53 protein-coding genes (1 of these 53 only partly in view) are annotated in these 57118 nt (G+C 55.2%); 34 read left to right on the plus strand and 19 right to left on the minus strand.

Features of this window, described 5'->3' with window-relative positions:
* Nucleotides 1-89: the final stretch of a DUF3053 family protein gene (locus tag AB4Y96_RS04280; protein ID WP_441915888.1), read on the plus strand. 619 nt of this gene lie to the left of the window's left edge; only the last 89 of its 708 coding nucleotides appear in the window; its start codon lies off the left edge, out of view; the stop codon is at nt 87-89.
* On the opposite strand, the gene AB4Y96_RS04285 is transcribed toward AB4Y96_RS04280, so the two are convergent.
* Genes AB4Y96_RS04285 through AB4Y96_RS04300 form a run of 4 tightly spaced genes read right to left on the minus strand, consistent with a single transcriptional unit; the run spans nt 86 to nt 3895 of the window.
* Nucleotides 86-1144 carry a D-TA family PLP-dependent enzyme gene (locus tag AB4Y96_RS04285; protein WP_441915890.1) on the minus strand — a complete coding sequence of 353 codons (1059 nt, stop codon included), beginning with the start codon at nt 1142-1144 and terminating at the stop codon, nt 86-88. The genes AB4Y96_RS04280 and AB4Y96_RS04285 overlap by 4 nt on opposite strands.
* A gap of 3 nt (nt 1145-1147) precedes the next feature.
* Nucleotides 1148-2029: a MurR/RpiR family transcriptional regulator gene (locus tag AB4Y96_RS04290; protein WP_112522409.1), complete on the minus strand. Its 882-nt coding sequence runs from the start codon at nt 2027-2029 to the stop codon at nt 1148-1150.
* A gap of 5 nt (nt 2030-2034) precedes the next feature.
* Nucleotides 2035-3102, minus strand: a complete 1068-nt coding sequence (locus AB4Y96_RS04295; RefSeq protein ID WP_441915892.1) for an ABC transporter ATP-binding protein — start codon at nt 3100-3102, stop codon at nt 2035-2037.
* A gap of 1 nt (nt 3103) precedes the next feature.
* Nucleotides 3104-3895 (minus strand): SDR family oxidoreductase, encoded by a 792-nt coding sequence (locus tag AB4Y96_RS04300; RefSeq protein WP_441915894.1) that lies wholly within the window; start codon nt 3893-3895, stop codon nt 3104-3106.
* A gap of 283 nt (nt 3896-4178) precedes the next feature.
* Between AB4Y96_RS04300 and AB4Y96_RS04305 the strand changes: the two genes are divergently transcribed.
* The 5 genes from AB4Y96_RS04305 (at nt 4179) to AB4Y96_RS04325 (ending at nt 9350) form a co-directional block, all read left to right on the plus strand.
* Nucleotides 4179-5408, plus strand: a complete 1230-nt coding sequence (locus AB4Y96_RS04305; RefSeq protein WP_441915896.1) for an ABC transporter substrate-binding protein — start codon at nt 4179-4181, stop codon at nt 5406-5408.
* A gap of 196 nt (nt 5409-5604) precedes the next feature.
* Nucleotides 5605-6474 carry a carbohydrate ABC transporter permease gene (locus AB4Y96_RS04310; protein ID WP_091885482.1) on the plus strand — a complete coding sequence of 290 codons (870 nt, stop codon included), beginning with the start codon at nt 5605-5607 and terminating at the stop codon, nt 6472-6474.
* Nucleotides 6471-7298, plus strand: a complete 828-nt coding sequence (locus AB4Y96_RS04315; RefSeq protein WP_175540722.1) for a carbohydrate ABC transporter permease — start codon at nt 6471-6473, stop codon at nt 7296-7298. Before AB4Y96_RS04310 ends, AB4Y96_RS04315 begins: the two co-directional genes overlap by 4 nt.
* A 19-nt stretch (nt 7299-7317) precedes the next feature.
* A complete protein-coding gene (locus AB4Y96_RS04320) occupies nt 7318-7686 on the plus strand; it encodes a RidA family protein (protein ID WP_175540724.1) in 369 nt (122 codons plus the stop codon).
* A gap of 194 nt (nt 7687-7880) precedes the next feature.
* Nucleotides 7881-9350 carry a M81 family metallopeptidase gene (locus tag AB4Y96_RS04325; protein ID WP_441915899.1) on the plus strand — a complete coding sequence of 490 codons (1470 nt, stop codon included), beginning with the start codon at nt 7881-7883 and terminating at the stop codon, nt 9348-9350.
* A gap of 14 nt (nt 9351-9364) precedes the next feature.
* On the opposite strand, the gene AB4Y96_RS04330 is transcribed toward AB4Y96_RS04325, so the two are convergent.
* Complete coding sequence (locus AB4Y96_RS04330) at nt 9365-9832, minus strand: MarR family winged helix-turn-helix transcriptional regulator (protein ID WP_441915901.1); 468 nt, start codon at nt 9830-9832, stop codon at nt 9365-9367.
* A 104-nt stretch (nt 9833-9936) separates the two neighbouring features.
* Between AB4Y96_RS04330 and hmgA the strand changes: the two genes are divergently transcribed.
* The 3 genes from hmgA to maiA are packed head-to-tail and all read left to right on the plus strand — an operon-like array spanning nt 9937 to nt 12917.
* Nucleotides 9937-11253: a homogentisate 1,2-dioxygenase gene (gene hmgA / locus AB4Y96_RS04335; RefSeq protein ID WP_441915903.1), complete on the plus strand. Its 1317-nt coding sequence runs from the start codon at nt 9937-9939 to the stop codon at nt 11251-11253.
* Nucleotides 11250-12269: a fumarylacetoacetate hydrolase family protein gene (locus AB4Y96_RS04340; RefSeq protein WP_441915905.1), complete on the plus strand. Its 1020-nt coding sequence runs from the start codon at nt 11250-11252 to the stop codon at nt 12267-12269. Before hmgA ends, AB4Y96_RS04340 begins: the two co-directional genes overlap by 4 nt.
* Nucleotides 12270-12272: 3 nt before the next feature.
* Nucleotides 12273-12917, plus strand: a complete 645-nt coding sequence (maiA, locus tag AB4Y96_RS04345; RefSeq protein WP_441915907.1) for a maleylacetoacetate isomerase — start codon at nt 12273-12275, stop codon at nt 12915-12917.
* 28 nt (nt 12918-12945) lie between these two features.
* On the opposite strand, the gene hppD is transcribed toward maiA, so the two are convergent.
* Nucleotides 12946-14058 carry a 4-hydroxyphenylpyruvate dioxygenase gene (gene hppD, locus AB4Y96_RS04350; protein WP_441915908.1) on the minus strand — a complete coding sequence of 371 codons (1113 nt, stop codon included), beginning with the start codon at nt 14056-14058 and terminating at the stop codon, nt 12946-12948.
* Between the two features lie 120 nt (nt 14059-14178).
* Between hppD and AB4Y96_RS04355 the strand changes: the two genes are divergently transcribed.
* From AB4Y96_RS04355 to AB4Y96_RS04365, 3 genes are all read left to right on the plus strand, one after another.
* Entirely contained in the window at nt 14179-14640 is a 462-nt protein-coding gene (locus AB4Y96_RS04355) for an Lrp/AsnC family transcriptional regulator (protein ID WP_441915910.1), read from the plus strand.
* Between the two features lie 82 nt (nt 14641-14722).
* The gene (locus AB4Y96_RS04360; protein ID WP_441915911.1) at nt 14723-14968 is read left to right on the plus strand and encodes a type II toxin-antitoxin system Phd/YefM family antitoxin; all 246 of its coding nucleotides are present in this window, start codon (nt 14723-14725) and stop codon (nt 14966-14968) included.
* A complete protein-coding gene (locus AB4Y96_RS04365; RefSeq protein WP_441915913.1) occupies nt 14958-15239 on the plus strand; it encodes a type II toxin-antitoxin system RelE family toxin in 282 nt (93 codons plus the stop codon). Before AB4Y96_RS04360 ends, AB4Y96_RS04365 begins: the two co-directional genes overlap by 11 nt.
* On the opposite strand, the gene pdeM is transcribed toward AB4Y96_RS04365, so the two are convergent.
* Together pdeM and AB4Y96_RS04375 are read right to left on the minus strand one after the other, a co-directional pair.
* Entirely contained in the window at nt 15236-15952 is a 717-nt protein-coding gene (gene pdeM, locus AB4Y96_RS04370) for a ligase-associated DNA damage response endonuclease PdeM (protein ID WP_441915914.1), read from the minus strand. The genes AB4Y96_RS04365 and pdeM overlap by 4 nt on opposite strands.
* A complete protein-coding gene (locus tag AB4Y96_RS04375; RefSeq protein WP_441916035.1) occupies nt 15949-18468 on the minus strand; it encodes a ligase-associated DNA damage response DEXH box helicase in 2520 nt (839 codons plus the stop codon). Before AB4Y96_RS04375 ends, pdeM begins: the two co-directional genes overlap by 4 nt.
* A gap of 279 nt (nt 18469-18747) precedes the next feature.
* Here AB4Y96_RS04375 and AB4Y96_RS04380 point away from each other — a divergent pair, with 279 nt between their 5' ends.
* Nucleotides 18748-19767: a ligase-associated DNA damage response exonuclease gene (locus AB4Y96_RS04380; protein WP_441915915.1), complete on the plus strand. Its 1020-nt coding sequence runs from the start codon at nt 18748-18750 to the stop codon at nt 19765-19767.
* Nucleotides 19764-21389 (plus strand): cisplatin damage response ATP-dependent DNA ligase, encoded by a 1626-nt coding sequence (locus tag AB4Y96_RS04385; protein ID WP_441915916.1) that lies wholly within the window; start codon nt 19764-19766, stop codon nt 21387-21389. The genes AB4Y96_RS04380 and AB4Y96_RS04385 overlap by 4 nt, the downstream gene beginning before the upstream one ends.
* Nucleotides 21390-21420: 31 nt before the next feature.
* On the opposite strand, the gene AB4Y96_RS04390 is transcribed toward AB4Y96_RS04385, so the two are convergent.
* Entirely contained in the window at nt 21421-22218 is a 798-nt protein-coding gene (locus AB4Y96_RS04390; protein ID WP_441915918.1) for a DUF1295 domain-containing protein, read from the minus strand.
* Nucleotides 22219-22792: 574 nt separating this feature from the next.
* Between AB4Y96_RS04390 and AB4Y96_RS04395 the strand changes: the two genes are divergently transcribed.
* The 8 genes from AB4Y96_RS04395 to AB4Y96_RS04430 all read left to right on the plus strand — a co-directional run bounded on the left by AB4Y96_RS04395 (nt 22793) and on the right by AB4Y96_RS04430 (nt 33509).
* Nucleotides 22793-24388: a peptide ABC transporter substrate-binding protein gene (locus AB4Y96_RS04395; RefSeq protein WP_091885533.1), complete on the plus strand. Its 1596-nt coding sequence runs from the start codon at nt 22793-22795 to the stop codon at nt 24386-24388.
* A gap of 190 nt (nt 24389-24578) precedes the next feature.
* Nucleotides 24579-26177: a peptide ABC transporter substrate-binding protein gene (locus AB4Y96_RS04400; protein ID WP_441915920.1), complete on the plus strand. Its 1599-nt coding sequence runs from the start codon at nt 24579-24581 to the stop codon at nt 26175-26177.
* A gap of 60 nt (nt 26178-26237) precedes the next feature.
* Nucleotides 26238-27830 carry a peptide ABC transporter substrate-binding protein gene (locus AB4Y96_RS04405; protein WP_441915922.1) on the plus strand — a complete coding sequence of 531 codons (1593 nt, stop codon included), beginning with the start codon at nt 26238-26240 and terminating at the stop codon, nt 27828-27830.
* Nucleotides 27831-27893: 63 nt separating this feature from the next.
* Nucleotides 27894-29489, plus strand: a complete 1596-nt coding sequence (locus AB4Y96_RS04410) for a peptide ABC transporter substrate-binding protein (protein WP_441915924.1) — start codon at nt 27894-27896, stop codon at nt 29487-29489.
* Nucleotides 29490-29559: 70 nt separating this feature from the next.
* The gene (gene oppB / locus AB4Y96_RS04415; RefSeq protein WP_091885544.1) at nt 29560-30483 is read left to right on the plus strand and encodes an oligopeptide ABC transporter permease OppB; all 924 of its coding nucleotides are present in this window, start codon (nt 29560-29562) and stop codon (nt 30481-30483) included.
* Entirely contained in the window at nt 30476-31606 is a 1131-nt protein-coding gene (locus AB4Y96_RS04420; protein ID WP_441915926.1) for an ABC transporter permease, read from the plus strand. Before oppB ends, AB4Y96_RS04420 begins: the two co-directional genes overlap by 8 nt.
* A 1-nt stretch (nt 31607) precedes the next feature.
* Nucleotides 31608-33212 (plus strand): ABC transporter ATP-binding protein, encoded by a 1605-nt coding sequence (locus AB4Y96_RS04425; RefSeq protein WP_441915928.1) that lies wholly within the window; start codon nt 31608-31610, stop codon nt 33210-33212.
* A gap of 69 nt (nt 33213-33281) precedes the next feature.
* On the plus strand, nt 33282-33509 hold the full coding sequence (locus tag AB4Y96_RS04430; RefSeq protein WP_441915930.1) for a type II toxin-antitoxin system VapB family antitoxin: 228 nt from the start codon (nt 33282-33284) through the stop codon (nt 33507-33509).
* Between the two features lie 41 nt (nt 33510-33550).
* Here AB4Y96_RS04430 and AB4Y96_RS04435 read toward each other — a convergent pair whose 3' ends face one another.
* The 3 genes from AB4Y96_RS04435 to AB4Y96_RS04445 are packed head-to-tail and all read right to left on the minus strand — an operon-like array spanning nt 33551 to nt 36077.
* Complete coding sequence (locus AB4Y96_RS04435) at nt 33551-34483, minus strand: carbohydrate kinase family protein (RefSeq protein ID WP_441915932.1); 933 nt, start codon at nt 34481-34483, stop codon at nt 33551-33553.
* Complete coding sequence (locus AB4Y96_RS04440; RefSeq protein WP_091885636.1) at nt 34480-34926, minus strand: RbsD/FucU family protein; 447 nt, start codon at nt 34924-34926, stop codon at nt 34480-34482. Before AB4Y96_RS04440 ends, AB4Y96_RS04435 begins: the two co-directional genes overlap by 4 nt.
* 2 nt (nt 34927-34928) lie before the next feature.
* Nucleotides 34929-36077 carry an ROK family protein gene (locus tag AB4Y96_RS04445; RefSeq protein WP_441916037.1) on the minus strand — a complete coding sequence of 383 codons (1149 nt, stop codon included), beginning with the start codon at nt 36075-36077 and terminating at the stop codon, nt 34929-34931.
* A gap of 306 nt (nt 36078-36383) precedes the next feature.
* On the opposite strand from AB4Y96_RS04445, the gene AB4Y96_RS04450 reads away from it, so the two are divergent.
* The 6 genes from AB4Y96_RS04450 (at nt 36384) to AB4Y96_RS04475 (ending at nt 42163) form a co-directional block, all read left to right on the plus strand.
* A complete protein-coding gene (locus AB4Y96_RS04450; RefSeq protein ID WP_441915934.1) occupies nt 36384-37418 on the plus strand; it encodes a sugar ABC transporter substrate-binding protein in 1035 nt (344 codons plus the stop codon).
* A gap of 92 nt (nt 37419-37510) precedes the next feature.
* Entirely contained in the window at nt 37511-38593 is a 1083-nt protein-coding gene (locus AB4Y96_RS04455) for an ABC transporter permease (protein ID WP_441915936.1), read from the plus strand.
* Nucleotides 38593-39372: an ATP-binding cassette domain-containing protein gene (locus AB4Y96_RS04460; RefSeq protein ID WP_113096484.1), complete on the plus strand. Its 780-nt coding sequence runs from the start codon at nt 38593-38595 to the stop codon at nt 39370-39372. The genes AB4Y96_RS04455 and AB4Y96_RS04460 overlap by 1 nt, the downstream gene beginning before the upstream one ends.
* A gap of 16 nt (nt 39373-39388) precedes the next feature.
* The gene (locus AB4Y96_RS04465) at nt 39389-40078 is read left to right on the plus strand and encodes a D-lyxose/D-mannose family sugar isomerase (protein ID WP_091885571.1); all 690 of its coding nucleotides are present in this window, start codon (nt 39389-39391) and stop codon (nt 40076-40078) included.
* Nucleotides 40079-40112: 34 nt separating this feature from the next.
* Nucleotides 40113-40739, plus strand: a complete 627-nt coding sequence (locus AB4Y96_RS04470) for a nucleoside triphosphate hydrolase (protein WP_441915939.1) — start codon at nt 40113-40115, stop codon at nt 40737-40739.
* Between the two features lie 320 nt (nt 40740-41059).
* The gene (locus AB4Y96_RS04475) at nt 41060-42163 is read left to right on the plus strand and encodes an alpha/beta fold hydrolase (protein WP_441915941.1); all 1104 of its coding nucleotides are present in this window, start codon (nt 41060-41062) and stop codon (nt 42161-42163) included.
* A gap of 36 nt (nt 42164-42199) precedes the next feature.
* On the opposite strand, the gene AB4Y96_RS04480 is transcribed toward AB4Y96_RS04475, so the two are convergent.
* Nucleotides 42200-45838: an autotransporter domain-containing protein gene (locus tag AB4Y96_RS04480; RefSeq protein ID WP_441915943.1), complete on the minus strand. Its 3639-nt coding sequence runs from the start codon at nt 45836-45838 to the stop codon at nt 42200-42202.
* 186 nt (nt 45839-46024) lie between these two features.
* The gene (locus tag AB4Y96_RS04485; protein WP_441915945.1) at nt 46025-46807 is read right to left on the minus strand and encodes an IclR family transcriptional regulator; all 783 of its coding nucleotides are present in this window, start codon (nt 46805-46807) and stop codon (nt 46025-46027) included.
* A 99-nt stretch (nt 46808-46906) separates the two neighbouring features.
* Between AB4Y96_RS04485 and AB4Y96_RS04490 the strand changes: the two genes are divergently transcribed.
* The 4 genes from AB4Y96_RS04490 to AB4Y96_RS04505 are packed head-to-tail and all read left to right on the plus strand — an operon-like array spanning nt 46907 to nt 50131.
* Complete coding sequence (locus AB4Y96_RS04490) at nt 46907-47674, plus strand: SDR family NAD(P)-dependent oxidoreductase (protein WP_441915947.1); 768 nt, start codon at nt 46907-46909, stop codon at nt 47672-47674.
* Nucleotides 47671-48597 carry a 2-dehydro-3-deoxygalactonokinase gene (locus AB4Y96_RS04495; RefSeq protein ID WP_091885583.1) on the plus strand — a complete coding sequence of 309 codons (927 nt, stop codon included), beginning with the start codon at nt 47671-47673 and terminating at the stop codon, nt 48595-48597. Before AB4Y96_RS04490 ends, AB4Y96_RS04495 begins: the two co-directional genes overlap by 4 nt.
* An 11-nt stretch (nt 48598-48608) precedes the next feature.
* Nucleotides 48609-49253 (plus strand): 2-dehydro-3-deoxy-6-phosphogalactonate aldolase, encoded by a 645-nt coding sequence (locus tag AB4Y96_RS04500; protein ID WP_441915949.1) that lies wholly within the window; start codon nt 48609-48611, stop codon nt 49251-49253.
* Between the two features lie 2 nt (nt 49254-49255).
* Complete coding sequence (locus AB4Y96_RS04505; RefSeq protein ID WP_441915951.1) at nt 49256-50131, plus strand: SMP-30/gluconolactonase/LRE family protein; 876 nt, start codon at nt 49256-49258, stop codon at nt 50129-50131.
* A 32-nt stretch (nt 50132-50163) separates the two neighbouring features.
* On the opposite strand, the gene AB4Y96_RS04510 is transcribed toward AB4Y96_RS04505, so the two are convergent.
* The 3 genes from AB4Y96_RS04510 to AB4Y96_RS04520 all read right to left on the minus strand — a co-directional run bounded on the left by AB4Y96_RS04510 (nt 50164) and on the right by AB4Y96_RS04520 (nt 52980).
* A complete protein-coding gene (locus tag AB4Y96_RS04510; RefSeq protein ID WP_441915952.1) occupies nt 50164-50889 on the minus strand; it encodes an SDR family oxidoreductase in 726 nt (241 codons plus the stop codon).
* Nucleotides 50890-51237: 348 nt separating this feature from the next.
* The gene (locus tag AB4Y96_RS04515) at nt 51238-51633 is read right to left on the minus strand and encodes an iron chaperone (protein WP_441915954.1); all 396 of its coding nucleotides are present in this window, start codon (nt 51631-51633) and stop codon (nt 51238-51240) included.
* 84 nt (nt 51634-51717) lie between these two features.
* Nucleotides 51718-52980, minus strand: a complete 1263-nt coding sequence (locus AB4Y96_RS04520) for an MFS transporter (protein WP_441915956.1) — start codon at nt 52978-52980, stop codon at nt 51718-51720.
* A 343-nt stretch (nt 52981-53323) separates the two neighbouring features.
* On the opposite strand from AB4Y96_RS04520, the gene AB4Y96_RS04525 reads away from it, so the two are divergent.
* The gene (locus tag AB4Y96_RS04525) at nt 53324-54805 is read left to right on the plus strand and encodes a diguanylate cyclase domain-containing protein (protein WP_441915957.1); all 1482 of its coding nucleotides are present in this window, start codon (nt 53324-53326) and stop codon (nt 54803-54805) included.
* Nucleotides 54806-54985: 180 nt separating this feature from the next.
* Here AB4Y96_RS04525 and AB4Y96_RS04530 read toward each other — a convergent pair whose 3' ends face one another.
* Together AB4Y96_RS04530 and AB4Y96_RS04535 are read right to left on the minus strand one after the other, a co-directional pair.
* Complete coding sequence (locus AB4Y96_RS04530; RefSeq protein WP_441916038.1) at nt 54986-55387, minus strand: GFA family protein; 402 nt, start codon at nt 55385-55387, stop codon at nt 54986-54988.
* Nucleotides 55388-55696: 309 nt separating this feature from the next.
* Nucleotides 55697-56185 carry a RidA family protein gene (locus tag AB4Y96_RS04535; RefSeq protein WP_441915959.1) on the minus strand — a complete coding sequence of 163 codons (489 nt, stop codon included), beginning with the start codon at nt 56183-56185 and terminating at the stop codon, nt 55697-55699.
* Between the two features lie 197 nt (nt 56186-56382).
* Here AB4Y96_RS04535 and AB4Y96_RS04540 point away from each other — a divergent pair, with 197 nt between their 5' ends.
* A complete protein-coding gene (locus AB4Y96_RS04540; RefSeq protein ID WP_441915961.1) occupies nt 56383-57054 on the plus strand; it encodes a TetR/AcrR family transcriptional regulator in 672 nt (223 codons plus the stop codon).
* Nucleotides 57055-57118 lie beyond the last annotated feature (64 nt).

Below are 57118 nucleotides of genomic sequence, written 5' to 3' on the forward strand. Positions count from 1 at the left end.
TGAACACTCTGCTTGAACAGGTCAATGCCAAGGGACAGGCCATGTCCCAGGCGCAGAAGAAAATGCGCGCAGCAATTTACGGCAATTAATCGACCCGGCCACGCGCGGCGACGGGGGCAATTTCGACCACCTCGTCGCCTGAAATTAGCACCACGCTGTCAAACAGGTTCGACACCACGCAGGCATGATTGGGGATAATCCGCACCCGATCGCCAATCTCAGGCTTGGATTTGCAACCTGATACATCGATTGTCCCATGTTCCTCGCTCAGCGATGTAATCACCGCTTCCGGGAACTCCACGATCCGCCCAAAACCTTCCATTCCAAATGTATCGCTCGACAGCGACTTTGAGCCCGCGTCGATAACCACACGGTTTTCCGTCGGGCGGCTGACAACGGTTGCAAGGACAGTCAAAGCACAATCGTCCCAGGTACCCGCATTCTTTGCCACCTGAAACCGGTCCATGTAGATATAGGTGCCGGGCCGATGTTCCGTGGCAGTTGTCACCTCGTGGGCATGCCACATATCGGGTGAGCCGCCATTCGAGATAATGCCGGGATTAAGACCCGCATCAATGGCTTTCTGCTTTGCTGATGCCAGCCAAGCCTGATTTTCAGCGACAGCGCCCGCTTTCGGATAGGTCATGAAACCCGCAAAGGTGAGACCGCTGGCGGCATCGATTGTCTTCGCCAATGCCACGGCCTCATCGGGCGTTTGCACCCCGCAGCGGCCCATGCCCGTATCGCATTCAACGAGAACTTCGAGCGGTTTTGCCGAATTGGCGAACGCAGCGGCGAGGCCACTCACCGTTGCCGCACTGTCGGCCGTCACAGCAATCTTGATACGGTGATGCAGCGCCACAAGCCGGTCGAGCTTGGCTTTGCCGATAATATTATAGGGAATAAAGATATCGGTGAGACCAGCATCGGCCATGACCTCGACTTCACCGAGTTTCTGGCAGGTGATCCCGATAGCACCGAGTTCCACCTGACGCTTGGCAAAACGCGGCAGTTTGTGTGTCTTGATATGTGGGCGCACGGCCAACCCATGCTTGTCCGCATAGGTCTGGAAGCGCTGCAAATTGGCATCTGCCCTGTTCACATCGATAAGGACGGCAGGTGTATCAAGTTCGGACAGTTTCAATTCTCAATCTCCAAGCGGAAGGTTCGGCGCATCGCTTTTTTGCATGCCCTGAAGGTTCTTGATCCGGCGCATACGTTCCACCGCCGGTGCGCCGATCTTTTCCGCCACGCTCATGGCAAGCATATCGGTAAGGGCAAGCAGCGCGTAGCGGGCGGGCGAGGGCCGGTAGATATTCGTGCCCTCTTCAATGTGAAAGGGCAAGACCAGTTGCGCCGCCGCAGCCAGCGAGGAATTCGCCGCTGTAAAGGCAATCGTTTTTGCGCCATAGCGTCCAGCAATGGTCACCGCGTCGATAACAGGTTTCACCTCGCCGGAAAGCGAATAGGCGACAATAACCGTATCCTTGTTGCTGGTGGCGGCCGTCATCTGCTGCATCTCGCCGTCAATATGTGACGACGCCAGAAGCCCCAGCCGGAACAGCCGGTTTTCAAGTTCTGTTGCGGCCATCGAGGATGCTCCGCCTGACCCATAGGCCCGAACCATGCCAGCTCCGGCAACGATTGCCGCAGCACGGTCAAGATCGGCGCGATTGATCAGGCCCGTCACAGTCTCGATTGCGTTCATGGCGCTGCTTGCAATGATGGAAGGCACACCATTGCCGGTAGAACTATCGGCGGGATTGACGGAAATGAACCGCCCGGCGATCGCCAGCGATTGTGCCAACCCGACCTTGAAGTCTCGGGTGCCTTCAAAGCCAAGCATGCGGCAGAAGCGGGTAATTGTCGGCTCGCTTACCCCCGCCTTTTCCGCCAGCCGCTCTATCGAAGCATGCGTGGCAAAATCCGCATCGGCCAGAACGGCGGCCGCCACTCTTTGATCGGATCGCTGACCGTTTTCAGCGATTTCCCGCAACCGCGCAACGATGTCGAAATGCGGCGAGGCCATGTGCTCTAAATCCGGTTTCCGGTTTTCCCGTCAAAGACATGAACTTTATCAGGATTGACTGTCAGCATCATCTGGCTACCCGGTTCAGGCGCGACGCGATCACGGAAGACTGCACGAACGCCAACACCGGCAATCGTGCCGAAGAGGTGTGTTTCCGAGCCGGTCGGTTCGATCACTGCAACCTTATAGGGGAAGCCCTGGCCACTTGCAGCGAGGCGGTAATGTTCAGGCCGGATACCGACTTCAATCGGCTGTCCTGAAGCCGCAGTTGTATCCCCGACGGGAATGGTAAAGCCTTCAGCGGTCCGCATACGCGCTACGCCATCACCACGCTCAAGCGTGCCCGGAATGAAGCTCATGGCGGGCGAGCCGAGGAATCCGGCAACAAATTTATTGGCAGGCCGGTCATAAAGTTCCAGCGGCGAGCCAATCTGTTCGATACGGCCACCGTTCATGACGACAATCCGGTCAGCCATGGTCATGGCTTCAATCTGGTCATGGGTGACATAGACAATGGTGGTTTTAAGCTGCTGGTGCAACGCCTTGATTTCCGTGCGCATTTGAACACGCAGTTTGGCGTCAAGATTGGAAAGCGGCTCGTCAAAAAGGAAGAGGTCCGGCTCGCGCACAATGGTCCGCCCCATGGCAACGCGCTGGCGCTGACCACCGGAAAGCTGGCGGGGCAGGCGGTCGAGATAATCATGCAGGTTGAGCGTTTCCGCTGCCTTGTTCACCTTGGCATCGATAATGCTGCCCGCCTCCCGGCGGATTTTCGGACCGAAACCGATGTTCTTGCGCGTCGTCATATGCGGAAACAGCGCATAGCTCTGGAAAACCATGGAAATATTGCGCTGCTGCGGCGCAAGGCCATTGGTCAGGCGATTGCCAATCCATAGTTCACCGGAGGAAATATCGTCGAGACCGGCAATCATCCGCAGAAGCGTAGACTTGCCGCAGCCCGAGGGGCCGATCAGCACGAGAAACTCGCCATCGTGTACGTCAAGATCGATGCCGTGCAGGACACTCATGGCACCGTAGGATTTGACAAGTTGTTTGATCTGCAATCCGGCCATATCAGTTTTTCCCTGCAAGAACTTCGTTGATGAAACGCAGATTGCCTGCTGTCAATCCGGCATCCACGGCGAGCGCTGTACCCGTTATGCCCGATGCCGCCGAAGAGGCCAGAAAAAGCGTGGCACTCGCCACTTCTTCCGGTGTCACCATACGCCCGAGCGGATAGTGCGGCAGGACCTTTGCCAGAAGCTCGGGATGGCCGGCAAGACGGTGATCCCATGCGGGTGTGCGTACTGAACCGGGGCAGACCGCATTGGCACGGATGCCATTTGCACCGCGCTCAACCGCCAGCGCCTTCACATAAGAAATCAGTCCGGCCTTGGCCGCCGAATAGGCAGGATTGCCAAAATGCGAGAGGGCATTCACCGATGAGATAAACACGATATTGCCGCCACCGCGTTTCGCCATGGCCTCGACAATGGGGGTGGTTACATGGAACGCACCATTCAGGTTGATCGCAATCTCGCGATCCCAGACATCGCCGTCCACCTGATCCAGCGTTTCCCCGCGGGTAAATCCGGCATTGTTGATCAACATATCCGGCGTACCGTTTGTCCTGATAAAGTCGCCAATAGCCTTTTCTGTTCCTGCGCGGTCTGTCAGCTCAAAAACCAGCCGGTGAGCGAGCGGCAACGCTTCCAACGCTTCAATGGTCTGGTCCGCACCGGAAACAATCGCTCCAGCTGCATCAAACGCTGATATCAGCGCCTGACCAATGCCACCGCCAGCGCCGGTGATCAGTACCTGCTTGCCTTTGAGGCCATAGAAATCATGCAAATGAGGTGAGGTCATCGTCCGTTCGTCTGTTCCCGTATTATTGGCCCGCTTTGACGGGCGATTTTTTGCGGATTCTGCCCGCTTGTCATCAAGCTAACGGCCAGACATGAAAAAAAGCAACATAAAAATACACGAAACAAACCTAAAAATTCGCTTGCATGAAATTAAATTACATTTGAAGATAGATGGGCTGGTTGGAGAGAACAGTCTTTTCGGGAAGCGCAGCGACGCACCCGCTACAGATGGTTCATGAGAAAACAAACACCGCCCGAACGCGGTGATAACAAGGGGAATGACAATGACATTCAGACAGAAACTTGGCCTTCTTGCCGGAGCAAGCATCGTTGCTTTCAGCAGCAGCGCCTTTGCCGACAGCACCGTGCGCGTGACCATCGCCGAATATAGCAAGGGCACAGGACCCTATTTCCAGGAAGCTGCCAAGGCATTTGAAGCGGCTAATCCTGACGTCAAAATCCAGATCGAAGTTGTGCCATGGGACAGCCTGCAGCAGAAGCTGACCACCGATATCTCAGCCGGTGCCAATGCCGATCTTTCCATCATCGGCACACGCTGGCTGCTCGATTATGTGTCCGAGGGCATCGTTGCGCCGCTTGATGAGCACATCAAGCCCGAGTTCAAGGCCCGCTTTATCGATACATTCCTTACGCCGTCAGTCATGAACGGCAAAGTCTACGGCCTGCCAATCGCCGCCTCGGCCCGCGCCATGTATTACAACAAGGATATTTTCGCCAAGGCTGGCATCAGTGCGCCGCCAGCAACATGGGCTGATTTCAAGACCGATGCGGAAAAGATCAAGAAGCTTGGCGGTGAGACCTATGGTTTCGGCCTGCAGGGCAAGGAAATCGAGACCGATGTCTATTTCTATTACGGCATGTGGTCGAATGGCGGCGAGATCGTCAAGGACGGAAAATCCGGACTTGATTCCAAGGCAGCCATTGAAACGGCCAAGCTTTACAAGAGCTTTATCGATGGGGGCCTGACCCAGCCGGGTGTAACTTCCTATTCGCGTGAAGATGTGCAGAACCTGTTCAAGCAGGGCAAAGTGGCAACTGTTATCACGGCTCCTTTCCTGTCAGGCCAGATCAAGACAGAGGCGCCGAAGCTGAATTATGGCGTAGCGCCAATTCCAGCCGGTCCAAACGGCGACAAGGGTACCTATGGTGTGACCGACTCCATCGTCCTGTTCGAAAACTCCAAGAACAAGGAAGCCGCGTGGAAGTTCCTCGATTTTATCTTCACCGCCGAACAGCGCACCAAGTTCGACAAGATCGAGGGCTTCCTGCCAGTTAATGCAGAAGAAGCCAAAGACCCATACTTTGCCGATAATGCCGATCTGAAAGTGTTCACATCGCTTCTGCCCAATGCCCGCTTTGCACCGGTTATTCCGGGCTGGGAGGATATTGCCAAGACAACCTCCAATGCCGTGCAGAAGATTTATCTCGGACAGGGTGAAGCTGAAGCGACGTTGAAAGAGGCGGCAGCCAAGATCAACGCAACGCTGAAATAATGTGAGATGGCGATAGGGGCGGTGTGTTGTTTTACCCCCACCGTCGCTTCGCTCCGACCCTCTCCACAAGGGGAGGGTGAAGACAATCACCGAGTTTGCCGCTGCCTTACCCTCCCCATCGTGGGGAGGGTCGGAGCGACGGTGTGGGAGTCTTCACGGATCACACCAAGAAACCTGATCGAAGGAACGCACGCTTATGCAACGGGCAACAGCCCCCTATTTTCTCATCCTGCCGAGCTTTCTTCTGGCAGCCGCCATTATCCTCTGGCCGCTGAAAGAGATTGTGTCGCTCTCACTGCATGACGTGAACCGTTTCGGTATCCTTCGGGATTTCGTCGGGCTTGAGCATTTCCGCGTTCTGTTTGCAGACCCTGACTTTATCGCCGCCACATGGCGCACGCTGATCTGGACCGCCTGTGTTGTGCTTGGTACGCTCATCGTATCGGTACCCATCGCACTGATCCTCAATGAGGATTTCTACGGTCGCGGCATTGCCCGCATCCTGATCATGCTGCCTTGGGCGATTTCGCTGACCATGACCGCCGTTGTCTGGCGTTGGGCTCTGAATGGCGAAAGCGGCATGCTGAATTCAGCGCTACGCGATCTTGGTGTCATTGGCAGCAATATTCAGTGGCTGGCCGAAGCTTCCACGGCTTTTCCAATGCAGATCCTGATCGGCATTCTCGTCTCGGTTCCGTTTACCGTCACCATCTTTCTGGGCGGTCTTTCATCGGTTCCCGAAGACCTCTACGAAGCCGCTGCCACCGAAGGGGCAGGGCGCTGGGACCAGTTTCGCCTGATTACGCTGCCGCTGCTGCGTCCATTCATCAACATCGCTTTCGTTTTGAACACCATCTATGTCTTCAATTCGTTCCCGATCATCTGGGTAACCACACAGGGCGGTCCGGCGAATTCAACCCATATTCTGGTGACCTACCTCTACGAGCTTGGGTTCCGCCTTGGCCGACTTGGCGATGCTGCGGCCATCTCATTGATCATGTTCGCGATCCTTCTCGTCTTCACCCTGATCTATGTGCGGCTTGCCATGCGCGAGGAGAAGGCATGATGAACAGGAAACTCAAACGCTCGCTGCTTTTCTGGCTGTGTCTCTCGCCCATCATTGTGGTGATCCTGTTCCCTTACGCGGTCATGACCATCACCTCGCTCAAATCAGCAACAGAGGTATTGAACCCCACATGGTGGCCGGAAGAGCTGCACTGGCAGAATTTTTCCGAGATGTGGCAAACATCAGGCGTGGGTTCAGCTCTCGCCAATTCGCTCTATGTCTCCACGCTTTCAACGGCCCTGACGATCATCGTTTCCATTCCGGCAGCCTATGCGCTAAGCCGCTACGAATTTGCGGGCCGCAATGCCTACCGGCAATTTCTGCTTGTCTCACAGATGCTGTCGCCGATCGTTTTGGTCATCGGCCTCTTCAGGTTGGTGGCCAATGCCGGGATGATCGACAATCTGAATGTGCTCGTCATTATATATACGGGCTTCAACATCGCCTTCTGCGTGTGGATGCTGCAAAGCTATTTTTCCACCATCCCGCGTGATCTTGAAGAAGCCGCATGGATGGAAGGCGCCAATCGCTGGCGCACCTTGCGCAGTGTGTTTCTGCCGCTTGCGGTCCCGGCGATGGTGGTCACCGCCATCTTCACCTTCATCAATGCATGGAACGAGTTCGTCATCGCACTCACCATGCTGCGCAAGGAAGAGAACTATACTCTGCCCATCCGCGTGCTTTCGCTCGTTGCCGGGCGTTACACCGTCGACTGGCACTACGTCATGGCTGCGGCATTTGTAGCATCGGTTCCCGTGGCCATTCTCTTTGCCTGGTTGCAGCGCTATCTGGTGCGCGGTCTTTCCATCGGCGCCGTCAAATAATCAAATATAGGACGTGAATATCATGACAAAACAACATTTCGGATCATCGCATGTACCGCTGTCACCAGCCGTTCGCGCCGGGGATTTCATCTACATTTCCGGTCAGGTTCCTGTTGGAGCCGATGGCACCGTCATCATTGGCGGTATTGAAGCCCAGACCAAACAGGTGATGGAAAACATCAAGGCAGCGCTGGCATTAGCGGGTGCAGAACTTTCCGATGTGGTGAAAACCTTCGTCATTCTGGAAGATGCGCGCGAGTTCGCAGCGTTCAACAAAACCTATGCCACCTATTTCACCGAAAACCCGCCAGCACGCACAACGATTGAATCGCGCCTGATGATCGACATCAAAATCGAGATCGAAGCCATCGCATACAAGCCGCTGTGAATATGACGGGTTCGTGGTTCGACAAGCTCACCATGAGGGAGAGAGGTGATGTAACGATAATCACGGCCGTTACAGAATAAAGCTCCCCGCAACCCATCCCTCTCCCTCATGGTGAGCTTGTCGAACCACGAACCATAGGGATGCAAACCGAATATCGCAGTAGCAAAGCTGCAGTCTGCCCAGAGAAAGTGACCATGCGCATCTTCACCGCGTCCCTCGCCACGGAAACCAACACGTTTTCACCCGTCCCGACGGACCGCGCCAGTTTTGAAATGGCGTTCTATGCAGGACCAGGCGAACATCCTGACACGCCGACACTCTGCTCCGCGCCAATAGTTGTGTTGCGCCGCCGTGCGCGGGAAGAAGGTTTTGAACTCATCGAAGGCACCGCAACGTGGGCGGAACCCGGTGGCCTGTTGCAACAGCAGGCCTATGAAGGGCTGCGCGATGAAATTCTTGATCAGTTGAAAGCCGCTTTGCCTGTTGATGGCGTGATCCTCGGCCTGCATGGTGCCATGGTTGCGCAGGGCTATGATGATTGTGAAGGCGATCTTCTGGAGCGCATTCGCTCAATCGTCGGGCCTGATGTGCTGATAGCTTCTGAACTTGATCCACACAGCCATTTAACGCGCAAGCGGGTGGAGAATTCCAACATTCTCGCCGCCTTCCTCGAATTTCCGCATACGGATTTTTACGAACGCGGCGAGCATGTGGTCGATCTTGCCCTTCGTACCCTGCGCGGTGAGATCAAACCCATCATTTCCACCTTCGATTGCCGCATGATCGGTGTCTTTCCGACAAGCCGCGAGCCGATGCGTTCCTTCGTTGACCGCATTCAGGCCCTGCAGGGCCACCACAATATTCTCTCGATTTCCCTGATTCACGGTTTCATGGCCGGGGATGTGCCTGAGCTTGGCACGCAGGTGATGGTCGTCACCGACAATGACGCGCCGCGCGGTGCGGCATTGGCTGAATCGCTCGGTATGGAAATTTTCGGGATGCGCGGCCGGACGGCGATGCCGATGCTTGATACGGAAGCTGGCCTCGACAAAGCCGTCGAACTTGCGGCTACGAAAAGCGGTAAACCAGTTGTTGTTGCAGACGTCTGGGACAATCCCGGCGGCGGCGTTGCGGGCGACGGCACATTGATCCTGCGCCGCATGATCGAACGCGGCATCGACAACGTTGCCGTCGCCACAATCTGGGACCCGATTGCCGTTACCTTCTGTCTGGCAGCAGGTGAGGGCGCGAAGATTCAACTCCGCTTTGGCGGCAAGGCGGGACCGGATGGCGGCGCGCCGCTCGATGCACGCGTTGAAGTGCTGAAAGCCGTACAGGAGGGCTGGCAGAGCTTTGGCAAGAGCCGCGTCACGCTGGGGCCAGCGGCTGTAATCCGGCTTGAGGGCACCAACATAGAGGTCATCCTCAACACAAACCGCACCCAGACTTTTGAGCCGGATATTTTTTCCAATCTTGGCATCGAACCTGCCTCGAAAGACATCCTGCTGGTCAAATCCACCAACCATTTCCACGCGGGTTTTGAACCGGTGGCGGCGGAGATCATCTATATCGACGCGGGCGCACCCTATCCATCCAACCCGAAGAAAACCGACTACCGCAAGTTATCGCGTGAAATCTGGCCACGGGTCGAAATGCCGTTCTGATCGGACAGAGCCTATTACCGGCCCTGCCGGTAATAGGCCTCAAGTGCCGCAAGCCCGGCCTTCAAATCCTTTGCGCCCCGTTCACCAAGCCGGGTAAAAAGTTCCGTCTCATAATCATGCGCGAGCGTCGTCAGGCGTTGATACGCCTTGCGTCCGGCAGGTGTCAGTTCGAGATGTTCCGTACGACGGTCGGCTTCATCGCGCTTGCGCTTGAGCCAATGGCGCTGCTCCAGTGAAAACACTGCACGACTGACTTTCGTCTTATGCATTGAAGAGTGCGCGCCAATCGCCGTGGCTGATAAAGCACCGAACTGGCCAAGTGTCGCCAGCGTGCGCCATTCCGGCCGCGTCAGCCCATATTCGTCGCGATACTGGCTGGCAAATCGCTGACTAATCGCTTCCGCCGCCTTGTTCAGCCGGTAGGGAATGAAATCCTCCAGAATAAGCGGCGCCAGCCCAGCCTCGTTCTCTTTAATTGTCATCTGATCTCCTTTGCCGTTGATAGTTACAAAATAGATCGTCACAAATGCAACTAAATAGATTGGCCGCGTTCCGCCGCCAATATCTCAGATCGGGAGGACTGATCATGACCCTTCACTACATGCCGGGCTTCGGCAATGATTTCGAAACCGAGTCTCTTCCGGGCGCCCTGCCGCAAGGACAAAACTCGCCGCAGCGCTGTGCCTATGGGCTTTATGCCGAACAACTGTCCGGTTCTCCCTTCACCGCACCGCGTGGTATCAATGAACGCTCATGGCTTTACCGTATTCGCCCGTCGGTGAAACATTCAGGGCGCTTTACTTCCACCGCACGCAAAGACTGGAAAACAGCACCCAATCTCGATGACCACGAACTTCCTATCGGCCAGTTGCGCTGGAATCCGACGCCTATGCCGAAGGAACCCGTCAATTTCATCGACGGCATCCGCACCATGACCACCGCCGGCGATGTGCATGGTCAGGTTGGCATGGCTGCACATGTCTATGCATTCAACCGCGATATGGACGATGACTACTTTTTCAATGCCGATGGCGAGATGCTGCTCGTGCCGGAACAGGGCCGTCTGCGCGTGTTCACCGAAATGGGCATCATGGAAATCGAGCCGTCGGAAATCTGCATCATCCCGCGCGGCATGGTGTTCAAGGTCGCCGCGCTTGACGGCGAAGCTCGTGGCTATATCTGCGAAAACTACGGTGCAAAATTCGCACTGCCCGATCGCGGGCCCATCGGTGCCAACTGCCTTGCCAACCCGCGCGATTTCAAAACGCCGGTTGCCGCCTATGAGGACAAGGAAACAGCGTGCCGTCTGCATGTAAAATGGTGCGGCAAGTTCTATGAAACGGGCCTTGGCCATTCGCCGCTCGATGTGGTGGCATGGCATGGCAATTACGCGCCCTATAAATATGATCTGCGCACCTTCTCACCCGTCGGTGCCATCCTCTTCGATCATCCCGATCCGTCGATCTTTACGGTGCTCACAGCTCCATCAGGCGAGGAGGGGACCGCGAATGTCGATTTCGTTATTTTCCCGCCGCGCTGGCTGGTTGCCGAGCATAGTTTCCGCCCGCCATGGTACCATCGCAATATCATGTCGGAATTCATGGGATTGGTTTATGGTCAGTATGACGCCAAGGAAGAGGGGTTCGTTCCCGGTGGCATGAGCCTGCACAATATGATGCTGCCACATGGACCGGATACAATGGGATTCAACAAGGCATCAACAGTGGAACTCAAGCCGCACAAGCTTGAAAATACACTGGCCTTCATGTTCGAAACGCGTTTCCCGCAGCACCTGACCCGCTTTGCGGCGGAACTGGAATCGCTGCAGGATAATTATGCCGATTGCTGGACGGACCTGAAAAAGCGGTTCAATGGAACACCCGAGGGAGACTGGTCCGAATGAAACTCGCATCACTGAACAATGGAACCCGCGACGGCAGGCTCGTCATCGTGTCCAAGGATTTGACTGGTTTTACCGACGCATCGTTTCTGACCCCAACATTGCAATCGGCACTCGACAACTGGGCGCGGATTGCACCGCATCTGGAAGCGCTCGCCGAGAGCCTCGACCATGGCTCGGTGCCATCGGAGCGTTTTCATGAACATGAGGCGCTTTCGCCGCTGCCCCGCGCTTTTCAGTGGGCCGATGGATCGGCTTACGTCAACCACGTCGAACTGGTGCGCAAGGCACGCGGCGCAGAAATGCCCGAGAGTTTCTGGACCGATCCGCTGATCTATCAGGGCGGCTCCGACAGTTTTCTCGCACCGCGCGCACCTATTGTGATGGCTGATGAAGCCTACGGCATCGACATGGAAGGCGAAGTGGCCGTTATTGTCGATGATGTGCCGATGGGGGCAACGCCAGATCAGGCACGGGGTGCCATCCGCCTCATCATGCTGGTCAATGATGTCAGCCTTCGCGGACTGATCCCGGCTGAACTGGCAAAAGGTTTTGGCTTCTTTCAGTCAAAGCCTTCCTCCGCTTTCTCGCCTGTGGCTGTGACACCCGATGAACTCGGCGAGGCCTGGGACGGCGGCAAGGTACATCTGCCGCTGAGTGTTGATTATAACGGCAAGCCATTCGGGCGAGCCAATGCGGGCATCGATATGACCTTTGATTTCCCTGTTCTCATTGCCCATGCAGCGAAAACCCGGCCACTTGCCGCAGGCACGATCATCGGCTCGGGCACGGTTTCCAACAAGCTTGATGGCGGACCGGGTAAACCTGTTGCGGAAGGCGGAGCGGGTTATTCCTGTATCGCGGAAATCCGGATGATCGAAACGATCAGCCATGGTGCACCAAAGACCCCATTCATGGCGTTTGGCGACACAGTGCGTGTCGAAATGAAAGACAAAGATGGTCACTCCATTTTTGGAGCAATCGAACAGCAGGTCGCGCGCTACGAAACGGGGAACTGAGGAATGAGCGGGCTCATCCTCTTTGAATATTGGCGGTCATCGGCAAGCTACCGGGTGCGTATAGCACTCCAGAGCCTCAAGCTTGATTATGAGAGCGTTCCCGTGAATTTGCTCAAGGGCGAACAGAAGGACCCAGATAATCTCAGCCGCAACCCGCAGGGCCTCGTTCCGACGTTGGCGATGGACGGGCGGATGATGACCCAGTCACTGGCAATTATCGAATATCTTGACGAGATTTACCCTGATGCCGCATTCCTGCCGCCTGATCCCGCAGGCAGGCAGCGGGTGCGTGCACTGTCCTATGCCATAGCAATGGAAACTCATCCCGTCTGCAACACCGGGGTCATTGCGCATGTAATGGAGATCACCGGCGGCGGTGATGCCGCCCGCAGCGCATGGATGCAGAAATTTATCGCGGAAGGATTGGCGGCATTCGAAAGACTGCTTGATAGCCCGGATACCGGCAAATTCTGCCATGGCGATAAGCCGGGAATGGCGGATTTCTGCCTTGTGCCACAGGTCTATAATGCCCGCCGCTGGGGCGCGGATATTTCAGGGCTGAAGCGCGTGAACGCCATCACCAAACGCTGTGAAAAGCTGAAGGCTTTTGCAGCTGCACACCCGGATAAGGCCAAGCCGCGTGAGTGAGCAGGAACTACTCACGCGGTTTTGAGATTTATTCCGCTGCATCAACCTTGATGACGCCGCGGCGAATCTGGTCTTCTTCGATTGACTCGAACAGGGCACGGAAATTGCCCTCGCCAAAGCCTTCGTCACCCTTGCGCTGGATGAACTCGAAGAAGATCGGTCCGATGACCGTCCTGGAGAAAATCTGCAACAGGATTTTTGTCATGCCCCCATCGATAACGCCTTCGCCATCGATAAGAATGCCATGCTTCTTCATCCGTTCAATCGGCTCGTCATGGCCATGCACGCGGTCATGCGACATGTCGTAATAGGTTTCGGGCGGACCCGGCATGAACTTGAGACCATTTTCGTCAAGCTTATCCGTCGCGTCATAAATACCTTCGGTGCCGACAGCGATGTGCTGGATCCCTTCGCCCTTGTACTTACGCAGATATTCCTCGATCTGGCTCTTATCGTCAGTCGATTCATTCAAGGGAATACGGATCTTGCCGCAGGGCGAGGTGATCGCCCGGGAGACAAGGCCCGTCAGCTTACCGGCAATATCAAAGAAGTGAATCTGCTTGAAGCCAAACAATTCGCGGTAAAACGCCCACCACTTGTCCATATTGCCGCGATAGACATTATGGGTGAGGTGGTCAAGGTAGTAGAAACCAACACCTTCAGGCTTTGGATCGCGCTCGCCCAACCACTCGAACTCGTCCTCATAAACAGAGCCCTTCTCACCATATTTTTCGATGAAATACAGCATCGAGCCACCAATGCCGACAATAGCGGGAACATCTAGGGTCTTGTCATCGCCGGTATAGGGCGTCGCACCCTTGGCAACCGCATGATCAAAGGCGTGCTTGGCATCAACCACGCGCCAGGCCATGGATGGCGCACAAGGACCGTGCTCCCCAACGAATTTCGTCGCATGGGAACCCGGTTCAGCATTGAGGATGTAATTGATATCGCCCTGACGCCACAGCGTTATGTTTTTCGAACGATGACGGGCAACGGGCTTGTAGCCCATGCGGGTAAAAAGTTCTTCCAGCTTTTCCGGCTCAGGATGCGCGAATTCGACAAACTCAAAGCCATCGGTTCCAGCAGGATTATCCTTGCTGATCGTGGCAACAGGTGCGTCGTGCGGAAATGGGCCCATAACATCCTCCTCTGGCTTGCGTCATTATCGCGCAATGGGCATGCAATGTGCTTGCATTTCGACGCTCGGTGGAGGCATAATATGCATGTATCGTGCATATTATTGATAAGGAATGCATGAATGGAACACCTTGATGCATTTGACCGCAAAATACTGTCTTCCCTGCAGGAGGACGGACGACTCACGAATAACGAACTTTCCGAACGGGTCAACCTGTCGGCCTCCCAGTGCTCCCGCCGCCGTTCAAGGCTGGAAGAAGAGGGATTTATCCGTGGTTACAGGGCAGAAATTGACCGGGAAAAGCTTGGCCTTGGTATCGTGAACATCATCTCAGTGACATTGGCGACCCACAATCGCGACAACTCCCGCCGTTTCTCCGAGCTGATTTCAAAGCTGCCACAGGTGATGGAGGCTCATGCGCTCACCGGCGAGATGGATTATTTCATCAAGGTGGTCACGCCAGACCTGCGCGCACTTTCCGCCTTCGTCAATGAGGTGCTGCTACCGCATGAATCCGTACAAAACGTCAAAACCGCCATCGTGCTTGATACACTCAAGGAAGATGGCCGCCTGCCGATTTGATCGAACCCATTTTGAGCTTTATAAATAGATCGAATTATTATACTTATGTAAGCACTAAATTTCATACTGAATGGAGATTGCCATGCAACGTGTCGAAGCCTCGGTGGCGGTGACCGTATCAGACCTCAAGAAAAGCCCAACCGCGATCATGAATGAGGCGCAGGGCGAAGCGGTGGCCGTACTCAACCACAACCGCGTCATGGCTTATATGGTTCCCGCTGATGTTTACGAAGCCATGCTTGATCGACTTGATGATATACATTTGGCTGAAATCATCAAATCCCGGTCGGATGAAAAGGGCGTTCCGGTCAATATTAATGACCTTTAAGCTTGAGTTCCTTCCATCCGCCCGCAAGGAATGGGACAAGCTTGGCGCTACGATCCGCCAGCAACTCGTCAAGAAGCTAAGGGATCGACTGGAGATGCCTCGCGTCCCCAGTGCCGCCCTGCATGGCATGCCTGATCATTACAAGATCAAGCTGCGGCAGGCGGGCTATCGGCTGGTTTATCGGGTCCATGACGAAACCATAACGGTGCTCGTCGTGGCCGTAGGGAAACGGGAACGCAGCGAGGTCTATAACCTCGCGAGAAAGCGCTAGGGATAAAGCGCCTTGCGCAGCATGGGATAAACCCTGTTGTGGCCGAGCATATAGGCCTTGAGGTTGGTACCATCAAACAGGCCGTGAAAGGCCCGGCCAAGAACATTCAAGCCGCCGGTATATGCGCCAAAAGCAGGCATGATCATGCGCGTGTGATCGCTGACAAAACAGCGCCTTTGCACCGCCTGGCCACGCCTGACGACTTTTGCCGCGGGATGCAGATGTCCGGCGATTTCGCCCAAGGGGGAGCCTTTTGAAGGTTCATGGCGAAACACCAGCGAGCCGAAGGCAAGTTCTCTATAGGTATCACCGGGAAGATCAGCAGGATGATCAGGGTCGTGATTGCCTGTAATCCATATCCAGTCGCGGCCCTGCATGAGTGCCGCCAGCTGCCGCGCATAAATTTCGGGCAGGCGGGCGGCGGCATCGCCATCGTGGAAACTGTCGCCAAGGCTGATAACGCAGGTGGGATGATAACGGGCAATGCATGCCGCCAGCACTTTCAGTGTGGAGGCGGTGTCATAGGGCGGCAGCATCATGCCGCGCCGGGCAAAGGACGAACCTTTTTCGAAATGCAGGTCCGAGACGATGAGGATACGGTCGGCCTCGAGATAAAGCGCCCCTGATGGATCACAGATGGCCGTGTGCCCGGTGATGTCGATTTCAACAGCGCCGTGCAGCATTGTCCTTGTTGTGTGAACCGCCAGATTCATTTGCCTTCCATCATCTCGCGGGTCAACTCGTCTGCTATCTCTTCCAGAAGCGTTTCGTGGGCTTCACCCGGAACGCGTTCCTTGCCAATTTCCATCATCACGGGAACAGCGAGCGGTGATATCCGGTCGAGATCCTTATGAATGATGTGACCCTTGATTCGTGCCAGCATATCGGCAAGACGGCGAATGTCGAGAAGCCCGGTGGCCGCATCGGCGCGTGTGGCCTGAATGAGGATATGGTCAGGCTCATGCGTGCGCAGGACGTCATAGATGAGATCCGTCGAGACTGTGACCTGCCGCCCGGTCTTTTCCTGACCGGGATGGCGCTTTTCCACCAGCCCCGAAATCAACGCGCAGTTGCGGAATGTGCGCTTGAGCATCCAGCTTTCGGACAGCCATGCTTCAAGATCATCGCCCAGCATGTCCTCATCGAAAAACTCGGAGAGCGGCAACTCGCCATTCTTGAACATGCGGCCCATATCGCGCAGTCCCCAGATCGACAGCGCGTAATCCGTAGCGACAAAGCCCAGCGGCCGGGCCTTTGCCCGTTCAAGCCGCCGCGTCAGCAGCATGCCAAGCGTCTGATGCGCAAGCCGACCTTCAAAGGGATAGATCACCATGTAGTAGCGTTCACCGCGCGGAAAGGTTTCAACCAGCAGGCTGCCGGGATCAGGCAGCACCGATTTTTCTTTCTGGATTCTAAGCCAGTCGCTGACCTGATCGGGCAGGGCGCCCCAGCGATCAGGGTCCGCAAGCATGGAGCGCACCTGATCAGCGAGGTAAGTGGTCAGCGGGAATTTGCCACCTGCATAGGCGGGGATTTTGGCGTCAAACCCTTCGGCATTTGAAACGATACATTCATTCTCGCGGATACCCTCGAAGCGCAGCACCCGGCCGGAAAAGAAGAACGTATCGCCCGGCGACAGTGCTTCTAGGAACGACTCTTCGACTTTGCCAAGCACAGGCCCGCCGCGTGCATTGCCGCCTTTACCGCGCTGCCGGGTGAGGCGAACATTGAGGCTGGGCGCCTCGATGATGGTGCCGACATTCAGCCGGTATTGCTGGGCAAAGCGAGGATGGGTGATGCGCCATGAGCCGTCGGCGGTCTGGCGTATCTTGGCGAAGCGTTCGTAGCTTTTCAGCGCATAGCCGCCGGTTGCCACAAAGTCGACAATCCGATGAAACGTTTCATATGGCAGGGTCGCATAGGGCAGGGCTGTGGTGATCTCGTCGAAAAGTGCCTGTTCATGAAACGGTTCAGCGCAGGCCATGCCCAGCACATGCTGGGCGAGCACATCAAGCGAACCATCGCCAAGCGGCGGCGTGTCCTGCGCCCCGAGATAGTTTGCGTCGAGCGCCGCCTGACATTCCATTACCTCGAAACGGTTGGCCGGGACAAGAATAGCCCGCGACGGTTCGTCCATGCGGTGGTTAGACCGTCCGATACGTTGGGCGAGGCGGCTCGCGCCTTTGGGTGCGCCCACATGGATGACCAGATCGACATCGCCCCAGTCGATACCGAGATCAAGCGTCGACGTGGCGACAACAGCGCGCAGCGCATTGTTGGCCATGGCCTCTTCCACCTTGCGGCGCTTGCTGACGTCAAGCGAACCATGATGCAGCGCGATAGGCAGATTGTCATCGTTTGCCATCCAGAGATCATGAAACAGTCGCTCTGCCTGGCTGCGGGTGTTGACGAAAATCAGCGTCGTCTTGTGCCGTTTGATCGCCTCATAGACGCCCGGCAGTGCATAGACAGCCGAATGACCAGCCCAGGGAATACGATCCGTGGATTCAAGAATGGTGATATGGGGTTTGGCACCACCTTCGACCTTGACGAGGCTCGCCATGGGCATGCCGTTCACCTGCGGCAACAACCAGCGCCGCAGGGCGTCGGGATCGGCAACCGTTGCCGAAAGCCCGATCGTCTGTAGTCCCGGTTGCAGTTTTCGCAACCGGGCCAAACCGAGGGACAAGAGGTGGCCACGTTTGGATGTGACCAGTGAATGCAGCTCGTCAAAGATCACATAGCGCAAATCGGAAAAGAACCGCCCCGCATCCTTGTTGGCAATCAGCAAAGCAAGCTGTTCCGGTGTGGTCAGGAGAATATCGGGTGGAACAAGCTTCTGGCGTTGCCGCTTATGGGCAGGCGTATCGCCGGTGCGGGTTTCGATGGTGATATCAAGACCTATCTCTTCGATGGGTCGGGCCAGATTGCGCTCGATATCAACCGCCAGCGCCTTGAGCGGCGAGATGTAGAGCGTATGGACACCGCGGCTGGTGGTATTGCTTTTGCCGCGCGTTGAAAGATCAACCAGTGCAGGCAAAAAGCCCGCCAGCGTCTTGCCTGCACCTGTGGGCGCAATGAGCAGCGCAGAATGGCCAGCCTGCGCCTCCTCCAGCAATTCCAGCTGATGCGCGCGGGGCGACCAACCCTTGGCCTGAAACCAGTCCAGGAAAGGTTTTGGCAGGAGTGTGCTGTCTTCAGCAAAAAGGGGCTTTGTCTTGGTGCTCACAAGAGCGAATGTAATGATGCGCGGGAAAAGCGCCAAGTTTTCTTTCGCCTGTCTTCGTTAATGAAAGAGCATGGAGGAAATGTTGTCGGTTTCACCCCCCTCTGTCCTGTCGGACATCTCCCCCACAAGGGGGGAGATCAGCTGTATTACTGCCTTTGCACAATCTGCAATGCTTCCGGTTGTGGGAAAGCGCTCGTGTCAATGTGATCTCCCCCCTTGTGGGGGAGATGCCCGACAGGGCAGAGGGGGGTGTGACACCGCTGCATCGAGTGTTCCCCCATGCTGACCCGCCCAGAAGAACTTTTGCGATCAACACCGGAAGGTCTCTATTCGCCAGCGGGGGATTTTTATATCGATCCGGTCAGCCCGGTTGAACGCGCCTTGATCACCCACGGCCATGCGGATCATGCGAGATCGGGCCACCAGAAGGTCATGGCCACCCGTCAGACCCTTGATATTATGGGCATACGCTATGGCGATGATTTTGCTGGATCCACGCAGACAGCCGAGCTTGGCGTTGTCACCGAAATCAACGGCGTAAAAGTCAGCTTTCATCCGGCTGGCCATGTGCTCGGCTCCGCCCAGATTGCGGTTGAGAAAGATGGCATGCGCATTGTCTGTTCGGGCGACTACAAGCGGGCGGCTGATCCAACCTGTCTTGGCTTCGAGCTGGTGCCCTGCGATGTGTTCATCACCGAAGCCACATTCGCCCTACCGGTGTTCCGTCACCCCAATGCCAGGGACGAAATCGCCAAACTGCTGAAATCCATTGCCCAGTTTCCCGAGCGGTCGCACCTTGTGGGTGCCTATGCGCTTGGCAAGGCGCAGCGCGTTATTCGCATGATGCGTGATGCGGGCTATGACAAGACAATCTACATTCACGGCGCAATGACAAAGCTTTGCGACTATTACCAGTCGCAGGGTATTGATCTTGGACCATTATCCTCCGCCACCGTGGAAACGGGCACACCGCAGGATTTCGCCGGTAGCGTTGTCGTCGGGCCACCATCGGCTTTCCTTGACCGGTGGGCGCGACGTTTTCCTGATCCTGTATCGTGCTTTGCATCGGGCTGGATGAGCATTCGCCAGCGGGCGCGCCAGCAGGGCGTCGAGTTGCCGATCATCCTGTCAGACCATTGTGATTGGGATGAACTTACCGGTACAATCAAGGAGTTGGCGCCGTCGCAGATCTGGGTCACCCATGGACGCGAAGAGGCGCTTGTCAGATGGTGCGAGCTTAATGGTTTTGCCGCACGGCCGCTCAATCTTGTCGGCTATGAGGACGAGGGAGATGGATGAAGGAATTTGCCGCGCTGCTTGACCGGCTGGTACTGACGCCGCAGCGCAATGGCAAGATCACGCTGCTCGTCGACTATTTCAGGCAGACACCCGACCCGGACCGGGGCCTTGCCCTTGCTGCGATTACGCGTGATCTTGACATCGCCAATGTCAAACCCGCCATGCTGCGCGGGCTCATTGCCGAGCGCGTGGATGAGCAGCTTTTTGCCTATTCCTATGATTATGTCGGCGATCTTGCCGAAACCATTTCCCTTGCCTGGGCAGCCAAAGAGCCATCGCGGGTCAACGCCATTCCGACCCTTGGTGATGTCGTCGCTTCACTGGCGCGCGCCTCACGCAGCGATGCGATAAGGCTGGTGGAAAAATGGCTTGATCAGCTCGATGCATCCGCCCGTTATGCTCTTTTGAAGCTGGTCACCGGTGGTCTGCGCATTGGCGTTTCGGCAAGGCTGGCCAAGCAGGCACTGGCGGATTTCGGCAAAGTGGATGTCGGCGAGATTGAAGAACTCTGGCACGGGCTGAAGCCACCCTATGAATCTCTCTTCGCTTGGCTTGAAGGAAAAGCGGAAAAGCCGGCAAGCCTTGCTGCCGCGCCATTCCGCCCGGTTATGCTGTCCACCCCGCTCGAAGAAACCGACTACGCGAAAATCATCGCAGAAGATTATGCGGCGGAATGGAAATGGGACGGCATCCGCGTGCAATTGACCGCGGAGGCCGGGCAGCGCCGCATCTATTCGCGCACGGGCGATGATATCTCCCATGCCTTTCCTGATATTGCCGATGCCATGAATTTCGAGGGCACACTGGACGGCGAACTGCTCGTTGCACGCAGTAGCACCGACACCATAGAGATCGGTGCCTTCGGTGATCTGCAGCAACGGCTCAACCGCAAAATTGTCACGGCCAAGCAGATGGAAAGTCATCCGGCTTTCGTGCGGCTCTACGATCTGCTGTTTGATGGCGCAGAAGATATCCGGGCCTTGCCCTTCGCCGAACGACGGGAAAAACTTGAGCGTTTTGTCGCCACACTCGACGCTACGCGTTTCGATTTGTCACCGCTCGTACCCTATGAAACGTTTCATGATCTGGTGGAGCTGCGAAAAAACCCTCCGCACCCCATCATCGAAGGATTGATGCTGAAGCGGCGCGACTCCACTTACGTGCCCGGACGTCCGAAAGGACCCTGGTTCAAATGGAAACGCGATCCCTTCATCATTGACGCCGTGCTCGTCTATGCGCAGCGCGGCCATGGCAAGCGATCCAGCTTCTACTCGGATTATACTTTCGCCGTCTGGACCGGCCCCGAAGAGAACCCACATCTCGTGCCCGTCGGAAAGGCCTATTTCGGCTTTACCGACGAAGAATTGAAACAACTCGACGCCTATGTGCGCAATAATACCACGGAGCGTTTTGGCCCGGTGCGATCAGTGCGGGCGGAGCCGGATCATGGGCTCGTGCTGGAAATAGCCTTTGAGGGACTGAACCGGTCGAAACGTCACAAGTCAGGTGTTGCCATGCGGTTTCCGCGTATTTCGCGCCTGCGCTGGGACAAGCCGCCGATTGAGGCGGACCGGCTGGAAACACTGGAATCCTTGCTGCGCAATGCCGATCCTGTGGATTGATCTGACTTGCCCCTGAGCATTTCGGCTCCGGTCATTTCTGCGGAGGCATGGGGAAAAAGATGCTGGTGCGCTGCTGATAATCCCGGAAAGCCTGACCGCGTGTCGCCAGCATATGTTCCTCCAGCGGCGGCACCCCTGATGTATGACGCAGCAGTATGTACATCAGGACAGGCGCGGCGAGCGTCAGCCAGCCATGTACATAATCACCATCGAAATCCGCCGCAATCAGCACATAGGACACCCAGCCAAGCCATTCAAAAAAATAGTTCGGATGGCGCGACCAGCGCCAGAGGCCGGTGTCACATATCTTGCCGCGATTGGCGGGATTGCGGGAAAACCGCTTGAGCTCCCAATCGGCAATCGCTTCACCCGCAAGGGCAATAATCATAACCACAAGCCCAAGATAATCCGGAAATTCGAGATCTATGTCAGGCCGGGCGGCGGCGATATAGACGCTGATAACAAGCAAAATCCCGGCGAACGCCTGGCTTTGCAGAAAAAAGAACATGCGCGAATTGGCAGCAGAACCCCACTCCCGGCGCAAACGTGCATAACGCGGATCGTCCTCGCTGTTGAGCGTGCGAAGCAGAATATGTCCACCCAACCGCAACGACCAGAGCGCGAGCAGAATGATCACCAGCCATTTTCGCGATGACGAGACCATATCGTTTGAAAACAGAATCGAGAGAATGCCAATAGCGCCCACACCGAACGACCAGAAAGTGTCAGCCCACCCGCTATTGCCGGTCATACGCTGCGCGAGGAACGCGCAGGCCATGACAACGCAAAGGGCGACAGCTGCAATGATGAGAATGACCGGAGCTGTCATGCATTTGACCTGTTATTCACGATGGAGTTTGGCTGATGTTCAAAAAGGCGGGACAACATAACATACAGGATTTTTCCAATCGGCAAATCACAACAAGGAATGGACCCATTTTTGTCCGTAGCCCCGAAACGAAGTTTGCAGTGTCTTGAAGCGGTCTTTCGAGCCGACAGTTTCCTTATCTTTTAGTCTTATATCAGATAGCAAGACAGCCAGCTCTGATCACTAGTGCTAAAATCTGAACAGCATACGAAACGCTTCGATAACCAAATTTCAATTTTGATGAAAAATCCCGAAACAGGTGGTGCGATAGCGCATGAACGACGATTTTTGATCAGAAAAAGGCGAGAATTGGCCCGGCGGTCCACATCATGCACATTTTTTTTGACGTTTTCGTAAAATTGGCTTCTACGCCAAACAGCCTGAAAATGCTGCTTATTCCCGCTCTTAACTCGATTTAGGTCATTTCGACGACTCGCACAATTCGCATAATTCGGAAAATCGACGGCTTGCGTTTGGCCAAATTTTGGCTTTTGTTCATGCCTTCATAATTCTTCAAAGGGGAAGGACTAAAAAAATGTCATTTATGAAACTCAATCTCCGTGCGGCACTGCTGCTTGGATCGCTGATGATAGGCGCAAGCCCGGCACTGGCTGAGACCGTGCTGCATCGCGGCAACAGCGGTGAACCACAGACGCTTGATCAGGCACAGACCTCGATTGATATCGAGGCATTCATCGTCAAGGACCTCTATGAAGGCCTGACGATTTATGATGCCAACGGCAAGATTGTTCCAGGCACAGCTGAAAGCTGGAAAGTTTCCGATGATGGCACAGTTTACACCTTCAAGCTGCGCGACAAGGCCAACTGGTCCGATGGCACCCCAGTAACTGCTGAAGATTTTGTCTTCTCGATGCGCCGCGTCGAAGACCCGAAAACAGCCGCCGGATATGCCAATATTCTTTATCCGATCAAGAATGCCGAAAAGGTCAACAAGGGTAATGCAAAGCTTGAAGAACTTGGCGTAAAGGCAATTGATGCCAAGACTCTTGAAATCACGCTCGAACGTCCAACCCCGTTTTTTATCGAGCTGCTTTCGCACCAGACCGCACTGCCAATCAACAAGGCAAGCTTTGAAAAGAATGGTGCTGATTTCGTCAAACCGGGCAAGCTGGTTGGCAATGGCGCATTCAAGCTGCTTGAGCATGTACCGAACGACCATCTGACCGCTGCCAAGAACGAGAATTATTGGGACGCGGCAAACGTCAAATTGGACAAGGTGATTTTCTATCCTCTGGAAGATCAGGCGGCAGCCGTCCGACGATACGAAGCGGGTGAACTCGACCTCGTTTACAACTTCTCTTCTGACCAGATCGAGCGCATGCGCGCTGCCAATGCCAAGCAGGTCCACGTGACCCCGGCGATGGCGACCTATTACTACCCCTTCGATACACGTACTGCGCCATTCGATGATGTTCGCGTTCGTCGCGCTCTTTCCATGGCCGTTGACCGCGACTTCCTCGCCAAGGACATCTATAACGGCACCAAATTGCCTGTCTATTCTCTGGTTCCTCCGGGCATGGAAAATTACGGCGAACCATCCAAGGCCGATTTTGCCGACCTGTCACAGCTTGATCGCGATGATCAGGCCGTGAAGTTGTTGAAGGAAGCGGGCTTCGGCGAAGGCGGCAAGCCGCTCAACATCGAAATCCGTTACAACACCAACCCGAACCACGAACGTGTGGCAACGGCTGTTGCTGATATGTGGAAGAAGACATTGGGCGCCAATGTGACGCTGATGAATCTCGATATCTCATCGCACTACGCCTATCTGCAGGAAGGCGGCAAATTCAACGTTGCCCGTGCAGGCTGGACAGCCGACTATGCGGACCCGGAAAACTTCCTCAACCTCAATGTCAGCAGCAACAAGACCTTCAATTATGGGCACTATTCCAACCCGGAATTCGATGCGCTGATGAAGAAATCCTATGAAGAGCGCAATCCGGCAGAGCGCTCGAAGATTCTGCATGCAGCAGAAGCGTTGATCATGCGCGACCAGCCGATTGCGCCTTTGATGAATGACGCCAACCTTTGGCTCGTGGCCGACAAGGTCAAGGGCTGGGGCGATAACCCCAACAACGAACATCTGAGCAAATACCTCAGCGTTGAATAGCAAAGTCTGACGCGCAATCTGCACTCGCAGGTTGCGCGTCTTCATTTGCCCGGCTCGTTATGTGCCACTTTTCCGACCGCAAAATCAAAAACCTGATCGACCCGCCACTATTCTTTCACCGGATAGTGAACGGGAAAACATTGCCATTTCATACCGATCACTGACCAATCATTGGTGAGGAGACAGCCAGATGACGTTTGTAAAGTTCAATTTTACCGCCGCATTGCTTGCCGGATCGCTTCTTCTTGCAGCCAGCCCGGCACTTGCCGAAGCTGTTCTGCACCGTGGCAATAGCGGTGAACCGCAAACGCTCGACCCGTCGCAAACATCGCTTGAAATCGAGGCGTTCATCCTGAAGGACCTCTATGAGGGTCTGACAAGCTATGATCCCGCCGGCAAGATCGTTCCGGGCGCTGCCGAAAGCTGGACCGTCTCTGATGACGGTACCGTTTACACGTTCAAGATCAGAGCCAATGCCAACTGGTCTGACGGATCGCCCGTCACCGCGGATGATTTCATTTTCTCGTTCAAGCGCGTCGAAGAGCCAAAGACAGCTGCTGGCTACGCCAATATGCTTTATCCGATCAAAAATGCCGAAAAGATCAACAAGGGCGAACTTCCCATCGACCAGATGGGCATGAAGGCAATCGATGCCAAAACCCTTGAGATCACGCTGGAACGGTCAACACCGTTCTTCGTCGAATTGCTGGCGCACCAGACGGCGCTGCCTGTCAATAAAGCCAGCCTTGAAAAGAACGGCGCCGAGTTCATCAAGCCCGGCAAACTCGTCTCCAACGGAGCGTTCCAGCTCGCTGAACACGTGCAGAACGATCACCTGACTGCAGCCAAGAACCCGCATTATTGGGGTGCGGCGGATGTGAAGCTCGACAAGGTGATCTTCAATCCGACCGAAGATCAGGCGGCAGCTGTGCGGCGTTTCGAAGCCAAGGAACTGGATCTCGTCTACAATTTCTCGGCTGATCAGATCGAACGGCTGCGCGCATCCATGGGCGATCAGGTTCGTATCACTCCGGCGCTGTCGACCTATTTCTATTCATTTGACACCCGCGTTGAACCCTTCAGCGATGTGCGTGTGCGCCGCGCACTGTCCATGACCATCGATCGCGATTTCCTGTCGAAGGAAATCTACAAGGGCGCCCAGCTTCCCGCCTATTCGCTCGTACCGCTTGGCATTGCCAGTTACGGGGAACCGGCCAAATCCGATTTTGCCGACATGTCGCAGCTTGATCGCGAAGATAAAGCGCTTGAACTGATGAAAGAGGCTGGATACGGCGAGGGCGGCAAGCCGCTCAATATCGAAATCCGCTACAACACCAATCCCAACCATGAGCGCGTTGCCATCGCCGTTGCGGATATGTGGAAGAAGGCTTTTGGTGCCACTGTCACCCTGCTGCAGAACGACGTTAGCGCCCACTACGCTTACCTGAAAGAAGGCGGCAAATTCAACGTGGCCCGCGCCGGCTGGACGGCTGATTATGCCGATGCAGAAAACTTCATGGTTATTAATCTGAGCACCAACACCACGTTCAATTATGGCCGCTGGAACAACCCGGAATTTGATGCCCTCGTCAAAAAGTCCTACGACGAGAAAGACCCGGCTGCCCGCTCCAAAATCCTGCATGAAGCCGAAGCCTTGGTGCTGCGTGAACAGCCCGTCGCGCCGATGATGAATTTCGGCCAGCTCTGGCTTGTCTCCAACCGGGTGAAGGGCTGGGCAGATAACGGCACCAACGATCACCTCAGCAAATATTTTAGCCTTGAACAGTAACCGCTTGGCCGCTGCGCTATGCGCAACGTGTTTAGACAGACAGTGAAAGGACGGTCGACGATGTCGGTGAAATTCAATTTACGTGTTGCGGCGCTGTTGGGCACGTTGATGCTTGCTGCAAGTCCCGCCCTTGCCGAAGTGGTTCTGCATCGCGGTAACAGCGGTGAGCCCAATACGCTCGATCAGGCACAGACATCCATCGATATTGAAGCTTTCATCGTCAAGGACCTGTATGAAGGGCTGACAATCTACGATGCCAGCGGCAAGATTGTTCCCGGTGCAGCGGAGAGCTGGAAAGTCTCTGACGATGGCACTGTTTACACCTTCAAGCTGCGCGACAAGGCCAACTGGTCTGACGGCACGCCGGTAACGGCTGAGGATTTCGTCTTCTCCTATCACCGCATCGAAGACCCGAAGACAGCGGCCAAATACGCCAATATTCTCTACCCGATCAAAAATGCCGAAAAGATCAACAAGGGTGAAATGCCTATTGATCAGCTTGGCGTGAAAGCTGTTGATGCGAAGACGCTCGAAGTCACATTGGAGCGGTCAACACCCTTCTTTCTGGAACTGCTGGCACACCAGACTGCGCTCCCGATCAATAAGGCGAGTTTCGAAAAGAACGGTGCTGATTTCGTCAAACCGGGCAAGCTGGTCAGCAATGGCGCTTTCAAGCTGCTTGAGCACGTGCCGAATGACCATCTGACTGCTGGAAAGAACCCCGAATATTGGGACGCTGCCAGCGTCAAGCTCGACAAGGTGGTTTTCTATCCAACCGAGGATGATGCGGCGGCGCTTCGGCGTTTTGAAGCCAAGGAAATGGATATCGTCTTCAATTTCTCGGCGGATCAGATCGCGCGGCTGCGCAAATCCTGGGGTGAGCAGGTTCATATTTCACCGCGTCTTGGAACCTATTATTACGCCTTTGACTCGCGCACCGAGCCATTCAATGATGTTCGTGTGCGCAATGCGCTGTCCATGGCGATCGACCGCGATTTCCTTGCCAATGAAATTTACAGCGGTGCCCAGCTGCCAGCCTATTCCGTTGTCGCTCCGGGTATCGCCAGTTATGGCGAGCCGGAAAAACCAGCTTTTGCCAGCATGTCCCAGCTGGATCGTGACGACAAGGCAGTCGCTCTGATGAAGGAAGCCGGGTATGGCCAAGGTGGCAAACCGCTGAACATTGAAATCCGCTACAACACCAATGCCAACCACGAGCGTATCGCCACTGCGGTTGCTGATAATTGGAAGAAAACCTTCGGCGCCAACGTCACCCTGATGAACCTCGATGTGTCATCCCACTACGCCTACCTGCAGGAGGGCGGCAAGTTCAACGTCGCGCGGGCAGGATGGATTGCTGATTACGCCGATGCTGAAACCTTCCTCGCGCTCCACATGAGCACCAACAAAACCTTCAATTACGGACATTACAACAATCCGGAATATGACGCGCTGATGAAGAAATCCTACGACGAGCGCGATCCGGTGGCCCGTTCCAAAATCATGCACGAGGCGGAAGCCCTGCTGGCGCGCGACCAACCGACCACCACTTTGATGAACAGTGCCAATCTTTGGCTTATCGCCAGCAAAGTCAAAGGCTGGGTTGATAATGCTCCAAACGAACATCTGAGCAAATTTCTGAGCCTTGAATAGCAACCGCTGCACGCCGTGCCTTGGGCAGCGTGTTCAGATAGAGAAGAGAAAGGACGGTAGACGATGTCTGTGAAGTTCAATTTACGTGTCGCGGCGCTCTTGGGCGGGCTTATGCTGACGGCCAGTCCGGCCCTGGCTGAAGCGGTTCTGCATCGCGGCAATGCGGGCGAGCCCAACACGCTTGATCAGGCGCAGACATCCATCGATATCGAAGCCTTTGTGGTGAAGGACCTTTATGAGGGTCTGACAGTTTATGACGCCCACGGCGCTATCATACCGGGTGCGGCGGAAAGCTGGAAAGTCTCCGATGATGGCACCGTCTATACGTTCAAATTGCGCGCCAATGCCAATTGGTCCGATGGCACGCCGGTGACAGCAGAAGATTTCGTGTTCTCTTACCGCCGTATCGAGGACCCAAAAACAGCTGCGAAATATGCCAACATTCTCTATCCGATCAAAAATGCTGAAAAGATCAACAAGGGCGAACTGCCGACCGATCAACTTGGTGTCAAAGCTGTCGACGCCAAGACCGTCGAGATCACACTGGAACGTGCGACGCCCTTCTTTATCCAGTTGATGGCGCACCAGACGGCGCTGCCCATCAGCAAGGCCAGTTACGAAAAGAATGGCCCTGATTTCGTCAAGCCCGGCAAGATGATTTCCAATGGTGCTTTCGAGCTTGTCGATCACGTGCAGAACGATCATCTGACTGTCGCAAAGAACCCAGATTACTGGGATGCGGCCAACGTCAAACTGGACAAGGTCATCTTCTACCCGCTGGAGGATGATGCAGCGGCAGTCCGGCGCTTCGAAGCAGGCGAGCTGGATACAGTCTACAATTTCTCAGCTGACCAGATCGAACGGCTGCGCAAATCATGGGGTGATCAGGTTCACGTCACACCAGCGCTGGCGACGTATTACTATGCGTTCGACAGCCGCACCGAACCGTTCAATGATGTTCGTGTGCGCAACGCGCTTTCCATGTCTATTGATCGCGATTTCCTTACCAAGGAAATCTATAGCGGCGCGCAATTGCCAACCTATTCGCTTGTCCCTCCGGGCCTTGCCACCTATGGCGAACCATCCAAAGCTGCTTACGCCGACATGTCGCAGCTGGACCGCGACGACAAGGCCGCCTCCTTGATGAAAGAGGCTGGTTACGGCGAAGGCGGCAAGCCGCTCAATATCGAAATCCGCTATAATACCAATGCCAATCATGAGCGGGTTGCCACGGCTGTCGCCGATATGTGGAAAAAGGCATTCGGCGCGAAGGTCACTCTGATGAACCTCGATGTGTCATCGCATTATGCCTACCTGCAGGAGGGCGGCAAGTTCAACGTCGCCCGGGCCAGCTGGTTCGCGGATTATGCCGACGCTGAAAACTTCCTTGCCCTGAATGTCAGCAGCAACAAGACATTCAACTATGGCCACTACAACAATCCGGAATATGACGCGCTGATGAAAAAGTCCTATGACGAGCGCGATCCTGATGTCAGGTCAAAAATCATGCATGAGGCGGAAGCCCTGCTGACCCGCGATGAGCCCATCGCATCGCTGATGAACAGCGCCAATCTCTGGCTGATTTCCAAAAAGGTCAAAGGCTGGGGCGACAATCCAACCAACGAACACCTGAGCAAATATCTGAGCCTTGCGGAATAATGAGCCGGGTCCAATAGAGTGAGTAGGTGCAGCTACTGCGGAAGCTGCACAGAAGAGAGAGTATATCTCCATGTTTCATTTCGTCCTTCGCCGACTGGCGAGTGCGGTGCCGACATTGTTTATTGTCGTCACCATTTCGTTCTTCCTGATGCGGTTTGCACCGGGCGGTCCCTTCAACCTTGAAAGACCGCTGCCGCCAGCGACGATGGAAAACCTGATGAAGGCTTACCATCTGGATCAGCCGCTCTGGAACCAGTATCTGCAATATCTCAAAAATGCAGTGACCGGTGATTTTGGACCGAGCTATATCTATAAGGACAATACGATTGCCGAGCTGATCGGCAAGGGTCTGCCTTACTCGGTGGAACTCGGCTTTTATGCCCTGCTGCTCGCGCTCTTCGGCGGCGTTATTGTCGGGACGATCGCAGCTTTGCGGCAGAACAGCATACTCGATTTCCTGATCATGTCCGTCGCAACCATCGGCGTGACCGTTCCGAACTTCGTTGTCGGTCCGGTGCTGACATTGATCTTTGCCGTGCTTTTGTCTCTCTTGCCTGCGGGCGGTTGGGGCGATGGCTCATGGCGCTTCCTCATATTGCCGATGATCGCTCTAGCACTGCCACAGCTTGCGGTATTTGCCCGCCTCACGCGTGGCTCGATGATTGAAGGTCTGCATACGGATCACATCCGCACGGCACGCGCATACGGCTTGCCGCCAAGGACAGTCGTGATCACCCATGCGATGCGCGGCGCGCTGCTGCCTGTTGTCTCTTATCTCGCGCCCTGCGCTGCTGCCTTGCTGACAGGTTCTGCCGTGGTCGAAACCATTTTCACCATTCCTGGCGTCGGTCGCTACTTCGTGCTGGGCGCTATCAATCGCGATTATACGCTTGTGATGGGAACCGTGGTTCTCGTGGCGATTTTCGTTATCGTTTTCAATCTCGTGGTCGATATTCTGTACGGCCTTCTTGATCCGAGGGTTCGCCATGACTAATGTGTCCACAACAATCATCCCAGAGGAAGAATCCAAGGGGCGCAGCCTGTTTCAGCTGGCGACACTCCGCTTCCGCCGCAACCGAGCAGCGATGGCTGGTTGCGTCATGCTGTTCTTCATCACCATCTTTTCGTTCTTCGGACCGTATTTCCTGACCCACACCTATGATCAGGTTTTCTCGTCCTATGTCACGATCCCACCCAGCATCGAGCCGCTTCCAAAGGCAGATACGCTCGGCGATGTCATGAAGGGCGTCGCAAGCCGCGCCAAGGTGGAGCTGAGGGAATTTGCCGTCAGCGGCAATACATTCACGGCGACCATCCATTCGGATCAGACCATTGATCCGCGCACGACGCGCTATTTTGATCGTGCAAACGAGTTCGACGATACCCAAGTTGCCGCCACGGAAGATGATGGCAAGACCCTGAAACTCTCAGGCAACGTCAACCGCGAATACTTCTTCTTCGGCACTGACGCCAATGGCCGCGATATGCTGGCTCGTGTCATGCTGGGCGGACAAATCTCGCTGGCTGTCGGCTTTCTCGCCAGTCTTGTCTCGCTTGCCGTGGGCGTCACCTATGGGGCGATCTCGGGTTATCTCGGCGGCCGCGTCGATAATGTGATGATGCGCCTTATCGAGATTCTTTATTCGCTGCCCTTCGTGTTTCTCGTCGTGGTTCTCGTCGTCTTCTTCGGGCGAAGTTTTATCCTGATCTTTCTGGTGATCGGTGCGGTGGAATGGCTTGATATGGCACGTATTGTGCGCGGTCAGACCCTTGCACTCAAACGCCGGGAATTCATCGGAGCGGCGCAGGCCTTGGGGTTAACAGACTGGCAGATTATCCGCCGTCATATCATCCCTAATACAATTGGTCCGGTTATCGTGTTCGTTACGGTCGTGGTGCCGAAAGTCATTCTTCTGGAAAGTTTTCTGTCCTTCCTCGGTCTTGGTGTTCAGGCACCGCTGACCAGTTGGGGCGCACTGATTTCCGAAGGCGCAAACAAGATGCAGTCCGCACCCTGGTTGCTGATTTTCCCTGCCATTTTCTTTGTCATTACCCTGTTCTCGCTGAACTTCATCGGTGATGGCCTGCGTGATGCACTCGACCCGAAGGACCGCTAAAATGACGGACAACAAAGATACTGTATTGTCCGTACGCGGACTGAAAGTTGACTTCACCACCCCGGACGGCGATGTGAACGCCGTCAAAGGCATCGATCTCGATGTCCGGCCGGGCGAAACACTCGCCGTTGTCGGTGAATCCGGCTCCGGCAAGAGCCAGACCATGATGGGCATTATGGGCCTGCTCGCCCAAAATGGCCGCGTGACCGGCTCGGCCAAATATCGCGGCAAGGAATTGGTGGGCCTGCCAACCAAGGCGCTCAATGAGGTGCGCGGCTCCAAGATCACCATGATCTTTCAGGAGCCGATGACTTCGCTTGATCCACTCTATACGATTGGCCGGCAGATCGCTGAACCCATCGTTCATCATAAGGGCGTCAGCTTCAAACAGGCCAAGGTTCGTGTACTGGAACTGTTGAAACTTGTCGGCATTCCCGAGCCGGAGCGACGCATCAACAGCTATCCGCATGAAATGTCGGGGGGACAACGCCAGCGTGTCATGATTGCCATGGCACTTGCCAATGAGCCTGATCTTCTGATCGCGGACGAGCCAACCACAGCTCTTGACGTGACCATTCAGGCGCAAATTCTTGATTTGCTGCGTGACTTGCAGAAGCGTTTCGGCATGGCCATCGTGCTGATTACCCATGATCTTGGCGTGGTCAAACACTTTGCCGAGCGTGTCGTTGTCATGCGGCGCGGCGAAGTGGTGGAAAAGGGTACGATCAAGGATATTTTCGAAAACCCGAAGGAAGACTACACCAAAATGCTGCTGGCTTCCGAGCCTAGCGGCAGTAAATCGCCCCCCGAAGACAAAGCGCCGATCATGCTGGAAGGGCGCAATGTCACTGTCGATTTTGCCATTGGCGGCGGCTTCTTCTCCAGCGCACACACGCATTTCCGCGCAGTGGACGGCGTGACGGTGAAGCTCAAGGCGCGGCAAACCATCGGTATTGTTGGTGAATCCGGTTCTGGCAAGTCAACCCTCGGCCGGGCGTTGCTGCGTCTATTGCCGAGCAGTGGTCAGTATCACTTCGAGAAAAAGAATATCTCCGACTTTGATCGCTCGGCCATGCGTCCCTTGCGCCGGGAATTGCAGCTAGTGTTTCAAGATCCGTACGGATCATTATCGCCGCGCCAGACGGTTGGTGAAATCATCACCGAGGGCCTGCTCATTCACGAGCCGCAATTATCGCGGGCTGACCGCGACAAGCGAGCGATTGCAGCACTCAAGGAAGTGGGGCTCGATCCAACCGCGCGCAACCGTTATCCGCATGAATTCTCCGGCGGGCAACGCCAGCGTGTCGCCATTGCACGCGCGATGATCCTGAAGCCGAAAGTCGTTATTCTCGATGAACCGACGTCCGCGCTCGACCGATCCGTGCAGGGGCAGGTCATCGAACTGCTGCGCGACCTGCAAGCCAAGCACGATCTGTCCTATATCTTCATCAGCCACGATCTCGCTGTTATCAAGGCGATGTCCGATTATGTCATCGTGATGAAAAGCGGAAAGATCGTCGAAGAAGGCCAAACGGACGACATTTTTGACGCGCCTCAGCATGATTATACCAAGACACTGATCGGGGCTGCCTTCGATCTGGATTGATGACTTCTCGCGTCTGGTGAAGCTATCCTGTAGACAATGCGTAAATCTATGTAGACGCGGAGCTTTAGAATGGCCTTTTCCATCAAGGACGAGACAACAGATGCCGCGGTCAGGCGGCTGGCGAAAATGAAAAATACCAGCCTCACGGATGCTATTCGTGAGGCTGTCGAGAATGAATATAATTGCATCCCGTTGCAGGAGCGACTTGGAGCGCTGTCAAAGCGTTATCAATCTTATCCCGAAACCGGGTTGGACGCCGACAAGACATTTTTCGATGGTGTCTCTAACGACATCTGATGCTTAGTGACGTCTACGCCAAGTGGCCTGAAACGCTCCGCCTAAAGTTCCGAACGCCATGGCGGGTTTGCACCGGCGCGCGAGACAGTCACCGCCGCAGCCTTGGCACCAAGCTGCAGGGCATCGCGGATTTGCTCTTCGGTTATGGAGGTGAGGGCGCTTTTGGCCAACAGGCCCGCTTCCTGTAACGACGTCAGTACACCCGCCGTAAATGTATCGCCTGCACCGACCGTATCGACCACGGATACTTTTTGTGCGGCAACATGCACGGTTAGATCTTTGGTATAGCCGGTGACGCCCTCGGCACCGCGCGTGACGAGAATGAGTTTTGGCCCGTGCTGGGATGCGGGGACAATCCAGCGGCGGGCGATCTCTTCCATCGAACCGCTTTCACCGAACCAGCGCATATCCTCATCGGAAATTTTGACGATATCGGTCATGGCGATCATGCGGCGCATGCGTGCCAGATGCCTTTCCTTATCGGGGATGAAACCGGGCCGGATATTAGGATCAAGAACAATGACACGCTTTTCGTGTTCGCGCGCCATCAGCGCCTCATAGGTAGACCCGCAAGGCTCTGGAATGAGGCTGATCGCACCGAATTGCAGCGTCGTAACATTCTCATCCAGTTCAGGCAGATCAGTGATCGCCAGAGAACGGCCCGCGCTGTTCTCGTCGTAGAAGATATAGCTTGCCTGACCATCGGTCAGCCGCACGAAGGCAAGCGTGGTCGGCTGGGGTGAAATGTGGGCATAGCGCGTGCCAACATGGTTGGCGGCAAGGCTATCACGCAACATCTGCCCGAAGAAATCCGAGGAAACACCGGAGTAAAATTCCGTCGGCACACCGAGGCGGCCCAAAGCAATGGCTGTATTGAAAACCGCACCGCCAACATAGGGCGCGAAAGCCGGTTCGCCCGCCTCGCTTGTACGCGGCAACATGTCGATCAGTGCTTCACCACAACATAGGATCATTTGTCAGTTTCTTTCGATGGATAGATGACGCCCTTGCGGACGATAATATTGCCGTAAAGTCTGGGTTCGCTCGTCGCGATGATGGTATGGGCATTCTTTACCCGTGTGTAGAATGCATCGCCAACCAGCGGCAAGAGCGAAAATCCAGACGCCCGGCGGGCGCAGACTTCGACCATTTCCTCGTGCACGGGATCGAGCAGATCCGGATTACCCTTGACCGTCGCGCGGAACAACGCCGCCGGAACAAAATCATCCACCGGCATCACTTGCAGGATCGCATCAAGGATAGGGATCAACGGCAAGCCATCGGCACGGATGAGCCTGCGGGCATGTTCCAATGCAGGATAATTTCCATCGACCAATGCGATCTCGTCACCGTGCCCCATGGCACGCAGTGTTGCCAGAAGCTCCGGGCCCAAGATGGGCGGAATACCAATCAGCACGCTCAATCAACCTTTCTGAATATTTTCTGTCCGATAAGAAACCGGTCTGAGAGAGCAAGACTGGCAGCACCCAAAGCGCGGGCGTGAATCCCCACCGTGCCTTCGACGATAACGGGCAATTCGATGCCCTCCAGATCAAACGTTCCAACATGATCGCGCACCGCGTCGACGATCCGCGTGCGCACCGCAGCAGGGACCCAGCCATCAATAACCGCAGCTTCAAAATCAACCACTGAGGATGCAGCAACCACCGCCTGGGCAATGGCTTTGGCCGAACGATCAATCCATCCGTCCAGTTCGTCGCCCATCTCGCCCCAATCTTCAGGCGAGGTCCATAAGGGGGAGGGGTCGCGGCCAAGACCGGTGACGATGCGCTCCAGAGCGGTGATCGATGCAATATCGATCAGCTGTTGTGTAGCGCCATCCGGTCCGGGCACGGGCATGGAACCAAGCGCCCCGGCATTGCCTGAACGACCGGCATAGAGGCTGCCATTGATAACAATGCCGCCGCCAATAAACGAACCGATATAGAAATAGACAAAATCATTAAGGTCTTTGGTTCCGCCAAAGACGAGTTCGGCACCACAGGCAGCGGTGATATCATTCTGTAGATAAACCGGAAAATCACAGATCGCGGCAATCGAGGCTTTGATGTCAGACCGGCGCCACTGGTCGAGAATTTCCTGTGGCGCACCCACCGTATCGGCCCACTTCCATAGCTCGAACGGCGCTGCGATGCCAAGGCCAGCCACCTTTGAACGCTGTTTGTCATCAAGCCCATCCAGCATTTTCCTGATGCCGTTTTTGGTGAAGGTCATCACGGAGTCAGGCGTTGGATAGGCATAGGGCATATGCAACATCGACCGGATGCGTCCGACGAAATCAATCAGTACAAGATCTGCGCTGCGGCGGCCAATCTTGAGGCCAAGAAAAAAGGCGCCTTCCGGATTGAGCGACATGGGAATCAATGGCTGGCCGATGCGGCCGCGCAATGGTTCTTCGCGCGAAAGCAGCTCATCGGCTTCCAGCATCCGCATGATGATCGAGATTGTCTGCGCGGAAAGACCGGTCAGCCGCGCAATGGCGGTTTTCGCCAGACTGCCATGCTGGCGCAACAACGAAAGCACGACCCGCTCATTGTGGTCGCGCATACCGCTCTGGTTTGTTCCCTGATGGAGCGGCGGCCGTGTTCCTCCCGGACCGTGGCGCTCCGATAGTCTGATGCCCAAAAGGACGTCCTCCCTGAGATCGGCCTGATATCGGCGCGACAATGGAACCATCGGGCAAAGCTGTCAATAATAAATAAGAGTGATTTATTAATGTTGACAGCTTGGCGAGGCTGGTATTTTCTAAGGGCAGCACTTGGCCGGGAGGATAACTGTCCGAGGTGTTCAAGCGAACGAATGCTGCCCATGGGCGGCACGTCGCATTATGATTAAACTCTGGGAGGAAGTGACATGCGTAAGAGCATTTATCTCAAATCAACCATTCTCGGCGCTGCTGTTGTGGCCATCGCCGCCTTCGCCGCTCCGGCACAGGCTGCAGGCGTCGGCGCCTGCCTTATCACCAAGACGGACACCAATCCGTTCTTCGTCAAGATGAAGGAAGGTGCTGTTGCCAAGGCAAAGGAACTCGGCGTTAACCTCAAGACCTATGCGGGCAAGATCGACGGCGACAGCGAAAGCCAGATCGCAGCTATCGAAACCTGCATCGCCGATGGCGCTAAGGGTATTCTGATCACGGCATCAGACACAGCAGGCATCGTCTCGTCGGTTAAGCAGGCACGCGATGCCGGTGTTCTGGTCATCGCACTCGACACACCGCTTGATCCAGTCGACGCGGCTGACGCAACTTTTGCAACCGATAACCTTCTGGCGGGCGAACTCATCGGCAAGTGGGCCGCCGGAACTTTGGGCGACAAGGCCAAGGGCGCAAAGGTTGCTTTCCTCGACCTGACACCGTCACAGCCATCGGTCGACGTTCTGCGCGATCAGGGCTTCATGAAGGGTTTTGGCATTGATGTTGTCGACATTAACAAGATTGGCGATGAGAAAGACCCGCGCATTGTTGGCCACGACATCACCAATGGCAATGAAGAAGGCGGCCGCAAGGCCATGGAAAACCTTCTGCAGAAGGATCCGGGCATTAATGTCGTTCACACGATTAACGAGCCAGCTGCTGCCGGTGCCTATGAGGCGCTGAAGGCATTCGGCAAGGAGAAAGACGTGCTGATCGTTTCCATCGATGGCGGCTGCCCCGGCGTGAAGAATGTTGAAGCCGGTGTTATCGGCGCGACATCACAGCAATATCCTTTGATGATGGCTTCGCTCGGCATTGAGGCCATCAAGAAGTTCGCTGACACCGGAGAAAAGCCGAAGCCGACAGCAGGCAAAAACTTCTTCGACACAGGCGTTTCGCTTGTCACCGATAAGCCGGTCAAGGGCGTCGAGTCCATCGATGTGAAGAGCGGCCTTGCCAAGTGCTGGGGCTGATCGCCGCCTGATCTGACAAAAAAGCAAGCAGGCAAGGAGGGGACGGTGTAAACCGTCCTCTCCAAACTGCGCAAATTTCGGGGAGCCAACTCATGACCGAAACCAATCCGGGATCACAACCCAAGCAGGAATTCGAGAGCGTTCTTACGCAGAGCGCGACAGCCGTTGCCAATTTCGACGGTGAGCAGAAAAGCCTTGTTGAGCGGACGCGCCACTTTCTTCATTCGAGCCCGGCAGCTGTTCCGCTGATCGTGCTTGTGTTGTCTCTGGTGGTATTCGCCGTCATCGTCGGTTCGCGCTTCTTCACACCTTTTGCCCTCTCGCTGATCCTGCAACAGGTGGCGATTGTCGGTATTGTCGGCGCGGCGCAGACACTGGTTATTCTGACCGCCGGTATCGACCTTTCCGTTGGTGCAATCATGGTTCTGACGTCAGTCGTCATGGGTCAGTTCACGTTCCGCTACGGATTGCCGGTCGAGCTTTCCATTCTGTGCGGCGTCGCTCTGGGTGGATTGTGCGGTCTGATCAACGGCATACTGATTGCCTATGTGAAGCTGCCACCCTTCATTGTCACCCTCGGTACATGGCAGATTTTTCTGGCAACGACCTATATCTACTCTGCCAATGAAACGATCCGGGCGCAGGACATCGAAACCAACGCACGGATGCTTCAATTCTTCGGCGAAAAAATCCAGATCGGTACCGCCACCTTCACCTATGGCGTGTTTGCCATGATCCTGTTGATCGCCATTCTCTGGTATGTGCTCCAACACACGGCATGGGGCCGCCATCTCTACGCAATCGGTGATGACCCGGAAGCGGCCGAACTTGCGGGTGTGCGCACCAAGCGCGTCCTGATTTCCGTCTACGTATTGGCCGGTTTCATCTGTGCATTGGCCGGTTGGGCGCAGATCGGCCGCAACGGCTCCGTATCGCCACAGGTTGGCCAGTTCGCCAATATTGAATCCATCACCGCTGTGGTTATCGGTGGCATGTCGCTCTTCGGTGGACGCGGATCAATCCTCGGCATGCTCTTCGGCGCACTGATTGTCGGTGTTTTCTCCTTCGGCATGCGCATGTACGGCACCGATGTCCAATGGACCTATTTGATGATCGGCGTTTTGATCATAACGGCTGTGGCAATCGATCAGTGGATCAGAAAGGCAGCGAGCTGATGACCCAGGAACCCCTTCTTACGGCTCGCGGTCTGGTCAAACGATATGGCCGTGTCACGGCTCTCGATCATGCGGATTTCGATCTTTATGCCGGCGAAGTTCTCGCTGTCATTGGCGACAACGGCGCCGGAAAATCCTCTCTTATCAAGGCGATATCGGGTGCTGTTCATCCTGATGAGGGCGAAATCAAGCTCGATGGCAAGGTGATCAATTTCCGCTCTCCAATGGAAGCGCGCGATGCCGGTATTGAAACCGTCTACCAGAACCTTGCTTTGTCCCCGGCACTTTCGATTGCCGACAACATGTTTCTTGGCCGCGAAATCAGAAAGCCGGGCATTCTTGGCAGTTGGCTACGTATGCTCGATCGCAAGGCCATGGAAAAGCAGGCGCGCGACAAGCTGACCGAGCTTGGCCTGATGACCATTCAGAACATCAGTCAGGCGGTTGAAACGCTCTCGGGCGGTCAACGGCAAGGCGTCGCCGTGGCGCGTGCGGCTGCTTTCGGCTCCAAGGTCGTGATCATGGACGAACCAACGGCAGCACTTGGCGTAAAGGAGTCCCGCCGCGTTCTGGAACTCATTCAGGATGTGAAAAAGCGCGGACTACCGATTGTGCTGATCTCCCACAATATGCCACATGTTTTCGAAGTGGCTGATCGCATCCACATTCACCGGCTTGGCAAACGCCTTTGTGTCATCAACCCAAAGGAATACACCATGTCCGATGCCGTGGCATTCATGACGGGAGCCAAAGAGCCACCCGCCAGTCTTGTTGCATGAAGGACAAATTGCAAAAATGAAACGCTCAGAAGTCAACGCGATCATCCGTGAAAGCGATAAGTTCATCCGCTCCTTCGGCTATGTCATGCCGCCTTTTGCCTATTGGTCACCGGAAGAGCTGAAGGCCCGTACGTCAAGCGACACAAAAGCTATTCTCAAGGCGCGGCTAGGCTGGGATATCACCGACTATGGACAGGGCAAGTTCGACGAACTCGGCCTGTTCCTCTTCACCACCCGCAATGGCAATGCCGACGACCTGCAAAAGGGCGGCGGCATGCTTTATGCGGAAAAGATCATGATCTCACGCGAAAAGCAGCTCTCGCCGATGCATCGCCATATCGTCAAAGCCGAGGACATCATCAATCGCGGCGGCGGCACACTTGTCCTTGAGCTTTTCAACTCGAATGCCGATGGCAGTGTCGATGAGAAGACCGATGTGGAAGTGGCAACGGACGGGCGTATCGTCAAGCTAAAGGCCGGTGGCCTGTTGAAATTGCAGCCGGGCGAGAGTGTCACGCTGCTGCCGGGAAACTGGCATGCATTTTGGGGCGAAGGCGGCGATGTGCTGATCGGCGAAGTCTCAACGGTTAATGACGATCTGACCGACAATATCTTCCGCGAGCCAATTGGCCGTTTCTCCTCCATCGAAGAGGATGAGGCGCCAGTACATCTCCTTGTTTCCGATTATGACAAATGGCTTGCCTGAACCATCAAGCGGTTTTGGCAACAGGCGGTATTCGATGATTGTAACAATCGATGATCTGGTGACGGCCATTCTGGCCCGCGCCACAGAAACCAACCGTCTGATCGTTGCCATTGCCGRCCCTCCCGGGGCCGGCAAATCCACCGTTTCCGCAGCAATCTGCGCGGCCATCAACGCCAAGGAGAATGACGCAGCTGTGGTCGTTCCTATGGATGGCTTTCATCTCGACAATGCTATTCTCGATGCCCGTGACCAGCGCAAACGGAAGGGCTCCCCACCCACCTTCGACTGTGCCGGGTTTGAAGTCCTGCTGAAGCGGCTGCGGGCAGGGGAGAACGGTGTCGTCATTCCCCTTTTTGACCGCAAGCTCGATCTGGCGCGCGCGGGTGCTGCTGTGGTGAGTGGAGATCAACGCATTCTTTTGGTGGAAGGCAATTATCTTCTGCTTGATGAAGCGCCTTGGAACAGACTGGCACCACTTTTTGATATCACGGTGTTCCTGCAGGTGGACCGCGTCGAAATGGAAAACCGCCTTGTTCAGCGGTGGCTCGGCTTTGGCTACAATGTCGGTTCGGCGCAGCAGCGCGCCCTTTCCAATGATATCCCCAATGCTGATCTCGTCTTGTCCGGATCACGTCCCGCCGACTATACGGTGATGAACTAGCACGATCGCTCGGCACAATTATTGTTCGTGGTTCGGCATAACAACCATGACGGGAGAGTGAGGACTAATCTCCTTAGCCATGGGTCCTCGGGTCAAGCCCGAGGATGACGGAGGGGGTGGGCTGTTGACAGTCAAGTTCTGCAATCTTTGCGATTAGCGTTGCATCCTCACTCTCCGTCATGGTTGTTATGCCGAACCACGCGCACAATTCACATCCCGCTGCCTATACGGCTATGAACGCGCAGCCACTGTCATTCTGATGTAACAGGAAAAGGCGATGGGCTCGAACGACGCCAGTCTCGGCATTTACAGGCAGGACAATGCAAAACCTTTATCCGGAGATTGAGCCCTACAGCCACGGCGTGCTCGCCGTTGGCGACGGCAACAGCATTTATTGGGAAATGTGCGGCAATCCGCAAGGAATCCCGGCGCTTGTCCTTCACGGTGGTCCGGGTTCCGGCTGTTCCACAAATACACGTCGTTTCTTTGACCCTGATCGCTATCGGATCATTCTGTTCGACCAGCGTGGTTGTGGTCGCAGCACACCCCATGCCAGTGATGCGAACACCGATATGTCGGTTAATACAACAGCACATTTGCTTGATGATATCGAATGGTTACGCCAGCACCTTGATGTCAGCCTCTGGCTTGTATTCGGCATGTCATGGGGATGCACATTGGCGCTTGCCTATGCCGAGAAACACGCCGACCGGGTGCTTGCTTTGGTCCTCGCGGGTGTGACCACCACGCGGCGTTCGGAGATTGACTGGCTCTATCGTGATATCGCGCCTCTGTTCCCGGAAGAATGGGCAAAATTCCGAGCTGGGGCATCTGGTGCGGGGTGCGTGGTTCGACAAGCTCACCATGAGGGAGAGTGGGGATGCAATGCTAATCACAAAGATTGCAGCACAAAGGGTGCAGAATTTAGCTCCCTTTCACCAATCTCCCTCATGGTGAGCTTGTCGAACCACGGAGAGCGGGACGGCGATCTCGTCAGCGCCTATTACCGCCTGTTAAATGATATAGACCCGAATGTTCGCCTGAAAGCTGCCCGCGACTGGCATGAATGGGAAGCGGCGTCGATCCTTATCAATTCTGCGGCAACGCTATCATCAAAATGGTCTGATGATCGCTATATTCTGGCACGCGCCCGTATCATCACGCATTATTTCCATCATAATGCCTGGCTTGAAAATGGCGTTTTATTGCGGGAGGCCAGGGCCTTAAATGGAATATCTGGTGTAATGGTTCAGGGTCGTTTCGATTTGGAAGCGCCGCTCGTGACGGCATGGGAGCTGTCGCAGGTCTGGCCGGATGGCGCGTTGGTTATCGTACCCAATGCTGGACATTCACCAACCGCGACTGGCATGAGCGAAGCCATTGTTGCATCAACAGACAGATTTGCCCGCAGACTCCAAATGTGAAATGGGGTTGGCATGGCGCCAACCCCATCGTCAGTTTCAGAACTTGACCGTCAGATCCGCCTTGACGGCATTGTCATTGTTCTCGCTGGAGAACTGACCGGTATAGGTCAGGCCGAGCGACGCGTTCTTGCCAATACCGACATCAAAGCCAGCTTCCACCGCAAGGGCATCTTCGGCAATCGGCAGACCCTCAATGGTGAAGGGCCGGCCACCGGCAAAGGCCAGAGTCTGCTCTGGAGTAACATCGCCAAAGGCGTGGTTCCAGCCAAGCATACCGCGCGCGGTGAGAATGGTGCTTTCGCCAAGTGCAAAGTCATGCGAGGCACGAAGGCCAAGTGTCGTCGTGGTCACGTCACTTGAGTTCGAATGAACCGATACATTGCCTATCCCGCCATTTTCCTGAAACCCGTCAGATTTCAGATGCGCATATCGTACCCCGGCAAAGGGTTCAAAAGCAGCGTAAGACGTATCGATACGGTAGCCAAGTTCACCAAAGACCTGCACGGTCTGGGCCGTGTAGGAAACATCCGCCGCACCGGCAGAACCACCGAAAGTATCACGCCGGTTGGTATCAATCTCATGATGGGCAAGCGTGGCGCCAAGGCGCAGCCCAAGCGCATCCCATTGCCGTCCACCATAGACACCGACCTGATAGCTATCGACTGAAGCTTTGTCACCGCCACTGTGCAACGATGTATTGCCATAGCCTGCCAGCAGACCAAACCGCCATACATCGGCAATCACACCATCAAGACCGGTGACAAAACCACCGGTATCTCGATTGTAACCGGAGGCATTGCCGCTGCCATCCGCATGAGCCCAGGCTCCGTAGGCCTGTCCCCATAGCGCCGTTGAAGCCGGGACCGGCTCAACCGCGGCAAAGGCCTCGCCGCTTTTCGACTTGGAATCCGGACCATAGGCCAACGGCGCCATTGTCGGCTGCGGCTTCACGGCAACGCCGTCAAATGCTGCCCGAACACGATCGGTTGCCGCCTGACTGATGAACTGACCATCCTGAAGGAGGACCCCGTTCAGCGTGGCATGGATTTCGCCAGTCAGAGATTGATACCCTCCGGCGAGATTGTCGAAAAGGGTTGAAGCAAGAACCTTGTCGTAAAGCGGGTTACCGGCACCAAGGTTATTAATCGCCTTGCCAACTGCCTTCTGATTTCGAGTTTTACCCAAATCATCAAAGCCGAGACTGTTGCGTCCCAAGGTAACAGTTACATCCGTGGGCGTATAAGCCAGCGAGGGATCGAAGAACAAATACGACGTGGCGACCTTCTCGAATTTTCCATCAATCAGTCCGGTTGAAGAAAGGATGCCATAACCCCGACCACTAATCGGGGCTTTGCTGTCTCCAGCTTCGGGTGTCACAACTACTACACCACCCAGCAGCTTGGTTTTCCCGTCTACTGCCAGCTTGTCAGCGGCTTCCCCGTTGACCTCAATATGCAAATTACTGCCTGCATTAAAGGTCACATCACCCTTTGACGCCAACGTGCCGACGGAATTACCCGGCGCAACGGTACCACCTGCATTGGCAACGATTCCACCAACAGTGCCGTTACCGCCCAATGTACCGCTATTGTTGACGATAACCTTCGAGGTGATTGATCCGTCATTGTTAAGCGTTCCATCCGCATTTTGCGTCCGGGATATGGACAGCAAGCCGCCATTGATAATCGTATCGCCGCTGTAAGTATTTACACCCGTCAATCGCAGTGTACCCGCGCCGCCTTTGGTCAACCCGCCCACATAATTATTGGGGTCGCCAAGCTTGGTCTGCAAGGTTGGAATCAGCGCTTCATACGCGGTAAACTCCGCCAAAGCACTGGCAATGCGATCATTGGTGATCGTACCGCGAATGGTATCCAGACTGGAAGCAGGCGTCGTCGAGAAGGTTACAAATTGTTTCTCTCGCGGTTTGCTCGTGTCGGGGTTAGTCGCCACGAAGGCGTTCCACAGCGCCGTTGCGGTTGCATCCTTGCGCATATCCGCATCGGCCTTATCAAACGCTGCACTGGCAGCCTCTGCTTCTGCCTCCGTCAATGGAGGAACCTGCGCAAGAGTGATTTTATCCAGCGCTGCATACCGCTTTGTTACGAGATCGATGGCAGCCGGATAAGTGGCAGTCGGGAAATCAACCGCGACCTGATCCTTGATTTTCGCCTTGCTGGCTTCGGTTACACCGTTTTGCCAGCCTTCCGTAACCTTCTTTGCTTCCCAGTCTGCTATTGTCTTGGCATCCTCGGTCTTGCGTTGGTTCAACGCATCCTGAGAGATATTATTGCTCCAGACCTCTTCATTCTTGCCAACATAGGTGCCGGGCAGATTGGCCGTAAACTGGCTCATGAACTGACCGGGGCCTTTGAGTGCCTTGTCGAGATTGATCAGGCCCCAACCGTAAACACTGTCAACACCAGCGTCACCGAGATCGGTGGATGTCGTTTTGAGAATCTCATTGACCTCGCCATTGGCGAGATAGGAATAGCGTTGCTTCAACACGGCAAAAGCGCCGGTGGCAAAGGGGCCAGCCATGGAGGTGCCGTTGAACTTGGCATAGCCGGGTTTCAATTCCCCGGTGAAGACATCACCGATCTTGAAACCGGTAATATCGCCGGTTGGAATGCTGCTGTAGATCTGCGTTCCGGGGGCACCTACGCAGAAATATTTGGAATAGCCGCAATTGCTGGAAAAGCTGCTTCTTGAATATCCCTGCGGATTCTCGGGGTCCGCAACGACGCTCATTGTCGTCAGCCAATGTTTCTCTACATCCGGTGCAAAAGCGGCAAGCCCCGCCATCGCGTCCGGTTCGAGCCCGCCATCATTGCCTGCCGAAAATTCGACAACAATGCCGCTGCGCGCAGCCTTGAGAGCGCCGCTGTAAGCGCCACCTTCCGGCTTGTCGAGAATCGCCTTGATCTCCTGAAATTGTCCATAAGCCTGCTGATAGGACCAGGATGAACTGGAAWGACCGATACCCCAACTGTCGGTGATGATATCAACACCGCTATTGATCATGGAATCCCAGGCCTTGCCGTAGACGGCGCCATCATTGCCAAGCACGATACCGTCTTCAGGGCCCGCGTCATAATTGTTGGCGGCAAAAATATGGGCGTCAAACGCGACACCCATCATTTCCTTGCCATCGCGGTTCGCCGCGGCAATGCCCGCAACGTGCGTTCCATGTTCCGAAATGCCGCCCAAGCCATCAATGAACTGCTTGCCATCGGCGACGAATGGATCACCAGCCTTAACCGGGATGTTGGGATCGGTGTAAAGGCGAATACCCGTATTGGTAAGGAATGTCAGTTTGCCAGCGCCAGCAAATTCCGGATGACCTGCCCAGACAGGCTGGTCGATCACGCCAAGTTTTGCACCTTTGCCGGTGTACCCCATGGCGTAGGCCGCGTCGGCATTAATTGCTTTCAGACCAACATTTCCATTGAATTCCTTGTCGGCGCGCCATGTTTTCCTTGCCGCCTCGAAATCATTCGTTCGCGTGCCATCAGCGTTGAAATATTTGGGGAGTTCCTGTGCCAGTGCGCCCGTTGTGAGTGCAGCTGTAGAGATGAGTATTGTTGTAAAAACAGTTGTTTTGAGATGTTTGCGGAACCGGGAGAGGTGACAATTACGCACGGAATGAGCCGCGCTGATGTCGCGAAAAGACATATAAAATCCTCCAGTATTGAGACCAACTAATACGAAAGTTGGGGGAGACTGAAATTTTTATATGTGTGAGGTCAAGCGCTCACAGAGCGAATTATGAATTATTTGTGTTGATTTCTTGAAAACTAAGGCAGGAACCAAAATTCAATCGGTTAGATGCAACATTTATTCCGAAGTAAAAACAAATGGTTATGCACGCGGCGAAAGTTGCGTTGCCATATTTGCCATAATTGCCGCTGCCGCAGCACGGGTAATACCCGCCCAGGATGTGAGAATCTCGGGCGTAATACGATAGGCGGGACCGGTCACGGAAATACCCGCAACGAAATGTCGGTTATGGGAATATATAGGCGCGGCAACACAGCAGATATCCGTTTCGTGCTCCTCACGGTCATAGGCGTTGCCCTCCACCCTGATGTGATCGATTTCCTTCAGCAGCGCCTTTGCATCAGGCAAGGTGTTTGCAGTAAAACGTCGAAACTCAATCAGGCCAATGCGCGCATTAAGTTCCTCGTCTGAAAGGGCGGATAGCGCAGCTTTGCCGACGCCCGTGCAATAAACCGGCGCCGTATTGCCGATCTGCGAATACATGCGAACACTCTGGCGGCTTTCCACCTTGTCGAGGTAAATCACTTCGATACCGCGTAAGACGCCCAAATGAACCGTTTCACCGGTTTGTTCGTGCAATATCTGCAGGTGAGGCTCGGCAATGGTGCGAAACTCATTGCTGGACCAGGCTTTCGAGGCAAACTGCAGCAGGCGAAGACCAAGGCCATAGGAATGGTCGCGATTCATGGCGAGCAGACCTTCCTCGATCAGATTTGATATTTGCCGGTGCAGTGTGCCGCGCGGCTGATCGGACAGTTTGAGCACGTCGGTAAAACGGAGCGGCACCGGCGAAGAAGCGACAATGTTCAAAACCTCCAGAGCTTTCCCTAGGGTTCCCGTTGAGTTTTCCTGCGTCTTGTCCATTGAATGACATCCACCTCTTGACTTTCAGCACTCTAGGATGACTATTCTATATAGTCAAATTGCGTTCCAAATAATGGAACTCACAGCGAGATTCTGACCATGATGCCCTCTTCTATTTTCCCCGATCTGAAAAACCGTTCCATACTTATCACCGGGGGAGGGTCCGGCATTGGCGCGGCCTTGACCGAAGGGTTCGTCCGGCAAGGTTCGCGCGTTGCTTTCGTTGATATTGCCGATGATGCCTCCCACGCACTCGTCGAGCGTCTGGACAAGGAATATGGCAACAAGCCGCTTTACCTGAACACGGACTTGCGCGACATCGAAGCGCTCCGCGCCGCTGTGGCCAAGGCTATTGCGGCTCACGGTCCAGTAACTGTGCTCGTCAACAATGCGGCCTGGGATGACAGGCACGATATTGACGATGTCACGGTCGAATATTGGGACAAAAACCAGTCCATTAACCTGCGTCCGCAGTTCTTCACCGCGCAGGCGGTTGCGCCGGGTATGCGGCAATCGGGCGGCGGTTCGATCGTCAATTTTACCTCCACATCTTTCATGATCAATCAGGGCAACTTTCCCTCCTATACGGCTGCAAAAGCTGGAATTATTGGCCTTACCAAAGGGCTTGCCGGCCGTCTCGGACCGGAGAACATCCGCGTCAATGCAATAGCGCCGGGCTGGGTCATTACGGAACGTCAACGCGAACTCTGGGTGACTGATGACAGCCTCAAGGCTCATATCGACAAACAGGTGCTGAAGGAGGAAATTCAGCCCGGCGATATGGTCGGGCCTTGCCTGTTCCTCGCTTCGGACGCGGCCCGGATGCTCACCGCCCAGACATTGATTGTCGATGGAGGCTATCTGTGAGCGGGACAGCAACCTATGCGGTCGCCGATTGGGGAACGAGCCGCTTCCGTCTCTGGCTTTTGGACGAGAAAGGCAATGTCGTCGCCGAGCGTCGTTCAGATGATGGTCTGGATACATCGCGCGCCCGTGGTTTTGCCGAAACGCTCGAAGATCATCTGACCGGTCTTCGCGCACCGATAGATTTGCCTGTTATCATCTGCGGTATGGCCGGTTCGCGGCAGGGTTGGGTCGAGGCCAATTACGTACCAGTACCGGCGGATCTCACGGCGATACTTTCCGGAGCGGTCAAAATTGCTGGTATCACCCGCGATGTCAGGATCATCCCGGGCCTGTCGCAATCGGGCAGCGCGCCCAATGTCATGCGGGGGGAGGAAACCCAGCTGCTTGGCGCCATGCTGGCCCGTAATCTGCGCAGCGGTCTGGTGGCCATGCCCGGCACACATTCAAAATGGGTGGAACTGGAAGAGGGCAGGGCAAAATCTTTTTCGACCTATCTGACCGGTGAACTCTATGCGTTGCTGGCCGGGCATTCGATCCTGCGCCATTCCATTGGCAATGCCGCCGATGCGGCCACACCAGAACATCCGCAATTTATTGCGGGGCTTGAACTGATGCTTGCTGGCAACCGGCGCATGCTGGGCGAACTTTTTGGTATTCGCGCTGCCATGCTGCTGGAAAATCTTACGCCAGATGCGGCGGCATCGCGGTTATCAGGTCTGCTTATCGGCACTGAGATCGCAGGTGCCAAGGAAAAATATGGCACAGCAAACAAAATCGCACTCGTCGCATCGGGTGCAATGGCTGCGCTTTATGCCAAAGCACTGACCGTTGCGGGACTTACCTTCGACATCGTTGATGCAGATGAGGCCGTACGCAAGGGATTGTTTGTTGCCGCATCCAAACTCTGGCCAGCCGAAGCATAAGGACACTTACAATGACACAATCTTCCGCTCCCTGGCCCAAGCTCAAGCGCGATCTGATAGCCATATTGCGCGGCGTCAAGCCTGACGAAGTGCTTGCGATTGGCGAAGAACTGGTGAAATCCGGTATCGATGTGATTGAAGTTCCGCTCAACTCGCCCGAGCCGTTCCAGTCTATTGAACTCTTGGCGAAAAGCTTGCCATCGCATGTGTTGATTGGCGCTGGCACGGTGCTCGATCCTGCCGACGTCACACGCCTTGACGCGGCAGGTGGCCGTCTGATGATCAGCCCGAATGTCGATGCTGCCGTACTTGCCGCCGCAGCAGAAGCAAAGATGGTGACAATGCCCGGCGTTTTCACGCCAACAGAGGCTTTGGCCGCATTGAAAGCGGGCGCTTCGGGCCTTAAGTTTTTTCCTGCCAGCGTGCTGGGTCCCGATGGCATCAAGGCGATCAGCGCAATCCTCCCAAAGGGTACGATTATCGGGGCTGTTGGCGGCGTGGATGAAAACAGCTTTGCTGCCTATTCCAAGGTTGGCGTTCGCACGTTCGGTTTGGGCTCAAGCCTTTACAAGGTCGGCGCATCGGCTGCCTATGTCGGCGAGCGGGCAAGGGCAACCGTCGAGGCCTATGACCGGATATTTTCTGCCGGAGCCTGATTATGGATAAACCAAATATTCGCGTCTTTCATGATGTGCCCTGCGAACTGGGTGAAGGGCCGGGTTATGATCCGCTGACAAAAACAGTGTGGTGGTTTGATATTGTTACGGGCCGCCTGTTTGAAAAACCCCGTGCCGGCGGTGTGGTCGATGTCCACCCGCTGGGCCAGATGGCAAGCGCCCTTGCGGTTGTTGATGCGAACCGCCAGTTGATCTCGACGGAAACGGGCCTGTTCATCCGCGACCGCACGACCGGCCACACGCTTATGCACCAGCCCATTGAGGCGGATAACCCCATCACCCGGTCGAATGACGCCCGCGTGCATCCAGCCGGTGCGTTCTGGATCGGCACTATGGGCAAGAAATCACAACAGGGTGCGGGCTCGATTTATTGGTACCGGGAAGGACAGCTGCGCACGCTCTTCACCGATATTACCATCACGAATTCGATCTGCTTTTCTCCCGATGGGCGCATTGGCTATTTCGCCGATACCCGGAAGAACATCATCTGGCGTGTCGATACGGATTCTGAAACCGGTTTGCCGCTTGGCGAACCCGCTGTGTTCTATGAGCACAAGGATGCCGGTGGCATTGACGGCTCCATCGTTGATCGTGATGGCAACCTTTGGAACGCTTGCTGGGGTCGCGCGCATATCGATGTCTATTCGCCCGATGGAAAGCGCATTCGATCCATCGCAACTCCGGCGCGGCAACCTTCATGCCCGGCCTTTATCGATGAGGACTCCGCAGCCATGGTGGTAACGACAGCCTATCAAGATATGAGCGAGACCCAGCGCCGCTCCGACCCCAATGCTGGCAAGACCTTTTTAATCGAGGTGGCCGGGAAGGGGCGGTTTGATCCACCCGTCCGCCTATGAGTTGAAGCTGAAGCGACAGACCAAGCCGATGCTCAGGTAATCATGTACCCGCCATCTACGGGCATCGCGATTCCATTGACCATTGCGGCTTCATCAGACAGAAGGAACAGGATCACCTCGGCCACATCGGCAGGTTCTGCAAAACGGCCGACCGGAATGCGATTGAGCATTCCCTCCGATTTTTTTGGATCGCTCCAGGCTTTCACCGCCATTGGTGTCAAAGTCACCGTCGGGTTGACCGCGTTCACCCGGATACCGTGGGGGGCAAGCTCCAGAGCCATCACCCGCGTCAGCCCATCGAGCCCGCTTTTTGAAGCACAATAGGCGGCATGGTCGGCTATGCCGACAAAGGAGGCTACCGAGGAAACATTGACAATGGCCCCCTTCTGCCCTTTCGCAATGAGATCACGGGCATATTCCTGCGCAACGATCATGGGTGCCCGCGTGTTCACCGCAATCAGATGATCAAAGGATTCGACTGAGGTCTCGACGAATGACTGCAGATCGGTGGTGCCTGCACAGTTCACGAGCAGATCAGCCGGCAGGGCCTGGCGCGCCGCCAGCCGCGTCGCCTGCGCATTGCTCAGATCAACCTCGATTGCTGTGCATCCGGGCACATCGCGCAGCGCTTCAACATCCCCGGCGCTTCGGGTAAGCGCAATGACGGCTGCCCCACGGGCGCTTAGCATCTGCGTGAGCACACGGCCGATCCCCTTACCCGCACCGGTAATGATGACCCTCTTCCCCGCGAATTCCATGTCAAATCTCCTTAAATCCGCTTGACCATTATCAGGGCGAAAACACGAACCGATGCGCATCGACCGTCACGGGATCGACGCGACCAAAGTTAGAAGTTTCTGATCAACGCCGGTTCGAAGACCGAAACGTTCACAAGAATTCCGACTGCGCAAAGCGGGATATATTCAAGCCGTATGGCAACGGTCCATCCTTGCCCGGCATCACATCATCCATCGGAAGAGCGACGCTCTTGTCGGTGGCGGCAACCTATCACGCTGGAAGCGAGACCGGACACCACTCCGTCCCCAATGCGGTGATACTTTTTTGATCGAAGGGCATGGAAGGGGCGGGGCGATCACGCCATCAGGCTATGATTTCTTACCCTTCGACTTGGCCGCTTCCATTTCCAGATTTTCCTTCATCCGGAATTTGACAATCTCGCGCACAAGATCAAGCGGCAGCGGTTCATCAAGCCTGAACCGAACAGTAGATTTGCTCAATTCGTAGGGCGTAAACTCTTCTTTGAAAACCTCGAAGACCTTAAAGGCGGGGAAAGACAGCGACACATGCTGTGTATAGGCGGAATAATAGATCAACATGCCATGAAACCTGAAAGCGGGTATCTGGTAGCTGATCAATTCCTCGGCTTCAGGTGCCGTTTCGTGGATCGTTTCTCTCAGTTTTTCCAGAACGGCACGCGCTTTATCAGGCAGTGATTGCAGATATTCCTCAACGGTGCTGAACCTCGTCTTCTCCCCAGTCATCCCTTATCCTCAACCATATCGGGACGGCGGCGGGAGAGTATAAACCCTTTCATCAGCCGCTTCCCCGTTCCCGCTTGCTCTACATTAACCCGAAAGGTCGCGTTCAAGGTAAGCTTGACGACCGAACAAGGCAAGGATGGCAAAGCCAGCGGCGGGAAAGACAAGTGCCAGAACCAGCCAGCCCGGCGCGCCCCAACTCACCAGCAAAGCAGTCAGCAGAAACGGCCCGAGCATTTCAGCGGTTGCAGAACTGGTGTTGAAAAAACCTTGATACTCACCCTGCCGCCCCGGCGGCGCCAGACGGAAACTGAGATCCCATGCTCCCGCCATATGCATCATCTCACCAAATACATGGAGCAGCGCACCGAAGATGGCGAGCAGCACAGCGAGCCACACCGTCGATGATAGGGCCATCGCAGCGAATGCGAGACAAGCGGCGGATAATAGAAGTGTCGCTGAAAAAATCGACCTGCGCGCGTCCTTGGCTGTCGCGACACGCCGCCCCAATCGAACTTGCAGCAACATGACACCTATGGTGTTCACACCATAGAGAACCGGCGCAATCCAGAGCGGAGCTTTGGTATGCAAGGCGATCCACAGGGGCAGTGTCATATTGAGTAGTGGAATGTAGAGAAGAATAATCGTGTTGAGCAACGCCAAGACCACATAGGGCCGGTCCCTCAGCACCGCGAGAGGCGGGCCTCGCCTGATAGGGACTGGCTCCGGCACATTGGATGGCAAAGAGCGGTAAACCAAAGCTGCAACGAGGAAAATTGCGCCTCCGATGGAAAAGGCCAACCGATAGACCGGCAAACTGTCGAAATACAGGGCCAGGCTACCAATTAAAGCGCCCACTGATAGGCCGCCATTACCAAGCGCATGGAGGTACGCACTCGTTTGCGTGCGGTGGCTGGCGTCGATCAGGGATGCTATCATCGCCATACGTGCGGTCATGGCGCCGCGCAGACAGGCGGCAAAACAACACGTAGCTATAACAAAAGCTGTAAATCCGTTGACCAACAGGAAAAACCAGTAGCTGAGACCAACGCCGACTGTCAGCCACGCGGCAATATTCCGTGCGCTCCAGCGATCGGCCAAAATGCCAAGGGGCAATGGCACCAGCAGACCAACCATCCCTGATATTGTTAGACCAAGGCCTATTTCGAGCGGCGACAAGCCGGAAGCCCTGGAGAAGAACAAAGCAGAACTCGAAAAGTATATGCCGCCAGCAATGGCGCCCATCGTCTGGGCGATGGCGAGCCCACGAACTGTCTTGTCTGCAGGCAATATACGCGACCGAAAGGCGCTATATTTTGACCGGATTTTCGCCTGCAGAATGTTTGGCATTGTCAGTGTCGTGTCGCTCCATTGTAAAATCACAGATTGTTCGGCTGAACCCAGCTGAGCAGCGGTCCATAGGCGAAACGCATAGCCCCACATGAAAAAGCTACATCAAATCAAAACGCGTGAAAATTAGACCAACGGACTAGAGGCTGCCCCCGTTTTCCTTGCTTCCTTATGCCAAAACACGCGTGCATTGATGTCCATCATGCAACACCCGGCACGAACCGCGTGGCAACCCTTGCGAATTCATACGGAACTCAACCTAGGGTAGTTGACAATAACCGCAAAGCTGCCAATCAGACGGGAATATTAACCATGTTCCTCCCGACCGAGAGATTTCATCCCCATGGACAAGTTCAGTTTGCATCAGGACGAAATAGACGCATTTGATCTTGCCCCGATTTCGCTATGGCTGGAAGATTTCAGCGCGGTGCGAAAACTCTTTGATTCCTTGCGCAGGGCAGGGGTTGATGACATCGTTGCCTATCTGCGGGAAGACGAAGCCCGTATTCGCGAATGTGCCAAGCTGATCCAGGTACAAAAGGTCAACAAGAGGACACTCTCGCTTTTTGAAGCTGCCGATTTTGYCGAATTGGTTGCCAATCTCGGCGCTATTTTCCGCGATGACATGCTGCAAACGCATGTTCAGGAACTTGGACAGCTCTGGTCCGGCAAGGGCGAGTTCTCCAGCGATACCGTCAATTATACGCTGTCAGGCAAGCGGCTGGACATCCAGCTACGCGGCAAAATACTGCCAGGATATGAAGCGTCTTGGGAAAAGGTCCTGATTTCGATCGAGGATGTCACCGACCGGGAAGATGCCAGACGGCAACACGCCGCAAGCCAGCAATATGCCGAGGGACTTTTTGAACACTCTCCCGTCTCGCTATGGGTGGAAGATTTCAGCAAAATCAAGAAGCTGCTCGATGGTCTTCGCGAACGCGGTATCGAAGATTTCCGGGTCTTTACCGATGTTCACCCGGAGTTCGTCCAGCAATGCGCCAGCGAAATCCGCGTCATTGATGTTAATCGCGAAACGCTGAAGCTCTTCCAGGCGCCCGATGCACTGACGCTGTTGCGACGTCTGCCCGATGTTTTCCGCGATGAAATGAACATCCATTTCCGCGAGCAACTGATTGACCTGTGGAACGGCAAGCTGTTCCATCAGCGCGAGACGGTCAATTACGCACTTGATGGGTCCGAGCGGCATGTGCTGTTGCAGTTCTCGGTATTGCCCGGACATGAGAATGACTGGTCATTGGTCCAGATATCGCTGACCGATATTACCGCCCGCAAGAAAGCCGAAGCCTATCTGGAATATCTCGGCAAGCATGATGTTCTGACACGCCTGCACAATCGCGCCTTCTATGTGGATGAACTCAACCGGCTGGAGCGCAGAGAGTTTTTCCCGGTTTCCATCATTATTCTGGACCTGAACGGACTAAAGACCACCAATGATCAATGGGGCCATGGTGTTGGTGACGGTTTGCTTCGCCGCGCCGGTGAAATCCTCAGCGAAGCGGTGAAACCTCCGCATTATGCCGCGCGCATTGGCGGCGATGAATTCGCAGTGCTGCTGCCTGCGGTTGATGAGACCGGTGCGGTGGCAGTTGTCGAGGAGATTTCGAGCCTGATCGAAATCAACAACCAGTACTATTCGAATATCCCTTTGAGCTTCTCGATTGGCTGGGCCACAAGCGCTGCCGGGGAAAAGCTGGAAGCCGTTGCCAAGCGCGCCGATCTGTTGATGTATCAGGACAAACGCCTGCGCTACTCAACCATTGAAAGCGGCTGGCGCAACAACAAGCCAGAGAACGAGCCACGCTGATATGGATGACCTTACGCCAGCAATAGCCGGATATTGGTAGCGGCAGCTAGTTCCATAACAACTCTTATGCGATCTTTGTGTGTAGCCGGGGTGGGTTCTATTCTGAAGTGCGACTTTGGCTGCATTGAATATCGCCCTGCTCGACCGGGAGCATAAGAGACTGCAAAGTTGTCCTTCGCGTCAGATCAGACTTGCGTTGAAGCGCTTGACCTCTTCCGCAAGACTTACCCAATGATGTTTGGATTGCTCGAAGATTGATAGTGTTGGCGCCGGGAAATTTGGATCGGCCAATGCACCGACAGCTACGCCAATCATTGCGGGTGCAGCATCAGGCTTCCAATAGACTGTCGAACCGCAGATCGGGCAAAAATACATGCGTACATTGCGGCCACTTTCGGCAACGCGATTGAACTCTCTAGCCGCTCCCGAAATCTCGACGGTATCAGCCGCATAAAATGCGTTGACACTGAATGATGTGCCGGTTCGCCGTTGGCAGGCTAAGCAATGACACACGGCAACCAGTTTTTCTGGCTCTCGCATTACAAGTCTGAGTGCGCCGCATACGCATTGGGCATTGGTCATGGAAAATCCTCCGTCTTTCTCGGTGAGATGATTTTTGGGATGTGAGATGAGGCGCAGTGCAAACCGCCATTGTAGCTGGCGGCGCGTGGAAAGTGACCCGTCGCGGATCAGGATGCGCAGCGCCAAGAATTATCCAGCTTCACGGAACTGTCAATAACAAGGCTCCGCAAAGGGTCGAAAGTTCCGGTACGTGATGGTGTCTTAATCAAAGTGAGAAAGCGAGAGCCGGAGAATTGACCGGATCGCCACGGATCGGGATGCCTCACCTCGATCCGTTAGTGGCAGTCTTTACGCAGCCAACCGCCCCCGCTAATCGAGCACGACCACCGCTTCCACTTCGAACAGCATGGGGTCAATTGCGAGTTTGGGAACGGGAATCAGAGTCTGCGCCGGCAGTGCCTCGCCGAACACTTCCTTGACGTTCCTGGTCAACACCTCAAGCTTGGACATATCGTGATCGACCACGAAGACTGTGAGCTTGGCGACATGGTCCGGTCTGGCACCGAGCGCATCGAGGGCGGCGCGCAGATTTGCGTAGGCCTGCTTAACCTGAACAGCGAAGTCGGGCGATAAGGCTCCAGTGCTGTCTTGACCGCCCTGCCCGGAGATGTAGGCCACACGGCCTCCGCGCGGCGTGATCACCGCCGTGCTATAGCCGTTCGGCGACGGGTCATAGAGGGAGTGTGGATTGACGATGGTCAGCTTGAGATCATTCTCATTTGCTGTCGCGGCCGTGGGAATTCCCATGGTCATGATGATTAGCCCTCCGATAAGCAGCTTTTTGATTGCGCGTGACATGATTTTCTCTTGGCTCTGCCCATTGCGAGCAATGTTTCCCCGCGGCTGGCATGATTGAACTTTGACCCATATGACCCATATAATGGCTAGTACACTGTACGATACATTATATAGTACGTTGTACGAGTCAACCGTTCAAGATCGACATTCATCGTGTTGCCAGTCAAAATCGACGTTCTGAACAGTGAGGAAAACAGATGGCTGCCAAACGTAGCGATATTCCGGGCAAGCGGGCTCAGCCCATGCAGGATCGCAGTGAACCACCCCTCTCCCTGGAACGTATCGCGGGGACTGCGGTGGAACTGCTGGACGCACAGGGAGTCAGTGGATTGACGATGCGCAAGCTGGCTGATCGCCTCGGCTCGGGCGTGATGAGCCTCTATTGGCACGTTGACAACAAAGAGGATGTCTTTGATCTGGCGCTCAATCTGGTGCTTGAATATCACGGACCGCCGCAAGTGGATAAGTCGCAAGACTGGCGTGCAGAAGTCGTTCATATGCTCGAAGACTGGCGCGCCAGCATGCTGCGTCATCCCTGGTCGGCATCCCTGTTGCCGCGCCGGGCGCTCGGCCCGAACATCCTCAATCGTCTGGAACTGCTGAGCAAGATCCTGTCCGGAGCCGGTGTAGCGGACGCAGATCTGAACATTGCGATATGGTCGCTCTGGAACTATGTAATGGGCGCTACCATCACCCGGGCAAGTTTCGACCTTACGGACGATGACATGGCTGCTGCGCAGCAATGCCTCACACGTCTCAGTGAACACTACCCGACAATCGAACGCTCTCGTCTGCTTTTGGATAATGATTGGGATGGTGCATTCAGAAAGGGCCTCGACTTCCTGCTCGATGGCCTTTCTCCCAGATAAACGCAATAGACCGCCCTCGGTCACAGGACGAAACAGTAACGGCCCGGGTTATAATGTTTCCGCG

Origin of the sequence: Phyllobacterium sp. TAF24 (assembly GCF_052113785.1) — a bacterium.
Classification (GTDB): domain Bacteria; phylum Pseudomonadota; class Alphaproteobacteria; order Rhizobiales; family Rhizobiaceae; genus Phyllobacterium.

What these genes read in the sequence shown, in the direction of transcription:
- AB4Y96_RS04300 (WP_441915894.1), bottom strand. Translation starts at nt 3,895, where the DNA reads ATGACCTCACCTCATTTGCATGATTTCTATGGCCTCAAAGGCAAGCAG.
- AB4Y96_RS04535 (WP_441915959.1), bottom strand. Translation starts at nt 56,185, where the DNA reads ATGTCACGCGCAATCAAAAAGCTGCTTATCGGAGGGCTAATCATCATG.
- AB4Y96_RS04430 (WP_441915930.1), top strand. Translation starts at nt 33,282, where the DNA reads ATGGCCTTTTCCATCAAGGACGAGACAACAGATGCCGCGGTCAGGCGG.
- AB4Y96_RS04485 (WP_441915945.1), bottom strand. Translation starts at nt 46,807, where the DNA reads ATGGACAAGACGCAGGAAAACTCAACGGGAACCCTAGGGAAAGCTCTG.
- AB4Y96_RS04450 (WP_441915934.1), top strand. Translation starts at nt 36,384, where the DNA reads ATGCGTAAGAGCATTTATCTCAAATCAACCATTCTCGGCGCTGCTGTT.
- oppB (WP_091885544.1), top strand. Translation starts at nt 29,560, where the DNA reads ATGTTTCATTTCGTCCTTCGCCGACTGGCGAGTGCGGTGCCGACATTG.
- AB4Y96_RS04460 (WP_113096484.1), top strand. Translation starts at nt 38,593, where the DNA reads ATGACCCAGGAACCCCTTCTTACGGCTCGCGGTCTGGTCAAACGATAT.
- AB4Y96_RS04540 (WP_441915961.1), top strand. Translation starts at nt 56,383, where the DNA reads ATGGCTGCCAAACGTAGCGATATTCCGGGCAAGCGGGCTCAGCCCATG.
- hmgA (WP_441915903.1), top strand. Translation starts at nt 9,937, where the DNA reads ATGACCCTTCACTACATGCCGGGCTTCGGCAATGATTTCGAAACCGAG.
- AB4Y96_RS04435 (WP_441915932.1), bottom strand. Translation starts at nt 34,483, where the DNA reads ATGATCCTATGTTGTGGTGAAGCACTGATCGACATGTTGCCGCGTACA.
- pdeM (WP_441915914.1), bottom strand. Translation starts at nt 15,952, where the DNA reads ATGAATCTGGCGGTTCACACAACAAGGACAATGCTGCACGGCGCTGTT.
- AB4Y96_RS04385 (WP_441915916.1), top strand. Translation starts at nt 19,764, where the DNA reads ATGAAGGAATTTGCCGCGCTGCTTGACCGGCTGGTACTGACGCCGCAG.
- AB4Y96_RS04410 (WP_441915924.1), top strand. Translation starts at nt 27,894, where the DNA reads ATGTCTGTGAAGTTCAATTTACGTGTCGCGGCGCTCTTGGGCGGGCTT.
- AB4Y96_RS04390 (WP_441915918.1), bottom strand. Translation starts at nt 22,218, where the DNA reads ATGACAGCTCCGGTCATTCTCATCATTGCAGCTGTCGCCCTTTGCGTT.
- AB4Y96_RS04490 (WP_441915947.1), top strand. Translation starts at nt 46,907, where the DNA reads ATGATGCCCTCTTCTATTTTCCCCGATCTGAAAAACCGTTCCATACTT.
- AB4Y96_RS04295 (WP_441915892.1), bottom strand. Translation starts at nt 3,102, where the DNA reads ATGGCCGGATTGCAGATCAAACAACTTGTCAAATCCTACGGTGCCATG.
- AB4Y96_RS04305 (WP_441915896.1), top strand. Translation starts at nt 4,179, where the DNA reads ATGACATTCAGACAGAAACTTGGCCTTCTTGCCGGAGCAAGCATCGTT.
- AB4Y96_RS04325 (WP_441915899.1), top strand. Translation starts at nt 7,881, where the DNA reads ATGCGCATCTTCACCGCGTCCCTCGCCACGGAAACCAACACGTTTTCA.
- AB4Y96_RS04505 (WP_441915951.1), top strand. Translation starts at nt 49,256, where the DNA reads ATGGATAAACCAAATATTCGCGTCTTTCATGATGTGCCCTGCGAACTG.
- AB4Y96_RS04425 (WP_441915928.1), top strand. Translation starts at nt 31,608, where the DNA reads ATGACGGACAACAAAGATACTGTATTGTCCGTACGCGGACTGAAAGTT.
- AB4Y96_RS04365 (WP_441915913.1), top strand. Translation starts at nt 14,958, where the DNA reads ATGACCTTTAAGCTTGAGTTCCTTCCATCCGCCCGCAAGGAATGGGAC.
- AB4Y96_RS04395 (WP_091885533.1), top strand. Translation starts at nt 22,793, where the DNA reads ATGTCATTTATGAAACTCAATCTCCGTGCGGCACTGCTGCTTGGATCG.
- AB4Y96_RS04310 (WP_091885482.1), top strand. Translation starts at nt 5,605, where the DNA reads ATGCAACGGGCAACAGCCCCCTATTTTCTCATCCTGCCGAGCTTTCTT.
- AB4Y96_RS04530 (WP_441916038.1), bottom strand. Translation starts at nt 55,387, where the DNA reads ATGACCAATGCCCAATGCGTATGCGGCGCACTCAGACTTGTAATGCGA.
- AB4Y96_RS04315 (WP_175540722.1), top strand. Translation starts at nt 6,471, where the DNA reads ATGATGAACAGGAAACTCAAACGCTCGCTGCTTTTCTGGCTGTGTCTC.
- hppD (WP_441915908.1), bottom strand. Translation starts at nt 14,058, where the DNA reads ATGGGCCCATTTCCGCACGACGCACCTGTTGCCACGATCAGCAAGGAT.
- AB4Y96_RS04445 (WP_441916037.1), bottom strand. Translation starts at nt 36,077, where the DNA reads ATGCGCGACCACAATGAGCGGGTCGTGCTTTCGTTGTTGCGCCAGCAT.
- AB4Y96_RS04420 (WP_441915926.1), top strand. Translation starts at nt 30,476, where the DNA reads ATGACTAATGTGTCCACAACAATCATCCCAGAGGAAGAATCCAAGGGG.
- AB4Y96_RS04510 (WP_441915952.1), bottom strand. Translation starts at nt 50,889, where the DNA reads ATGGAATTCGCGGGGAAGAGGGTCATCATTACCGGTGCGGGTAAGGGG.
- AB4Y96_RS04515 (WP_441915954.1), bottom strand. Translation starts at nt 51,633, where the DNA reads ATGACTGGGGAGAAGACGAGGTTCAGCACCGTTGAGGAATATCTGCAA.
- AB4Y96_RS04380 (WP_441915915.1), top strand. Translation starts at nt 18,748, where the DNA reads ATGCTGACCCGCCCAGAAGAACTTTTGCGATCAACACCGGAAGGTCTC.
- AB4Y96_RS04465 (WP_091885571.1), top strand. Translation starts at nt 39,389, where the DNA reads ATGAAACGCTCAGAAGTCAACGCGATCATCCGTGAAAGCGATAAGTTC.
- AB4Y96_RS04520 (WP_441915956.1), bottom strand. Translation starts at nt 52,980, where the DNA reads ATGCCAAACATTCTGCAGGCGAAAATCCGGTCAAAATATAGCGCCTTT.
- AB4Y96_RS04340 (WP_441915905.1), top strand. Translation starts at nt 11,250, where the DNA reads ATGAAACTCGCATCACTGAACAATGGAACCCGCGACGGCAGGCTCGTC.
- AB4Y96_RS04400 (WP_441915920.1), top strand. Translation starts at nt 24,579, where the DNA reads ATGACGTTTGTAAAGTTCAATTTTACCGCCGCATTGCTTGCCGGATCG.
- AB4Y96_RS04355 (WP_441915910.1), top strand. Translation starts at nt 14,179, where the DNA reads ATGGAACACCTTGATGCATTTGACCGCAAAATACTGTCTTCCCTGCAG.
- AB4Y96_RS04360 (WP_441915911.1), top strand. Translation starts at nt 14,723, where the DNA reads ATGCAACGTGTCGAAGCCTCGGTGGCGGTGACCGTATCAGACCTCAAG.
- AB4Y96_RS04290 (WP_112522409.1), bottom strand. Translation starts at nt 2,029, where the DNA reads ATGGCCTCGCCGCATTTCGACATCGTTGCGCGGTTGCGGGAAATCGCT.
- AB4Y96_RS04500 (WP_441915949.1), top strand. Translation starts at nt 48,609, where the DNA reads ATGACACAATCTTCCGCTCCCTGGCCCAAGCTCAAGCGCGATCTGATA.
- AB4Y96_RS04475 (WP_441915941.1), top strand. Translation starts at nt 41,060, where the DNA reads ATGCAAAACCTTTATCCGGAGATTGAGCCCTACAGCCACGGCGTGCTC.
- AB4Y96_RS04405 (WP_441915922.1), top strand. Translation starts at nt 26,238, where the DNA reads ATGTCGGTGAAATTCAATTTACGTGTTGCGGCGCTGTTGGGCACGTTG.
- maiA (WP_441915907.1), top strand. Translation starts at nt 12,273, where the DNA reads ATGAGCGGGCTCATCCTCTTTGAATATTGGCGGTCATCGGCAAGCTAC.
- AB4Y96_RS04455 (WP_441915936.1), top strand. Translation starts at nt 37,511, where the DNA reads ATGACCGAAACCAATCCGGGATCACAACCCAAGCAGGAATTCGAGAGC.
- AB4Y96_RS04330 (WP_441915901.1), bottom strand. Translation starts at nt 9,832, where the DNA reads ATGACAATTAAAGAGAACGAGGCTGGGCTGGCGCCGCTTATTCTGGAG.